Annotated in this window: 45 protein-coding genes and 2 tRNA genes (1 of these 47 only partly in view); 27 read left to right on the top strand and 20 right to left on the bottom strand. The window is 59.8% G+C overall.

What is annotated here, in order from left to right; translation table 11 throughout:
* Nucleotides 1-79: 79 nt before the first annotated feature.
* Together AAFH49_RS01960 and AAFH49_RS01955 are read right to left on the bottom strand one after the other, a co-directional pair.
* Nucleotides 80-1018: a GNAT family N-acetyltransferase gene (locus tag AAFH49_RS01960; RefSeq protein ID WP_342295588.1), complete on the bottom strand. Its 939-nt coding sequence runs from the start codon at nucleotides 1016-1018 to the stop codon at nucleotides 80-82.
* A gap of 12 nt (nucleotides 1019-1030) precedes the next feature.
* Complete coding sequence (locus AAFH49_RS01955; RefSeq protein ID WP_342295586.1) at nucleotides 1031-1282, bottom strand: Kazal-type serine protease inhibitor domain-containing protein; 252 nt, start codon at nucleotides 1280-1282, stop codon at nucleotides 1031-1033.
* 248 nt (nucleotides 1283-1530) lie between these two features.
* On the opposite strand from AAFH49_RS01955, the gene AAFH49_RS22170 reads away from it, so the two are divergent.
* Nucleotides 1531-1968, top strand: coding sequence for a CsbD family protein (locus AAFH49_RS22170; protein ID WP_425293310.1), 438 nt, complete (start codon nucleotides 1531-1533; stop codon nucleotides 1966-1968).
* A 125-nt stretch (nucleotides 1969-2093) separates the two neighbouring features.
* The gene (locus AAFH49_RS01940) at nucleotides 2094-2459 is read left to right on the top strand and encodes a YtxH domain-containing protein (protein ID WP_342295584.1); all 366 of its coding nucleotides are present in this window, start codon (nucleotides 2094-2096) and stop codon (nucleotides 2457-2459) included.
* A 280-nt stretch (nucleotides 2460-2739) separates the two neighbouring features.
* Here the strand turns inward: AAFH49_RS01940 and lysS are convergent, their stop codons facing one another.
* The 6 genes from lysS to AAFH49_RS01910 all read right to left on the bottom strand — a co-directional run bounded on the left by lysS (nucleotide 2740) and on the right by AAFH49_RS01910 (nucleotide 11135).
* A complete protein-coding gene (gene lysS / locus AAFH49_RS01935; protein ID WP_342295582.1) occupies nucleotides 2740-4290 on the bottom strand; it encodes a lysine--tRNA ligase in 1551 nt (516 codons plus the stop codon).
* Between the two features lie 231 nt (nucleotides 4291-4521).
* Complete coding sequence (locus tag AAFH49_RS01930) at nucleotides 4522-5610, bottom strand: hypothetical protein (protein ID WP_342295581.1); 1089 nt, start codon at nucleotides 5608-5610, stop codon at nucleotides 4522-4524.
* A gap of 261 nt (nucleotides 5611-5871) precedes the next feature.
* A complete protein-coding gene (locus AAFH49_RS01925; RefSeq protein WP_342295579.1) occupies nucleotides 5872-8037 on the bottom strand; it encodes a carboxy terminal-processing peptidase in 2166 nt (721 codons plus the stop codon).
* A 243-nt stretch (nucleotides 8038-8280) separates the two neighbouring features.
* Nucleotides 8281-9132, bottom strand: a complete 852-nt coding sequence (locus AAFH49_RS01920; protein WP_342295577.1) for a hypothetical protein — start codon at nucleotides 9130-9132, stop codon at nucleotides 8281-8283.
* Nucleotides 9133-9341: 209 nt separating this feature from the next.
* On the bottom strand, nucleotides 9342-9710 hold the full coding sequence (locus AAFH49_RS01915) for a hypothetical protein (protein ID WP_342295575.1): 369 nt from the start codon (nucleotides 9708-9710) through the stop codon (nucleotides 9342-9344).
* A gap of 225 nt (nucleotides 9711-9935) precedes the next feature.
* Entirely contained in the window at nucleotides 9936-11135 is a 1200-nt protein-coding gene (locus tag AAFH49_RS01910) for a proline dehydrogenase family protein (protein WP_342295574.1), read from the bottom strand.
* Nucleotides 11136-11283: 148 nt separating this feature from the next.
* Here AAFH49_RS01910 and AAFH49_RS01905 point away from each other — a divergent pair, with 148 nt between their 5' ends.
* Nucleotides 11284-12411, top strand: a complete 1128-nt coding sequence (locus AAFH49_RS01905) for a chorismate mutase (RefSeq protein WP_342295572.1) — start codon at nucleotides 11284-11286, stop codon at nucleotides 12409-12411.
* A gap of 12 nt (nucleotides 12412-12423) precedes the next feature.
* Here AAFH49_RS01905 and AAFH49_RS01900 read toward each other — a convergent pair whose 3' ends face one another.
* Complete coding sequence (locus tag AAFH49_RS01900) at nucleotides 12424-12864, bottom strand: hypothetical protein (protein WP_342295570.1); 441 nt, start codon at nucleotides 12862-12864, stop codon at nucleotides 12424-12426.
* A gap of 103 nt (nucleotides 12865-12967) precedes the next feature.
* On the opposite strand from AAFH49_RS01900, the gene aroB reads away from it, so the two are divergent.
* Both aroB and AAFH49_RS01890 read left to right on the top strand, forming a co-directional pair.
* On the top strand, nucleotides 12968-14014 hold the full coding sequence (gene aroB, locus AAFH49_RS01895) for a 3-dehydroquinate synthase (RefSeq protein ID WP_342295568.1): 1047 nt from the start codon (nucleotides 12968-12970) through the stop codon (nucleotides 14012-14014).
* Nucleotides 14015-14125: 111 nt separating this feature from the next.
* Nucleotides 14126-15370, top strand: coding sequence for a 3-phosphoshikimate 1-carboxyvinyltransferase (locus AAFH49_RS01890; RefSeq protein WP_342295566.1), 1245 nt, complete (start codon nucleotides 14126-14128; stop codon nucleotides 15368-15370).
* On the opposite strand, the gene AAFH49_RS01885 is transcribed toward AAFH49_RS01890, so the two are convergent.
* The 9 genes from AAFH49_RS01885 to AAFH49_RS01845 all read right to left on the bottom strand — a co-directional run bounded on the left by AAFH49_RS01885 (nucleotide 15354) and on the right by AAFH49_RS01845 (nucleotide 31297).
* Nucleotides 15354-16163 (bottom strand): ABC transporter substrate-binding protein, encoded by an 810-nt coding sequence (locus AAFH49_RS01885; RefSeq protein WP_342295565.1) that lies wholly within the window; start codon nucleotides 16161-16163, stop codon nucleotides 15354-15356. The two genes, AAFH49_RS01890 and AAFH49_RS01885, sit on opposite strands and share 17 nt — an antisense overlap.
* Nucleotides 16164-16270: 107 nt before the next feature.
* Nucleotides 16271-17341 carry a M42 family metallopeptidase gene (locus AAFH49_RS01880; RefSeq protein WP_342295563.1) on the bottom strand — a complete coding sequence of 357 codons (1071 nt, stop codon included), beginning with the start codon at nucleotides 17339-17341 and terminating at the stop codon, nucleotides 16271-16273.
* Nucleotides 17342-17458: 117 nt separating this feature from the next.
* Nucleotides 17459-19027, bottom strand: coding sequence for an acyl-CoA carboxylase subunit beta (locus AAFH49_RS01875; protein WP_342295561.1), 1569 nt, complete (start codon nucleotides 19025-19027; stop codon nucleotides 17459-17461).
* A gap of 186 nt (nucleotides 19028-19213) precedes the next feature.
* Nucleotides 19214-21358: a S9 family peptidase gene (locus AAFH49_RS01870; protein ID WP_342295559.1), complete on the bottom strand. Its 2145-nt coding sequence runs from the start codon at nucleotides 21356-21358 to the stop codon at nucleotides 19214-19216.
* 143 nt (nucleotides 21359-21501) lie between these two features.
* Nucleotides 21502-24111: an ATP-dependent Clp protease ATP-binding subunit gene (locus AAFH49_RS01865; protein WP_342295557.1), complete on the bottom strand. Its 2610-nt coding sequence runs from the start codon at nucleotides 24109-24111 to the stop codon at nucleotides 21502-21504.
* 162 nt (nucleotides 24112-24273) lie between these two features.
* Complete coding sequence (locus tag AAFH49_RS01860; RefSeq protein ID WP_342295556.1) at nucleotides 24274-24945, bottom strand: WbqC family protein; 672 nt, start codon at nucleotides 24943-24945, stop codon at nucleotides 24274-24276.
* A 96-nt stretch (nucleotides 24946-25041) separates the two neighbouring features.
* Nucleotides 25042-26226 carry an efflux RND transporter periplasmic adaptor subunit gene (locus AAFH49_RS01855; RefSeq protein WP_342295554.1) on the bottom strand — a complete coding sequence of 395 codons (1185 nt, stop codon included), beginning with the start codon at nucleotides 26224-26226 and terminating at the stop codon, nucleotides 25042-25044.
* Nucleotides 26227-26281: 55 nt separating this feature from the next.
* Nucleotides 26282-30730, bottom strand: a complete 4449-nt coding sequence (locus AAFH49_RS01850; protein WP_342295552.1) for a CusA/CzcA family heavy metal efflux RND transporter — start codon at nucleotides 30728-30730, stop codon at nucleotides 26282-26284.
* A gap of 150 nt (nucleotides 30731-30880) precedes the next feature.
* Nucleotides 30881-31297: a hypothetical protein gene (locus AAFH49_RS01845; protein ID WP_342295551.1), complete on the bottom strand. Its 417-nt coding sequence runs from the start codon at nucleotides 31295-31297 to the stop codon at nucleotides 30881-30883.
* A gap of 172 nt (nucleotides 31298-31469) precedes the next feature.
* Here AAFH49_RS01845 and AAFH49_RS01840 point away from each other — a divergent pair, with 172 nt between their 5' ends.
* Together AAFH49_RS01840 and AAFH49_RS01835 are read left to right on the top strand one after the other, a co-directional pair.
* Nucleotides 31470-32339, top strand: a complete 870-nt coding sequence (locus AAFH49_RS01840; protein ID WP_342295549.1) for a hypothetical protein — start codon at nucleotides 31470-31472, stop codon at nucleotides 32337-32339.
* Nucleotides 32340-32341: 2 nt separating this feature from the next.
* Nucleotides 32342-33256 (top strand): lysophospholipid acyltransferase family protein, encoded by a 915-nt coding sequence (locus tag AAFH49_RS01835; RefSeq protein ID WP_342295547.1) that lies wholly within the window; start codon nucleotides 32342-32344, stop codon nucleotides 33254-33256.
* A gap of 194 nt (nucleotides 33257-33450) precedes the next feature.
* On the opposite strand, the gene AAFH49_RS01830 is transcribed toward AAFH49_RS01835, so the two are convergent.
* Entirely contained in the window at nucleotides 33451-34083 is a 633-nt protein-coding gene (locus AAFH49_RS01830) for an L-threonylcarbamoyladenylate synthase (protein ID WP_342295545.1), read from the bottom strand.
* Between the two features lie 205 nt (nucleotides 34084-34288).
* On the opposite strand from AAFH49_RS01830, the gene mltG reads away from it, so the two are divergent.
* The 16 genes from mltG (at nucleotide 34289) to AAFH49_RS01750 (ending at nucleotide 51078) form a co-directional block, all read left to right on the top strand.
* Nucleotides 34289-35371: an endolytic transglycosylase MltG gene (gene mltG, locus AAFH49_RS01825; RefSeq protein WP_342295543.1), complete on the top strand. Its 1083-nt coding sequence runs from the start codon at nucleotides 34289-34291 to the stop codon at nucleotides 35369-35371.
* A 145-nt stretch (nucleotides 35372-35516) separates the two neighbouring features.
* Nucleotides 35517-36008 (top strand): acyl-CoA thioesterase, encoded by a 492-nt coding sequence (locus AAFH49_RS01820; protein ID WP_196287696.1) that lies wholly within the window; start codon nucleotides 35517-35519, stop codon nucleotides 36006-36008.
* Between the two features lie 6 nt (nucleotides 36009-36014).
* The gene (locus AAFH49_RS01815; protein WP_342295540.1) at nucleotides 36015-36992 is read left to right on the top strand and encodes a YihY/virulence factor BrkB family protein; all 978 of its coding nucleotides are present in this window, start codon (nucleotides 36015-36017) and stop codon (nucleotides 36990-36992) included.
* 104 nt (nucleotides 36993-37096) lie between these two features.
* Nucleotides 37097-37183: transfer RNA gene (locus tag AAFH49_RS01810), tRNA-Ser, on the top strand.
* A gap of 75 nt (nucleotides 37184-37258) precedes the next feature.
* Nucleotides 37259-37343, top strand: a tRNA-Ser gene (locus AAFH49_RS01805).
* A gap of 355 nt (nucleotides 37344-37698) precedes the next feature.
* Nucleotides 37699-38277, top strand: coding sequence for an RNA polymerase sigma factor (locus AAFH49_RS01800; RefSeq protein WP_342295538.1), 579 nt, complete (start codon nucleotides 37699-37701; stop codon nucleotides 38275-38277).
* Nucleotides 38278-38448: 171 nt separating this feature from the next.
* Nucleotides 38449-39513, top strand: coding sequence for a FecR family protein (locus AAFH49_RS01795; protein ID WP_342295537.1), 1065 nt, complete (start codon nucleotides 38449-38451; stop codon nucleotides 39511-39513).
* A 57-nt stretch (nucleotides 39514-39570) separates the two neighbouring features.
* Entirely contained in the window at nucleotides 39571-43038 is a 3468-nt protein-coding gene (locus AAFH49_RS01790; RefSeq protein WP_342295535.1) for a SusC/RagA family TonB-linked outer membrane protein, read from the top strand.
* Nucleotides 43039-43059: 21 nt separating this feature from the next.
* Nucleotides 43060-44565 carry a RagB/SusD family nutrient uptake outer membrane protein gene (locus AAFH49_RS01785; RefSeq protein ID WP_342295533.1) on the top strand — a complete coding sequence of 502 codons (1506 nt, stop codon included), beginning with the start codon at nucleotides 43060-43062 and terminating at the stop codon, nucleotides 44563-44565.
* Nucleotides 44566-44621: 56 nt separating this feature from the next.
* The gene (locus AAFH49_RS01780; RefSeq protein WP_342295532.1) at nucleotides 44622-45749 is read left to right on the top strand and encodes a LamG domain-containing protein; all 1128 of its coding nucleotides are present in this window, start codon (nucleotides 44622-44624) and stop codon (nucleotides 45747-45749) included.
* A 91-nt stretch (nucleotides 45750-45840) separates the two neighbouring features.
* The gene (locus AAFH49_RS01775; RefSeq protein ID WP_342295530.1) at nucleotides 45841-47052 is read left to right on the top strand and encodes a glycoside hydrolase family 130 protein; all 1212 of its coding nucleotides are present in this window, start codon (nucleotides 45841-45843) and stop codon (nucleotides 47050-47052) included.
* A gap of 167 nt (nucleotides 47053-47219) precedes the next feature.
* Entirely contained in the window at nucleotides 47220-48503 is a 1284-nt protein-coding gene (fucP, locus tag AAFH49_RS01770) for an L-fucose:H+ symporter permease (RefSeq protein WP_342295529.1), read from the top strand.
* Between the two features lie 38 nt (nucleotides 48504-48541).
* The gene (locus tag AAFH49_RS01765; RefSeq protein WP_342295528.1) at nucleotides 48542-49471 is read left to right on the top strand and encodes an ROK family protein; all 930 of its coding nucleotides are present in this window, start codon (nucleotides 48542-48544) and stop codon (nucleotides 49469-49471) included.
* Nucleotides 49472-49519: 48 nt separating this feature from the next.
* Nucleotides 49520-50020, top strand: coding sequence for a cupin domain-containing protein (locus AAFH49_RS01760; protein WP_342295526.1), 501 nt, complete (start codon nucleotides 49520-49522; stop codon nucleotides 50018-50020).
* Nucleotides 50021-50077: 57 nt separating this feature from the next.
* Complete coding sequence (locus tag AAFH49_RS01755) at nucleotides 50078-50560, top strand: hypothetical protein (RefSeq protein ID WP_342295525.1); 483 nt, start codon at nucleotides 50078-50080, stop codon at nucleotides 50558-50560.
* A gap of 200 nt (nucleotides 50561-50760) precedes the next feature.
* A complete protein-coding gene (locus AAFH49_RS01750; protein WP_342295524.1) occupies nucleotides 50761-51078 on the top strand; it encodes a hypothetical protein in 318 nt (105 codons plus the stop codon).
* A 234-nt stretch (nucleotides 51079-51312) separates the two neighbouring features.
* Here the strand turns inward: AAFH49_RS01750 and AAFH49_RS01745 are convergent, their stop codons facing one another.
* A complete protein-coding gene (locus AAFH49_RS01745; RefSeq protein WP_342295523.1) occupies nucleotides 51313-52545 on the bottom strand; it encodes an NADP-dependent isocitrate dehydrogenase in 1233 nt (410 codons plus the stop codon).
* A gap of 371 nt (nucleotides 52546-52916) precedes the next feature.
* Between AAFH49_RS01745 and AAFH49_RS01740 the strand changes: the two genes are divergently transcribed.
* The 4 genes from AAFH49_RS01740 to araA all read left to right on the top strand — a co-directional run.
* On the top strand, nucleotides 52917-54113 hold the full coding sequence (locus AAFH49_RS01740; RefSeq protein ID WP_342295522.1) for an aldose epimerase family protein: 1197 nt from the start codon (nucleotides 52917-52919) through the stop codon (nucleotides 54111-54113).
* A 79-nt stretch (nucleotides 54114-54192) separates the two neighbouring features.
* Nucleotides 54193-55917 (top strand): ribulokinase, encoded by a 1725-nt coding sequence (locus AAFH49_RS01735; RefSeq protein ID WP_342295521.1) that lies wholly within the window; start codon nucleotides 54193-54195, stop codon nucleotides 55915-55917.
* On the top strand, nucleotides 55914-56615 hold the full coding sequence (locus AAFH49_RS01730) for an L-ribulose-5-phosphate 4-epimerase (RefSeq protein WP_342295520.1): 702 nt from the start codon (nucleotides 55914-55916) through the stop codon (nucleotides 56613-56615). The genes AAFH49_RS01735 and AAFH49_RS01730 overlap by 4 nt, the downstream gene beginning before the upstream one ends.
* 77 nt (nucleotides 56616-56692) lie before the next feature.
* Nucleotides 56693-57671, top strand: the 5' portion of a protein-coding gene (araA, locus tag AAFH49_RS01725; RefSeq protein WP_342295519.1) for an L-arabinose isomerase. 509 nt of this gene lie beyond the right edge of the window; 979 of the gene's 1488 nt are visible here — the first part of the coding sequence; the start codon lies at nucleotides 56693-56695; its stop codon lies beyond the right edge, outside the window.

Genomic DNA, 57671 nt, shown 5'->3' with positions numbered 1-57671 from the left:
TGGTAGCACGCGAGATGCTTCGGCTGTGCGGACGCCAGATGAGCATGACGTTCTTGTTCATACTAAACGGCAGCTGCCTCTACGGCTTCAGCTTTTCCAGCAACTCAAAAAGCCGCGAATTGTATTTCCAGACAAAGAAATACGGTGTCTGCACCGCGCCAAAGCGCACGCGAATCCGCTCCACGCCCGGCAGCATACTGCCCTCAAAGTCGAAGCAACCCAGATTCAACACCTCGCTGGCATAGCGGATGCACTCCCAGGCCAGCAACACGCCCGCGCCGCTGGCCCGCAGAGCCGGGTCGTCGCCGGCCAGCAGGAAGTAGGCCGTGGTAGCATCCCAAATCAAATACGCCACCGAATGCACCCGGCCCTGCTCATCCACGGCAAAAAACAGCTGCCGGGCCTCGGCTGCCTCTAAAGCCGCATCGAGCCGCCGGAACTGCGCGGCCGAATACGGCGCGGGCAAGTCCTGGCGGGTAAAGCTGAGCATATTAACGCGGTAGAATTCATCGAGTGGCAAGTCGTGTACCACGCGCACTTTCTGGCGGGCCAGCCGGATATCGCGCCGAATGCCGGTGCCCAGGCCAGCTTCTACCTGCTGCAAATCGCGCAGCTGGTGCAGGCGGTAGGTATAGAAAGTCGTCTGCTTATAATTCTCCCAGTAAAAGGGCAGCCAGTTGGTAACAGTAGGGTAGAAGTTCTGCTTGAAGGCCGCAAAATCCGGCAGCTGCGCAATCAGCGCCTTCAGCAGCTCATGCTCCTTCGGCAGCCGGCCCCGGAACTCGGGCAGCACATACGGCCCCAGCCATTTCACAAAGGGCGGCATCGTGACGTAACGGAACGGGCCTTTCTGCTTAAAGAAATACGGCAACGCCGCTACTACGCGGCCTTTTTCCTCGGCCAGTACTACGTCCCAAGTGCCGCCTTCGGTGCAGGCGTCCAGGTACCACGGCTGGCTGAACACCGGCACGTCGGGCGCGGTGCGGCAGAAGTCGTGGTAGCGGGCTTTGGCGGACATCAACGAACAGATTTACTTGGCCGGAGCCGTGGCGCAGGGGCCGGGCGTGGTGGTGCGCACGCCCGCGTTGGTGGCCGCGCAGGGGTTGGCGTAGGTCTTGCCGTTGCAGCCGCACACGGGCTTGTATTCCATGGTGCAAATGCCGTTCGGGTTGATTTTACTCGAATCGATGCAGTCGGCGGTGGTGGCCGTGGGCACGGCCTGACGCTGGCAGGAAGCCGCGCTCAGCAGCAGGGCCGCACCCCAAATCCAATGCTTTATCATAGTGCCAGAAAGTAGGAGAGGGGCGAAGCTACACCGCCCGCCCGGGATTTGGCCTGACCCGTAAACCGAGATATTGAGGAATGCGGATGTCCGCAGGAAAATTTTCCTGCAATCTCAACCCCCGGCGGAGCGTTTCGTATAGTCAGCCAGAACCAAGCGCCGCCGCAAACAAACCACCCGGTTTTAAATTCGGCACCGCGCTGCTCTAAACGAACTTTCACCCCCATTCACCCTTCATTACCTACACCATGTCGTACCACGAAGAAGACAACAACGCCGGTAAAATCCTTTTAGCTGCTCTCGCCGGTGCCGGTGCTGGCATTATTGCCGGTATGCTGCTGGCTCCCGATAAAGGTTCGGCCACCCGCGAAAACTGGAAAGGCGTTGCCTCCAAATACAGCGGCCAGCTCGGCGAGCAAGCCACCAAGCTGGGCTCCGACCTCGAAACTAAATTTAAAGAATACGCTGGCAAGCTGGAGGATATGGGCGTGAGCCTGCCCGGCAGCAGCCTGAAAATGAAAGGTGCCTGGGACGAAATCAAAGGCAAGCTGAAGCAGCAATATGCCCAGCTGACCGACGAGGACCTGACCTACACCGAAGGCAAAGGCGACGAGCTGGTAGGCAAACTGCAAGACAAGCTCGGCAAAGGCAAAGCCGAAATCACCAAAATGCTGAACGACATGTAATCTGGCTTTCAGCCTGATTATTTAAAGCCCCGCGCCGGAAGGTGCGGGGCTTTTTTGTGGCCCCAACCAGTCGGGCCGCTTTCCCGTTAGGTAATAATCAAATTCCTCCATTTTCCTGCAAACCCATGAAAGACGACAAAGGCAAAGTCATTTTCTCGCTCATCGCCGGGGCTACCGCTGGCATCGTGGCCGGCCTGCTGCTGGCCCCCGAAACCGGCGATGACACCCGTTCCAACCTGCGCAAGTCGGCCGCCAAATGGGCCGGCGACCTCAGCAAGCTGGCCACCGACACCCTGGCCAAAGTGCAGGGCCAAGCTGCTGCCAGCTCCACCAACCCCGACGCCGCCGTGAGCGACGACAAGCAGGCCGCCGACCGCCTCCTGCAAAACCTGAGCAGCGGCACGCCCTCCACGGCCCACACCCACAACGAGGATAACCCCGACTATGACGGTTTCGGCGACGACACTCGCCACCAGCCCAACTTATCGTAACTCTCGCCAAAAAAATATTCTTTCTCTACTGTAACCCAAGGCGCTACAGTTCCGTATAACTCCCTACAATCGCCTTGAAAGAAGGCCGAAAATATTGTCAGTAAGATTGCCGTCCGTAGGAGCTTCTAGCGAAATTGGTCAAACAACTCGGTAGTAAAATCAGACGTTCCATCGCAAATTCCTGTCAAGAAAAGCGGTTTGAAGGGTAGGGAGATTGTAAAAAGAAAAGCCCCGCACGACATTTCGTGCGGGGCTTTTCCGATTTTAGGCCGTTTCGGGCTTACTTCTCCTCGTGCTTCTCTTTCTGTACGTTTTCCGGCTTCATCTGCGGGAAAAACAGCACGTCCTGTATCGAGGGCGAGTTGGTCATAATCATGCTAAGACGGTCGATACCGATGCCCAGGCCGGCCGTGGGCGGCATGCCGTACTCCAGGGCGCGCAGGAAGTCCTCGTCAAGCACCATGGCTTCGGTGTCGCCGCGCTTGCCCAGTTCCAGCTGGTCCTCGAAGCGCTGGCGCTGGTCGATGGGGTCGTTGAGCTCGGAGAAGGCGTTGCAGATTTCCTTGCCGTTGCACACGGCCTCGAAGCGCTCTACCAGACCCGGCCGGTCGCGGTGCTTTTTGGCCAGCGGCGACATTTCCACCGGATAATCGGTGATGAACGTGGGCTGGATGAGTTTGGGCTCCACGTGTTCGCCAAAAATCTCATCGATGAGCTTGGACTTGCCCATGCTGGGGTCCACGTGCACGTTCAGCTCCTGGGCGGTGGCACGCAGGGCCTCTTCGTCCATCTCGCCGATGGCCTTGCCGGTGTACTTCTCAATGGCCTCGAACATGGTGTAGCGCTGCCAGGGCCGCTGGAAGTTGATGACGTTCGCGCCCACCTGTACTTCGGTTTTGCCGTGCAGGGCCATGGCCACGCGCTCCACCATTTCCTCCACCAGGTCCATCATCCAGGCGTAGTCCTTGTAGGCCACGTAGAGTTCCATCTGAGTAAACTCAGGGTTGTGGAATCGCGACATGCCCTCGTTGCGGAAGTCCTTGCTGAACTCGTACACGCCATCGAACCCGCCCACAATCAGGCGCTTGAGGTACAGTTCGTTGGCAATGCGCAGGTACAGCGTCATGTCCAGCGTGTTGTGGTGCGTGGTGAAGGGCCGGGCCGCCGCGCCGCCGTAAAGCGGCTGCAGAATCGGGGTTTCCACCTCCAGGTAGCCCTTGTCGTTCAGGAAATTGCGCATCGACTGCACCAGCTGCGTGCGCTTGATGAAGGTATCGCGCACCTGCGGGTTCACGGCCAAGTCCACGTAGCGCTGACGGTAGCGCTGCTCGGGGTCGGTGAAAGCGTCGAAAGTCGTGATTTCGCCGGTGGCCTCGTCCTTCTGGGTTTTCACCACGGGCAGTGGGCGCAGGGCTTTCGAGAGTAGTTTCAGCTCCGTAACGTGCACGGAGGTTTCGCCCACCTGCGTCTTGAACACGTGACCTTTCACGCTGATGAAGTCGCCCAAATCGAGCAGCTTCTTGAACACCACGTTATACAGCGTCTTATCCTCGCCGGGGCAGATTTCGTCCCGGTTGATGTAGAGCTGAATGCGGCCCGTAGTGTCCATCAGCTCGGCGAACGAGGCTTTGCCCATCACCCGCGACGACATCAGCCGCCCAGCCAGCGTCACGTCCTGAAAGTTATTAAGCTCGGGATGATAGTTGTCGTGGATTTCCTTGGCGTAAAACGTCACGTCCACCAGAGCCGACGGGTACGCTTCGATGCCCAGCTTTTCCAGTTCTTCGAGTTTCTGACGGCGCAGGATTTCTTGTTCGCTGAGGTGTTGCATAAAGTATCTGAACCACGGATTGGCTGCGCCGACCTTCGGTTCGCTCGGATTTCTCGGATTCCACGGATTTTGTGGACGATTAAATCTGCGAATCAGTAAGCTTGCACAAGCAAGTGCGCCGCGGTAAGTAAAAAGTGAACCGCAAAAGTACGGCACGAAAAAAGCCGCTCCGAAACCGGAGCGGCTTTCTATTCACAAAATCCGAATAATCTGGCCAATCCGCCGTCGTGATTAGGCGGCCATGCGGTACTGCGGAGCCTCGGCGTTGAGGGCTGGGGCGCTCGGCGGGGTAGGGGCCAGCACCGGCTCGACGCGGGTACGCAGCCGCTCCTGCACAAAACCAGCCTGCAAGTGTAGCGGCAGCTCGGCCACCAACTGGCGGTAGCGCTCCAGACCCAGAGCCTTGGCCACGTAGGTTTCGTGTACACCGTTGAGGTAGCTCACAATATTCAGCAACGAGGCGTGGAAGAGGCGGAAGTCAATGTCAGCCTCCACGTAGCGCTCAATCTCACGGCTGGTCTGCGAAATGCGCAGGCGACCCAGCAAATCGAAGATGGTAGTGTAGCCCAGGCGCCAAGTAATCTGCTGCCAATGCGCAGCCGTCCATTTGTCAAGCGGGCGGCCGGTTTTCTGGCTGCGGATGGCCGTGTTGGGGTTGGCCTGCACCTGGGCGCGGGTCCATTGCGCCTGCATCTTACGTGTGGTGCGCAGAAACTGGCCCACTTGGGCCTGAGCGTCAATCTCCTTACTGGCAATGTGCAGCCCGGCCTTGTAGCCCGCCAACGGCAGGCGATGAATGCTAAAGTCACCGTAAGCCCCGGCCGCGTAGAACGACACCGGACGCGGGTAGGCATTCTTCACCACCAGCCGGCCCACTTCACGGCGCATCAGCTGGCCGTTGTTCGAGCGCACGCCGGTGGTGTACAGAAATGCCTGCAAGCCCGACCAGATGGCGTGGTACGCCTGCGGAAACGTCCAGTGCAGGGCATTGCGCAGGAAGTTCTCATCACCCAGCTCGGCCGTGGCACGCAATGCGTACTCGGTGCTCCAGCTGGTATGCAGCATCTTGGTGAGCGCGGCCACGTCGGCATCGTTCAGCTCAGCCGTGTGGCTGCGGAAAAACGGCAGGTTCTGCAAGCCGCCGAGGGCGTCGTCGTTTTCCTGAATGTGATAGTTGATAGCGAAGAAATAGTTGAGGAAAACCTGCGCCGGGATGGATTTGCGCCAGGTTTCATCAGCTAGCTTCTGCTGTTGCTCATCGGCGATAGCAGCTACCGACGGGTTGAGCGGGATGATGCGGGTTTCCTCTTGAGTAGTCATACCAGATAAACAGCAGGAGGCATGCTTTTAGTTGCTCGATTGCTAATTTTTTTGACAAAATTTACTAAAGAAATAATCATTGATAATCAGTATGTTGTGGGTAATTGTCTAGGCATGATGTGTAAGATTTTTGACAGGTGATTTACTAACAGGTTTGACCGGCTGGTGTAAGGTCTAAAAAAAGCCCCCGCTTCGATTGAAACGGGGGCTTCGCAAACTACACTGCTTCTGGAAGCGGCAACGCCACTCCATCATCAGACATTATTTTATCTCGTCCTGAATCACCGCCACGGCTTCGCCGATGGTGATATCCTTCTTCAGGCTCTTGGTGAAGCGGGCGGCCCGGTTCACCTTCACTGTGTCGCCACCCACGGCGCGCACATCGGCGGCCAGTGGCGAGAAGGCTAGGGCGGTATTGGTTTTCTGAGCAGCCTCGTAGCGGTCCGAAATGGCTTTCGACTCCTGCTGCTCGGCGCGGTAGGCGCTCAGCTTCAGCGAAACCGTAGTTTCGTCCTTGCGCTTGCGCATGCTCTTCACCATCTCATCCATCACCTTGAAGCTGGGATTGGTGGCCACACGGGCTTTGCTGCCGGCGCGGAGCTTGTCGAGCGACGGCGCGGCGTCCCAGGTGCGGTAGCGGGCGGGCTGAATCTCATCCCATTTCAATGGGTAGTCCGACTCCTTTTCACCTTCATCGAGGTATGAATACAAGTCCGGCACCACGATATCAGATGCCACACCTTTGAACTGGGTCGAGCCCCCGTTCACGCGGTAGAATTTTTGGGTAGTGAGTTTGAGCGAGCCAATGGGCTTCACGTTGTTCAGTTCCGAAGGCAGGGCCTCATCAAGGTCGAAGATGCGCTGCACCGTGCCCTTGCCGTACGTGCTGGTCGAGCCCATGATTACACCACGGTGGTAGTCCTGAACGGCAGCGGCCAGAATCTCCGAAGCCGAGGCGCTGTATTTGTTCACCAGCAGCACCAGCGGGCCGCTGTACTGCACGCGGGGGTCATTATCGGTCAGCACCTGGGTGTGGCCCTGGCCGTCGCGCACCTGCACCATGGGGCCGCTGGGCATAAACAGGCCGGCCATCGAAACCGCATCGCTCAGCGAGCCGCCGCCGTTGAAGCGCAGGTCCATCACAATGCCCTTCACGCCTTCAGCATTCAGTTTGGCCAGTTCTTTCTTCACGTCATCCGACGAGCTGCGGCCGCCGTTGTCGTTGAAGTCGGCATAGAAGCCGGGCAGGCGCAGGTAGCCAATTTTCTGGCCTTTGTCAGTGATAATCGACGACTGCGCGTACTTGTCTTCCACCACCACGATGTCGCGGATAATCGGAACAATCTTGGTGCTGCCGTCGGGCTTTTTCACCGTCAGGCGTACTTCCGAGCCTTTTTTACCCCGAATCAGGGTCACCGCCTTAGTCGTGTGCCAGCCTTCGATGCTCACCGGCTCGGCTGCGCCTTGGGCCACGCGCAGGATGGCGTCGCCCTTTTTCAAATCGCCCTGACGAGCTGAAGCCGAACCCGGCATGATTTCCTCGATGTAAATCAGGCCATCCTTCTCGCGCAGCGTAGCCCCGATGCCTTCAAAGCGGCCGGTCATTTCGTAGTCGAAATCCTCCTTGGCTTTGGGGGCGAAATACTCGGTGTGCGGGTCGTAGGTATTGGCAATGGTGTTGGCGTAGGTCGCCAGACGCTCATTGGCGTCGGTATCGTTGATTTCGTCAAACTGGTCGTCGTAGTATTTCAGCACGCGCTTGCGGGCTTCGGCTTCCATCTGGGCGGGCGTGCGCACGGGCTCCGCAGCGGTGGGGGCCGAGGCATCGGCGGCAGCTGGCGCGGCAGTAGCACCGCTGGGCTTGGCTACTTTGGCCTTCTCCTGGGCTTCCATCATTTCCGAAACGCGGCTCAGGGTCTCGTACTTCAGCAGCTTGCGCCACAACTCGCGCTGGGCGGCTTTATCGGCCGGGAAAGGCGCTTTCTCGAAATCGGTCTGGAAGGTTTCGTCCACCGTGAAGTCAAAAGGCTTGGCTAGGATGTCGCGATACAGGCCCTGCATTTCCTTGGTGCGGTCGGCCATCAGTTTGGTGCTGAGGTCGAGAAACTCGTGGGTGCCGTTCTTCACCTCGTCGTCAATCTGCGTCTGGTAGCGGCGCAGCTGGTCCACATCGCTGGCCAGCAGGAACTGCTTGCGGTAGTCGAGGTGCTTGAGGTACAAGTCGAATACGCGCTTGGAGAAGGCGTCATCGACCTTTTCGGGCTGATAATGGGCCGCCGATAAGCCCTGCAACATCGTGCCAATCAGCACCTGGTCCTTACTCGGTGCCGCCGAGTCGGCCCGGCGAAACAGCCGGTACGAAGCCAGAACAAACACAGCTGCCACCAAAAAAGCGTACAGCCCGACCTTCAAGCGGGGAAATGACATCTGCAAAAGATAAAAAACGGGATGAAAATCAAATATACGGAGATTGCCAGGCAACGCAGGCACGCAATCCCTGCCGCAAAAACGCCTAAGCGGGGGGAATAAGTGCCCGGTTTTGTAAATGGCTGCCGATGAGCAATTATTAGTCTACAAACTGTCTAAACTGACCGAAGGTTGCAATAAAAAAGCCTTTCCCAGACGGGAAAGGCTTTTTTGATGACTAACAGGCCGGAACCTGCGACGAGACTAGTACTTGTAAATCTTGTCGCCGTTGTTGCGGCGGAACTCGTCTTCGAAGTATTTGGCATCCTCGGCGTTGCGGGGCTTCACGCCCATCACAATGCCGCCGTTCTTGATGCCGCTTTCGTACTCAGCAGCGTGCTCCTCGGGGATGCCCGAGCCTACCAGGGCGCCTACCAGGCCACCCGTGAGGCCACCGGCACCAGCGCCGGCCAAAGCTGCGGCCAGCGGGCCGGCAATAATCAGGCCCAGGCCGGGCAAGGCTACCGAAGTACCGATGGCGGCAATGGCACCGATGATAGCACCAGCCGTGCCACCGATGGCCGAGCCTACGCCGGCACCTTCCATGGCTTTGTCGCCGAGGTCAGAATGCACGGTATCGTCACCGAAATGGGTTTTGCGGGTTTCGTCCGACATGAGCAGGTTCACGTCGTCTTTACCGTAGCCGCGCGAATGCAGGGCATCGTAAGCTTTCTCGGCGCTGCTACGGTCGCGGAACATGCCGCTCATGGTGCTGCCATCGCGGTAAGGCTCGCCGGTTACGGCGTGGGCGGCGCTGTCGGCCGTGTTCTGCACGCCATCAATAGCGCGGCCTACTACGGCACCGGCAGTGCCGGCTACAGCAGCACCTTTGGCGGTAGCGCTAAAATCGTCGCCGTCAACGGCGTTGGAAACGCTGGCTCCCGAAGAAGAAGAAACGCCCGTGCCCGACGTGGAGCCGGTGCCCGCATTGTAGCTGGTGCCTTCATTGCTGAGGCCGGTGCTGTTGCCCATGCCGGTACCAGTGTTCTGGGTGCCGTAGTTAGAGCCTGCGCCGGTGCCAGTGTTTTGCGGGTTGTTCGAATCGTTGGTGTTCATGGGAAGGGAATAGAATGTGAATAGGAAATCCAGTCATAGCGGCTGGAATATGTCCCTTCAACGGGGGCATCTTAACGGGGGTTACGGTAAGCCCGAATTCTATTCCTTCTGCTTTATATACTACTGTTGGGGAATAAAAAAACAGCGCATTCACCTGGCAAGTTGCTCATGTTGAATGCGCTGTCGTAGAATTTTGCTTTTCAGGTGCCTCAGGAAAATTTCTGAAAATTTTCTTCGTCGCGCCAGAAGGCCCTGCAGTCGCGGATGAGATTTTTCAAGAATTCCTCGTCCTGTTTGAGGCTGCGCCATTCGCCCATTCCCATCTTCTCGCACAGCTTGTAAAAGTTGTCGCCCTGACCTTTCGAGCCCTGCACTTTCACCAGCGCGCTCAGGGGCGGGCGGCCGGCTTCGTGCTCGGTGGCGGATATTTCGGCCAGCATTTCGTTGAGCCGGGATTTTTCGTGCGAAATCTCCAGATTGAGCCCCAATTCGGCTTCCTGCACCAGCGTGAGGTAGCTCACGGTACCGGTTTGCAACCGGGAATAGCGAATTAAATACGTGCGAATACGACCAATCATGGCAGGGTTACAAGTGAACAAAAAACCGTTTTGGGGGCTGAAAATTAGTGATTTTTAACTACCAAACGCAACCAGTCGGCCACAGCTGCGCCCGTAATTTTCAGCCCTGCGGTTTCGCTCCTAACCACAATCGTTCCTAAATTTTATTTTGAGCCGACAGAATACCGGACCAGGGCTGTTTTAACGCCGTTTTTGGTGTAAGATATTGGCCTGGGTCGTACATAATTATTGCCCCCGGCGGCGGCGGATTTCTTTTTGAATAAGCAAAAATTCCCGGCTGCTCTGGCCGGAGATGGCGGTGTTCTCGTCGGCGCGGCGCAGCAGGTAGGGCATCACGGCGGCCACGGGACCATAGGGCAGGTACTTGGCGGTGTTATAGCCGGCGTTGGCGAGGTTGTAGGTGAGGTTGTCGCTCATGCCGTAGAGCTGGGCGAACCACACGCGCGGGTCGTTGGGCGCAATGTGGGCCTGCTGCATGAGCTGGGTGAGCAGCAGCGAGCTGGCCTCGTTGTGCGTGCCGGCGCAGATGCTGATGCGGTCGATGTGGTCGATGCAGTAGCGCAGGCTTTCGTTATAGAGGTCGTCGGTGGCTTGCTTGGTGGGGTTGATGGGGTTCTGGTAGCCGCGCTGCTTGGCTACGCGGGCTTCCTTTTCCATGTAGGCCCCGCGCACCAGCTTGGCTCCCATGTAATAGCCGGCTTCGGCGGCGTGGTCGTGGGCGGCTTGCAGGGCTTCGAGGCGGTCGCGCCGATAGAGCTGGTACGTATTCCACACAATGGCCTTCTCGCGGTTATACTTGGCCATCATGTCGTAAGCCAGTAGGTCGATGGTGTGCTGAAACCAGCTTTCCTCAGCATCGACGAATAGCCGCACGCCATACTGGTGGGCGCGGGCGCACAGGGCCTCCACGCGGGCCACGGCACGGGCGTGGGCAGCTTCCTCGGCAGGCGTGAGGAGCTGGCCGGCCTGGATTTTTTCGAGAATGGCCACGTTGGCCACGCCGGTTACTTTGAAGACCGAAAACGGAATGTGGCTGGAGCGGTGAGCTTCGTCGATGGTGGCCAGGATTTCGTCGCGGGTGCGGTCGTAGCTCTGGTCGCTGCCTTCGCCTTCCACCGAGTAGTCGAGGATGGTGCCGATGTTGTATTTGCCCAGCTCAGCCGTCACAGGGCGGCATTCGGCGATGGTTTCGCCGCCGCAGAACTGCTCGAAAATGCTGTGTTTGATGAGGAACTTGGTGCCGGGAATTCCCCATTTGAGGGCCGCTTTCATGAGGCCGCTGCCGGTTTTCACGAGGCTGCCGTTGTTCATGGCGGCGAACAGGGCATACACCTTGCGAAGCTGCGCATCAGACTTGGATGCGAAGGCGACGCGGGTATCCTCAAAGGAAACGGGCGGGGCCTGGGTAGGGGGAGCAATAGACATAAGCTGCAACTTAAAAACGTGGGAATTGGGCGGGATGGGAATTGGCCGCGAAGGTAGAAAGCAAACAACGTTTCGGGGAAACGAGTTACGTTTGCCGGGCTTTTCGGCGGCTGATTGGCCGCTGGCTATTATTTGTCCCTTTCGCAGAATGCTTCCCGATACTGATACGTATTTCACCCGCTTGCTGGCCCAGAAAGGCCAACCGTTATTGATTGCCGGGCCGTGTTCGGCCGAAACCGAAGAGCAGGTGATGGCCACCGCCCACGGCCTGAAAGCGTTGGGGAAGATTGATTTGTTCCGGGCCGGCATCTGGAAGCCGCGCACCCGGCCGGGCTCGTTTGAGGGCATGGGTGCGGTGGCGCTGCCCTGGCTGCAGCGCGTGAAGGCCGAAACGGGCATCCCGACGGCCATTGAAGTAGCCACGCCGCGCCACGTCGAGGAGGCATTGGCGCACGGCATCGACGTGCTCTGGATTGGGGCGCGCACCACCGTCAATCCCTTCGCAGTGCAGGAGTTGGCCGATGCCCTGGCCGGCACCGGCATGCCAGTGATGGTGAAAAACCCCGTGAACCCCGACGTGGCCCTCTGGGCCGGCGCGCTGGAGCGGATGGAGCGGGCCGGAATTACGGATTTGGCGGCTATCCATCGGGGGTTCAGTACGTTTGCGCCCAGCCGTTACCGCAACGCGCCCACCTGGATTCTGCCCATTGAGCTGAAAACGCGGTTTCCGCACATCCCGCTCATCTGCGACCCCAGCCACATTGGCGGGCGGCGCGATTTGCTGCTGCCCATCGCCCAAAAGGCTCTCGATTTGGACTACGATGGCCTCATCATCGAAACCCACCCCGACCCCGACCACGCCCTGAGCGATGCCGAGCAGCAGGTGACGCCCCAGCGCCTGGGCGAAATCCTGAACGAGCTGAAGTACCGCTACCGCTCCAGCAACAACGCCGATTACCTCAACAAAGCCGAGGAGCTGCGCCAGAAAATGGACGTGGCCGACCGTGAAATCGTGGAAGCCCTGGCCCGCCGCATGGCCCTAGTAGAGGAGCTGGCTGAATACAAAAAGGAAAACAACGTGAAAATCCTGCAATTCGACCGCTGGCAGGAAATCTTCCGCACCCGCACCGACTGGGCCGGCAAGCTGAACGTGAACGCCAAATTCGTGGCTGAGCTCTACAAACTCATTCACATCGAAAGCATTCGTAAGCAAACCGAGGTGCTCAACGGCCGCCCGCAAGTGGACGGCGTGGAGCACCTCGGGCCGGGCTTGTAGAGGTGGGTTGGGCTACGGCTGTGCACGCACGTAGGTGTCGCGCGGGGCATCGCAGGGGCTGCCGTAGTCCAGCACCAGCGTATCGGCCTGAATGGTGAATTGCACGTCGCGCGGCCCGATATTAGCCACCGCATCGGTGAGGCGCAGGCCCGCGCCGGGGTTCGGCAGGCCGCACAAGGTCACGGCGGCGGGCTGGTACGTGCCGTTTGTGAACGGATACGGTGCGGGCTGCGGAGCGAAGCGGCTGAAGGTGAATGTGGTGGCGGTAAACGTCAGCGTTTCATTTGGCAAGGGTGTGGGGGCACAATAGCACTGGCGGTTTACCAGGCGCCAAGTGCCGATAAGACCAGAATCAGCCCGGGGTTCGGAGTCTTTTTTGCAGCTGCTGAAGCTGGCCGACACCAGCAGCAAGAGGAGGGAAGTGGCGAAGCGCATGACGATAAGAATTAACATAAGAAAGGAAGAAATCCGCTGAATAATGCCCTGACCGGCCAACCGCCGCCAAGGTTGCGCCGCCAGTAGCCGGCCCGCAATTTTTTGTGCCGACTTTTGCCCCATGGATAATTCCGTCATCATTGGCCCCCAGGCCCTGCCTGCTTTGGCCGAGCTGCTGCATCGCCCCGCCGTGAGCCGCGTGTTTGTGCTGGCCGACAGCAACACCGCCCGCCACTGCCTGCCGCTGCTCGAACACCACTTGCCGGCCGATTATAAGCTCATCGAAATACCCGCCGGCGAGGAGTATAAAACGCTGGCCAGCTGCGATACCGTGTGGGGCGAACTCACCGGGCAGCGCGCCGACCGCCATGCCGTGCTCGTGAACCTAGGCGGCGGCGTGGTTACCGATTTGGGCGGCTTCGCGGCGGCGCTGTACAAGCGCGGCATCCGGTTTGCACAGGTGCCCACCACGCTGCTGGCGCAGGTAGATGCCAGTGTGGGCGGTAAAACGGGTGTTGATTTTCAGGGCTATAAGAATCAATTGGGCGTATTTCAGGAGCCGGCTGGTGTGTTTATCGAGCCGAAATTTCTCGAAACGCTCGACCCTCGTCAGCTCAAATCCGGCTATGCCGAAGTCATCAAGCACTGGCTCATTGCCGATGCGGACGCCTTCAACACCAACCGCCGCCTGGGCTGGCTGACGGACAACTGGACCGATATCATCCGCGAATCGGTGGCCCTCAAGCAGCGCATCGTGGCCGAAGACCCGCTCGAAGCCGGCCCGCGCAAGCTGCTCAATTTCGGCCATACCGTGGGCCACGCATTGGAAAGCTACCTGCTCACCCAGCCCGGCCGCGAGGCCCTGCACGGCGAGGCCGTGGCCGCCGGCATCGTCTGCGAAAGCTGGCTATCGGTGCAGCGCGGTCTGCTGAGTGCCGAGGAACTGGACAAAATCGAAACCTTCGTGTTTTCGGTGTTCGACAAGCTGGATTTCGTGACGCTGGAAACCAACGCCATCGCCGAATTCGCGCTCCAAGACAAGAAAAATGCGGGTGCCACCATCAATTGCACGCTGCTCAGCGGCATCGGTCACGGCGTGTACGACCAGCCCGTGACACTGGCCGAAATCGCCGAATCCCTGCGCTATTATCACCGGCTGCAAGCGTAGCCCTGTAGCGCATGCTTTAGCTTGCGCCCGGTCGCAAATCTTATTTCAACGGCGCTTGCAGTGCAAGCGCCCTCATTACCGGCGCAAGCTGAAGCATGCGCTACAAGTCATATGCAATTATCCTGGCCCGGCGGCCCGCTGCGCGGCACCGCCCAACTTCCAGCTTCCAAAAGCGAAGCCAACCGCGCCCTCATCCTCCAGGCTTTGGCCGGCGGCGGGACCCTTAGCAACCTCTCCGATGCCAATGACACCCAGCTAATGATGCGCCTACTGGCCGCCGCGCCCGGCACCGTCGAGCTGAGTGCCGAGGATGCCGGCACCGTCATGCGCTTTCTCACGGCCTACCTCGCTGTCACGAACTGGCGCGGCCGCCTCACCGGCACCGCCCGGATGCAGGAGCGGCCTATTAAGGTATTAGTCGATGCGCTGCGTCAGGCCGGGGCCAGCATCAATTACCTGAATAATGACGGCTACCCGCCGCTGGAAATCGCCGGCTTCACGGTAGCCGCCGAAACGACAGAGCCCATCGAATTATCCGTGCGCGGCGACATCAGCAGCCAGTACATTTCGGCCCTGTTAATGGTGGGACCACGCCTGCCCGGCGGCCTGCGCCTCACACTCACCGGCCACATCGGCTCACGGCCCTACATCAACATGACGGTGGCACTGATGCAGCGCTTCGGGGCCGATTACTCGGCCGAGGGCGATGTACTGACGGTGCGCCCCGGTGCGTATCAGCCTACCGATTACACGATTGAATCGGACTGGTCGGCAGCCAGCTATTGGTATTCATTCGTGGCGCTGGCCCCAGCCGGCTCTGAAATCACGTTGCCCGGCCTGCGCCGGGAGTCGCTACAAGGCGACCAGGCCATTGCTGGGATGATGAAGCAATTCGGGGTAGAAACCACTTTCCTGTCCGATGGCGTGCACCTGCGCCAGATTCCCCTCGCGCCCCAGACCGAAATCCAGACCCTGGATTTCACCGATTGCCCCGACCTAGCCCAGACCGTTGCCGTAGTGGCGGCCGCCCTGGCCCGTCCGGTGGACATGACCGGCCTCGAAAGCCTGCGTATCAAGGAAACCGACCGCATTGCGGCGCTGCAAACCGAGCTGGCCAAATTCGGCGGCGACCTGCGCGACTTGGGCGAAGGCCGTTTTCGGGCCGAATCGAGCGGATTTGCTGTCAACAATCAATCGGTGGCTACCTACCACGACCACCGCATGGCCATGGCCTTCGCGCCGCTGGCCATGCGCGGCCTCCTCGCTATTGAATCGCCCACCGTGGTGCGCAAGTCTTACCCACAATTCTGGAAGGAATTAGCAAAAAGCGGTTTTGCCGTTAGTGAAGCTGAGTGAAATAGGCCGCCGATTTCAGCAAGCGGCTGCCGTACCAGCTGAATAATTCGCCATCAACGATTTCAACTTTTGCGGTCGGGCATATTTGCTGAAATTCAGCCACATGCTTTTCCGCGAAAGGGTAGGGCTCCGACGATAGCAGGATGCGTTGTGGGGCTGTCGTGGCCAATTGCTCGGCGGTGATTTCCGGGTAGCGACTCAGCCCGGTGAAGGCATTGACGAAGCCCACCCGGCGCAGCATGTCATCGATAAAAGTGCCCGTGGTGGCTACCATGTAGGGTTTGCGCCAGATGAAGTAAGCTGCCGAAACAAGCGCCACTTCAGTAGCAGAAGCCGCAAAAGTTGCAAAAGAAGCTTCAATCTCATCAGCCAACACAGTAGCTTTTTCCTTCGCGCCAACGATGAAACCGACGCGCCGAATCATATCCAGTGCTTCCGTCAAATTGCTGATATCACTCAGCCAAACCGGGTATTGGTCGGCTAATTGCTCGATGCCGTCCTGATAATTCTCTTCCTTATTACCGATAATTAAATCGGGTTTCAACGCGGCTATTTTATCGAAATCGAAGTTTTTCGTGCCGCCAATAACTGTGGCTTGAGTGCGCGCTTCGGCTGGGTGAATGCAGAATTTAGTCACGCCCACCACCTTCTCGCCCAATCCTAAATCGAACAACAATTCCGTTTGCGAAGGCACTAGGGACACAATTCGCTGCGGTGGAAATGGCACCGCCACCCGCCGGCCCATCTGGTCGGTTACGTTGAGTGGGAGGGAGGGAATAAGGGGGAGTTCCATGAGAAAACGCTGGCCTGTCAAAGACGAAGGACCTTATTACGGTGAGGCAAGCTGCTCAGCCGTGATAAGGTCCTTCGTTGCACTCAGGATGACAATATGGAAAGAGCTTATTTGAAATACCGGAAATCGTGGCCATCCTCGATGCGCAGCAGCGTCTCGTAAATCAGGCGCGTCACGCTGTCCACGTCATCTTTATGCACGGTTTCTACCGTGGTGTGCATGTACTTGAGCGGCAGTGAAATCAGGGCTGAAGCCACGCCGGAGCCGGAGTAGGCGAAGGCATCCGTATCGGTGCCGGTGGCGCGGGTGGCAGCGGCGCGCTGGAAGGGAATATCAGCCTGTTTGGCCGTGTCGATGATGAGGTCGCGCAGGTTATTCTGCACGGCTGGGCCGTAGGTAATCACTGGGCCTTTGCCGCAGCTGATGTCGCCAGCCGTCTTTTTCTCATACATCGGCGACTGGCTGTCGTGCGTCACGTCCGTGATGATGGCCACGTCGGGGTTGATGCGGTGGGCCACCATTTCGGCCCCGCGCAGGCCAATTTCCTCCTGCACGGCATTCACGATGTAGAGGCCGAAGGGCAGCTTTTTGTTGTTCTCCTTCAGCATGCGGGCCACCTCGGCAATCATGAAGCCGCCCACGCGGTTGTCCAGCGCGCGGCCCACGTAAAATTTGTCGTTCAGCACCGTGAATTCGTCCTCGAACGTCACCACCGAGCCCACGTGGATGCCCATTTCGGCCACTTCGTCGGCACTGCTCGCGCCACAGTCCAGAAACACGGTTTCGATGGTCGGCGCCTTATCCTGCTCCACCTTGCGCACGTGGATGGCGGGCCAGCCGAAAATGCCCTTCACAATACCCTTTTCGCCGAAAATATTGACGCGCTTGCTGGGGGCTACCAGCGGGTCGGAGCCGCCGTTGCGGCGCAGGTAGAGGTAACCTTCCTTGGTGATGTAATTCACAAAGTAGGAAATCTCGTCGGCGTGAGCCTCGATAACGACTTTGTATTTCGCCTCGGGGTTAATTACGCCCACCACCGTGCCGTAGGTGTCCACGAAATACTCGTCGATGTAGGGCTTGAGGTACTCCAGCCACATCTGTTGGCCTTCTTTTTCGAAGCCGGTGGGGGAGGGGTTATTGAGATAGTTCTGGAGGAAGGTTAAGGATTCGGGACGCATGATGGAACTGTCATTCCGAACGCAGTGAGGAATCTGGATAGACTGCCTGCGTGTCGGAGGTTATTAAATGATTAGAATGACTCAGATTCCTCGCGGGGCTCGGAATGACAAGCAGATTTACAGCGGAATGTTGCCGTGCTTCTTACGTGGCATGGTGTCCACTTTGTTTTCCAGCATCTTGAAGGCGCGAATCAGCTTCTGGCGCGTCTGCGAGGGCAGAATCACCTCATCTACGAAGCCGCGGTGGGCGGCGCGGTAGGGCGTGGCGAATTTCTCCTGGTACTCGTCTACCTTCTCCTGGAGCTTGGCTTCGGGGTCGTCAGCTTTGGCGATTTCGCGCTTGAAGATGATTTCGGCCGCGCCTTTGGCACCCATCACCGCGATTTCGGCGGTGGGCCAGGCGTAGTTCATATCGGCCCCGATGTGCTTGGAGTTCATCACGTCATACGCGCCGCCGTAGGCCTTGCGGGTAATCACGGTGATGCGCGGCACGGTGGCTTCGCAGAAGGCGTAGAGCAGCTTGGCACCGTTGGTAATGATGCCACGCCACTCCTGGTCGGTGCCGGGCAGGAATCCGGGCACATCCTCCAGCACCAGCAACGGGATGTTGAACGCATCGCAGAAGCGCACGAAGCGGGCAGCTTTGGTGCTGGCATTAATGTCGAGCACGCCGGCCAGCACGGCCGGCTGGTTGCCCACAATGCCAATGCTGCGGCCTGCCAGCCGCGCAAAGCCGACCACGATATTCTCAGCAAAATTCTGGTGGACTTCGAGGAAGGAGTTGGCATCAATAATGCCCTCAATCACCTCGCGCATGTCGTAGGGCTGGTTGGCATTGTCGGGAATGAGGCGGTCCAGCACGGGACGGCTTTCGTCGCCGCTGGCCTCGTAGGGCTGGTGCGGGGCGGTTTCCTCGCAGTTCTGTGGCATGTAGCTCAGCAACTGCTTGATATGGTTGATGGCCACCACTTCATTAGCGCACGAGAAATGCGTTACGCCGCTTTTGGCCGAGTGGGTGCTGGCACCGCCAAGCTCTTCGCTGGTCACTTCCTCGTGGGTCACGGTCTTCACCACGTTGGGGCCGGTCACAAACATATAGCTCGTGTGCTCCACCATCAGAATAAAGTCTGTGATGGCAGGTGAGTACACCGCGCCGCCCGCGCACGGCCCCATGATGGCCGAGAGCTGTGGCACCACGCCCGAAGCCAGCGTATTCTTATAAAAGATGTCGGCGTAGCCACCGAGGCTCACCACGCCTTCCTGAATCCGGGCTCCGCCCGAGTCATTGAGGCCAATCACGGGCGCGCCGTTCTTCATGGCGAGGTCCATGATTTTCACAATTTTCTCGGCGTGCGTTTCGCTCAGCGAGCCACCGAAAACCGTGAAATCCTGCGAGAAAACGTATACCAACCGGCCGTTCACGGTGCCGTAGCCGGTTATCACGCCATCGCCGAGATAATGCTCCTTGTCAAGACCAAAATCCTTGGAGCGGTGCATCACAAACTTGCCGATTTCCTCGAAGGAACCTTCATCCATCAGCAAATCAACCCGTTCGCGGGCGGTGAGCTTGCCTTTTTTGTGTTGAGCGTCGATGCGGGCCTGGCCGCCCCCGAGGAGGGCTTCTTCGTTTTTGCGGGCCAGCAATTCGGTTTTGGAGAGATGGGCGTGAGCGTGCGGGTCGGGCATGAGCAGGGGTTAGCGCGCGGGTGGGATGGGTGCGCGGGAATAGGAGGCCAAAGGTAGAGGTTACGGGTAGATTACGGACGGCAGAGTTGGGATAGTTCTGTCATGCTGAACGCAGTGAAGCATCTGAGGAATGACGGTGGTAGGTCATTTCCCAGATGCTTCACTGCGCTCAGCATGACAAACACGCTACAAATTCTTGCCCAACAGCATCATCATAAACGCATACTGCCGCGCCGTGTCGTCAATCGACTTGAAGCGGCCTGAGGCTCCGCCGTGGCCGGCGGCCATGTCGGTGTGCAGCAGCAGCAGATTCTTGTCCGTTTTCATGGCGCGCATCTTAGCTACCCACTTGGCGGGCTCGAAATACTGCACCTGCGAGTCGTGCAAGCCGGTGGTGACGAGAATGTTGGGGTAAGCCTGGCGCTTCACGTTGTCATAAGGCGAATACGAAAGCATGTACTTGAAATATTCCTCCTCGGCGGGGTTGCCCCATTGGTCGTACTCGCTGGTGGTGAGTGGGATGCTGGGGTCCGACATCGTCGTGACCACATCCACGAATGGCACTGCGGCTATAACACCCTTGTAGAGGTCGGGGCGCATATTGAGCACCGCGCCCATGAGAAGGCCGCCGGCGCTGCCACCCATGGCAAATAGGGTAGCTGGGGAAGTAAATTGTTGTTTGACTTTGGCGCTGCCCACGGTGGCCTCGTGCGGCTTGGTCAGGTAATCGGAGCAGTCGATGAAATCATTGAAGCTGTTGATTTTGTGTAGCATCCGGCCGTCCTCAAACCACTGCCGGCCCATTTCCTGGCCCCCGCGAATGTTGCACAGCGCGTACACGAAGCCCCGGTTCAGCAAGCTCAGGCGGGCGGCGCTGAAAGTGGGGTCTTGCGAGAAGCCGTAGGAGCCATATGCGTATTGCAGCAGCGGCGCGCTCCCGTCCAGCTTCGTGCCCTTCTTGTACACGATAGACATGGGGATGAACTTGTTATCGCGCGATTTTACGAACACGCGCTCCGTCACATAGTCGAATTTGTTGTAGTTGCCCAGCACCGGCTGCTCCTTCAGTAGCGTGCTGGTGCGGGTGCCCATGTCGTACTCAAAAATGGACGGCGGCGTAGTGAGCGAGGTGTAGTTGTAGCGCAGCACCGGCGTGTCCATCTCCTTGTTCACCCCGATGGTGGCGGTGTAGGCCGGCTCCTCAAATTGAAGGTAGTGCTCCTGCTTGTCCTTCATGCTTACCACGCGCAGCTGGCGCAGGCCGCCCTTGCGCTCATTCAGCACGAGGAAATCCTTGAACAGCTCGAAGTTGTCGAGGAATATTTCGGGGTGACGGGTCAGGGCATCGGTCCAGGTGGTTTTGCCGGTGGTGGCCACGGGCGTGGTCATCAGGCGGTAGTTGGGGGCTTGCCAGTTGGTGCGGATGTAAAACTTATCGCCCAGATGCTCTACCTGATAAAGATGGTCTTTCTCGCGCCGCGCAAATACTTTGGGCTGCTCCGTGGGCGCACTGGCCTCCACGTAGCGGTACTCTGACGACAGCGAGCTGACCAGCTCAATGCCAATATATTTGCGTGATTTCGAGCGGTTCACGTGCACGTTGAACGTGTTGTCCCGCTCCTCATACACCAGCGCGTCGCCCTTGGGGTCGGTGCCCAGCACGTGCCGGTACACCTGGTAGGGCAGTAGCGTGGTCACGTTCTTTTTGGTGTAAAAAACCGTCTTGTTATCGGCCGCCCACACCACTTCGCCGCCGGTGTTGGCAATGCGCTCGGGGTAGTTTTTGCCGGTCGCGAGGTTCTTAAAGCGCAGCGTGTAGAGGCGGCGGCTCACGGTATCCACCGAAAAGGCGAGTAGCTGGTTGTTGTCGCTCACGGCCCAGTCGCCAATCTGGAAATAGGCCTGGCCGGTGCCCATTTCGTCGCCGTTCAGCAGGATTTCCTCCGGGTTGATGACGCTGCCCTTCTTGCGGCAATACACTGGGTATTCCGACGCAAACTCGTAGCGCGAATAATAGTAGTAGCCGTTGTCGCGGTACGGCTCCGACGAATCTTCCTGCTTGATGCGGTTTTTGATTTCCTGAGCCAGCTTCTTTTGGTTTTCTTTGGCCCCGGCCATTTGCTGGTCGTAGTAGCCGTTTTCCGCCTCCAGGTATTTGAGGACGGTCGGGTCAGTCGGCTGGTTCAGCCAGTAGTAATTGTCAGTCCGGGTGATGCCAAAATCAGTAAAAACCTTGGGCTTGATGGGAGCCACCGGGGCCGACTGTGCCATCGCGCCGCTGGTAATAGCCGCACCGGCCCCGGCGAGGGCCGCTCTTTGCAGAAAATTCATGAATAAGGGAGTAAGACTGCCAAAATCTCAACAATAATGGTCGAAATCAAGATGCAAGGTACTAGGCAGATAGCAAAAAAGGCCGGCTCCTTTTCAGGAACCGGCCTTTTTTAATAATCACAAGCTAAAGCAGATGTTGCTGCTTATTTCTTCGCGTCCGCGTCGGGCGCTTCCGGCGTTTCAGCCGGGCGCTCATCGCTGGCGAGGTTCTGGGCCTCGCCGCTCTTGCTCACGGCGAAGGTCAACTCCTCGGCACCTTCGGTATAGTCGGCCGTAATAACGTCGCCGTGCACAACCTGAGCTTTGAGGATTTCCTCAGCAATCGGGTCTTCGATATACTTCTGGATGGCGCGGTTCAGCGGACGGGCACCGTATTTAGGGTCGTAGCCTTTGTCAGCCACAAAGTCCTTAGCGGCTTCCGTCAGCTCGACACGGTAGCCGAGGGCCTGCACCCGCGAGAGGAGCTTGCTGAGGCTGATGTCGATGATTTTGTGGATGTCCTTTTTCTCCAGCGAGTTGAAGACGATAACGTCATCCAAACGGTTGAGGAATTCGGGCGAGAAGGTCTTCTTCAGGGCATTGGTGATGGTACCCTTGGTCAACTCATCCATATTCTCCTGACGGGCCTTAGTGCCAAAGCCGATGCCTGCGCCGAAGTCCTGCAAATCACGCGCCCCGATGTTCGAGGTCATGATGATGATGGTATTCCGGAAGTCCACCTTGCGGCCGAGGCCATCGGTCAGGATACCGTCGTCCAACACTTGCAGGAGCAGGTTGTACACGTCCGGGTGCGCCTTCTCAATCTCGTCGAGCAGGATAACCGAGTACGGCTTGCGACGGATTTTCTCCGTCAGCTGGCCGCCTTCTTCATAGCCCACGTAGCCGGGAGGCGCGCCAACCAGGCGCGATACGCTGAATTTCTCCATGTATTCCGACATGTCAACGCGCACCAGCGCATCTTCTTTGTCGAAGAGGTAGGTAGCCAATACTTTGGCTAATTCCGTCTTACCCACACCCGTCGGGCCGAGGAATACGAACGAGCCAATCGGCTTCTTGGGGTCCTTCAAGCCAACGCGGGTGCGCTGAATGGCTTTCACCAGCTGCTTGATGGCTTTTTCCTGTCCAATTACTTTGCCTTGCAGCTCCTCATTCATGTTGAGGAGTTTCTGGCTCTCGTTCTGGGCCACGCGCGAAACGGGGATGCCGGTCATCATGGCAATAACCTCGGCCACGTTCTCCTCTTTCACCGTGTAGCGCTTTTTCTTGGTTTCCTCTTCCCACGACTTTTTGGCCGTTTCGAGTTGGTCCAGAAGCTTCTTCTCGGTGTCGCGGAGCTTGGCGGCTTCCTCGTATTTCTGCGATTTCACCACGCGGTTTTTCTCGCCTTTGATGTTCTCAATCTGCTCTTCGAGCGTGAGAATGTCCTCGGGCACCACGATGTTGTTGATGTGCACGCGGGCACCGGCCTCATCAAGAATATCGATGGCCTTGTCCGGCAGGAAACGGTCGGACATATAACGGTCCGACAGCATCACGCACTGCTCAATTGCCTTATCAGTATAAACCACATGGTGGTGGTCCTGATACTTGTCCTTGATGTTGTGCAGGATTTCGATGGTTTCCTCGGGCGTGGTGGGGTCCACCATCACCATCTGGAAACGACGGGCCAAGGCACCATCTTTCTCGATGTACTGACGGTACTCGTCCAGTGTGGTGGCACCGATGCATTGAATCTCGCCGCGAGCCAAAGCTGGTTTGAACATATTCGAAGCATCCAGCGAGCCCGAAGCGCCGCCGGCACCCACGATGGTGTGCAGCTCGTCAATGAACAGGATTACGTCGGGCGACTTTTCCAGCTCGTTCATCACGGCCTTCATCCGCTCTTCGAACTGGCCACGATATTTCGTGCCAGCCACCAGCGACGCGAGGTCAAGCGTAACAACGCGCTTGTTGAAGAGCACGCGGCTTACTTTTTTCTGGATGATGCGCAGGGCGAGGCCTTCGGCGATGGCCGTTTTGCCTACACCGGGCTCACCGATGAGAATGGGATTGTTTTTCTTGCGCCGGCTCAAGATTTGGGCCACGCGCTCAATTTCTTTTTCGCGGCCCACGATGGGGTCGAGCTTGTCGTCCTCAGCCAATTTGGTGAGGTCGCGGCCAAAGTTATCGAGCACCGGGGTGCGCGATTTTTCGCCAGGCTTCTTGGCACCAGCGCCGGTGCCGGCACCACGCCCGCCGGGACCCGACGAGCCAAAGAGTTTGTCGTTGTCGTCGTCGTCCGTATCGGGCGTGCGGTTTTGCGGGGCCGCGCCGGCGTTACCGTGGTAATCCAGCGAGTCGCGCACAGTTTCGTAGTTCACGTTGAATTTGCTGAGAATTTGGGAAGATATGTTGTCTTCGTCCCGCAGGATGGACAACAGGAGGTGTTCGGTACCGATGATTTCGGATTTGAAGATTTTAGCCTCCAAATAGGTGATTTTCAACACCTTCTCGGTTTGCTTGGTAAGCGGAATCGAGCCGGTGATGCTGGTGCCCTGGGTGGCGGTGTTGCGGGTGGCTTGCTCCAATGAGAATTTCAGCTCATCGATGCTCACCCCCAGCTTGCGCAGCAGGCCAAGGGCGGTGCCTTCGGCCTCCCGAATCATACCAAGCAAAAGGTGCTCGGTACCAATATAGTCGTGGCCGAGACGGATGGCCTCTTCCCGACTGAGGGAAATAACCTCTTTGACGCGGTTTGAGAATTTAGCTTCCATGCCAATAAACGTAGTGAAAAATCAAATAAGCCCCGCGTCGGGCAAGTAACACGAATAACGGGTTGGGCCGATGTGACTTGAAAACAAGCCGGTTCGGGCGAAGGTTCGGACTAAATTTGCGGCCCGGCATTAATTAACCTAACGTCGGCCGAAATCTACGGGTTACTGCAAATAGCGGCCGGCAGCCGGGCCCTGCGAAAACAGCAGGTCCAGCACACTCAGGCCGGGCTCAAAACCTGGGCCAAACACCTGCGGATAGGGCCGCACTAGGGCAGAGGCTGCCGGAGTGTCAGGTTCGGGCGTTTTGGTAGCGGCTTTGGGTGTCAGCCAGTCGCGCCGGTCAGCGATAAGCTGGGTAGTAGCAAGAGCGGAATTCTCGGCAGAAGGTTGCGCGGGGTAGTGGGCGTGGTATTCGGTGGTGAGGTGTAGGGGCAGGGTGATGCGGAAACACCTCAACAGTAAACGTAAAAATTGCTGATTTAGGTCAAAAAGCAACGCAGGTTTACTTACGTAAATATCGCGCAGATAGTCGGCATAAAACTCAAAATAGGGGCTATTGCCGTAGGCGGTTTGCAGCGTGCGCCAGTGCCGGTGAATCCAGTTCTGGCGGTAGTCGATTTCGATTTCGGAAACGCTGACCTTTTCGGCCCGGTTGCCATCAATAACCGGCACGGTGAGCGGCTGCACGCCCTGCGCCGTGCGGATGAGGCAGCGGTTGCGAAAGGTTTGCTTGCGGTAGTGCTCGTGGGCTTCGAGCAGGATGCTGTCGGCGCGGAGCAGCTCGGCGAAGAGGGCAGCCGGCGGGTGGTAGTGGAGTTCGGTGAGGAGAATCATGGGCGGTAGAGACGCATATTTGCGTCTCGTCGTTGAACAAGGCGGGCAGAAATCGTGCGCTGATTCCGTTCAACGACGAGACGCAAATATGCGTCTCTACTCGTCGCCACCCTGGCCTTTGCTGCGCTCGGCATCGATAAAATAGGCTCCTTTGATAACCAAGTGCGTGGTATCGCTCAGCTTATCCAGCGGGCGCACGGCTACCTGGCCCTGGTCGGTGGCACCGGGGCGGAGGCTGAAGCGGCGGAAGGTGCTGCCTTTGGCATCAGATTTCACCTGATAATAAGCGTAGCTGACTTCGCCGCCGGGTACGAGGGCATCCTCTGGGAGCGTGCGCTGGGGCGTGCGGCCGGTGAGGATGCGGGCACTGACGTATTGGCCGGGTAGTAAGGCGGCGGTAGCGGCGGCATCGGGGCCGGTTTCGTGCAGGTGAGCGTGCACACTCACGGTGCGGCCGTCGTCGTCGAATGCTTTGCCGACGAGGAAGACGGTGGCGGGCAGCGGCTGGGCGCTGGCACCCTGGGCTGGCACGCGGAACAGGATGTCCTGACCAACTTTCACTTTGGCGATGTCGCGCTCGAAGACTTTTAATTCAAGATGCAGGTCGGAACGGTCGACGAGCTCAATGAGCACGTCCTGCGGGTTTACGAACTGGCCGGGGTTCACCAGCACGGCTTTCACGAAGCCGCCGATGGGCGCGATGAGCGGCACGCTGGGCTTAATGTTAGTGGCGGTGATGCGCTCGGGCTTCAGACCGATGAGGCGAAGCTGGGCGGCGAGGCTGCCGGCGGCGGCCTGCTCGGTGCGCAGCTCGGAGGTGGCTTGCTGGAGCTTGCGGCGCGCCCCTACGTCTTCGTCGTTGAGAACCTGCTGGCGGGCGGTTTCCTGTTTTAGGAATACGATGCGGGCCTGGCTTTGGAGATAATCCTGCTGGAGTTTGAGGTAATCGGGATTGCGGAGGGTGGCGAGTACGCTGCCCTGTAAAACGTGCTGGCCGGGCAGGATGGGGAGTTGCTGCACATAGCCGCCCATGATTGCCGTGACGGAGACCCGGTGGCTTGGCGGCACATCAATCTGGCCGGTGGCCTGCACTTCGGTGCCGAGGTCGCGCCGGGTGAAGGTGCCAAGCTCGATGCCAGCGGCCTGCATCTGGGCTTTGGAGAGGAAAACTTCGTTTGGAGCGCGAGGTGGGGACGTGGCGGGTTTATCGGCGGCGTTTTCGGCTTTGCTACCGCAGGCGATGAGGAAGGGGAGCAGGGCGATGTAGGGGAGGGATTTCATGAGATGTTTCGTGATATTTTTTGCCTTCGTATTTCGCAGTTTGCTGCACGACGGCTTATTGCGAATCTGCCCCGGCCAGGGACTGGATATTGGCCACCAGCTCATTGTACTGCCGGAGTTGCTCGAAATATGCTTCCTGAATCTGCCAAGCGGGCTGGGTGTTCACCACGTATTCCACGTACTCGATATCGCCGGCGCGGCGGCTTTTCTCGGCGGTGTCGAGGATAAGGCGGGCTTGTGGCAACCCGTAGTTCTCATAATAAAGCAGCGAAGCCTGGGCGCGGGCCAACTGCTGGCGTAGGGTGCTGAGCTGGGTGCCAAATTGCGTATTTGCATAGGCCAGCTGCACCTGGGCGGCTTCCTCGCCGATTTTGGCGGCAGCAATGCGGGCGCGCTGCGCGCCACCTATTAAAGGCACCGCGATACCGGCCTGCGCCACCTGGAAACTCTTTTCCTGATTGATGGTCTGGTTGAAGTAGCCGGCGCGCAGGTCGGGCAGGCGGCGGAGCTTTTCGAGCTTGGTTTGCTGCTGGCTGAGGGTGAGCTGCTGCTGATAGAGCGCCAGCGTGGGGTTGGTGGCGGGCGTAAGGGTGGCCGTATCGGCGGGCAGCAGCACGGCGCGGGGGCTGGCGGTGGTGTCGATGCTGGCCAGCCCGGGCTGGCCCAGCAGCAGGGCCAACTGGCGACGCTGCACCAGCAGCTCGGAACGGAGGGTGGCGAGGCGGTTTTGCAGCTCGCGGGCGCGGGCTTCGGCCGAAACCTGCTCCAGGCGGTTGGTTTCGCCCACCTGGTAGCGGATGCGGGCGGCGCGGGCGGCGCGCTGGTAGAGGCTGTCCTGCCGACGCAGCAGCGCCACAAGGCGGTAAGTCACCAATAGATTATAGTAGCCCGAACGGATGCTGCGGGCCAGCTCGCGGCGCTGGGCGCGGGCGCGGATGGTGCCGGCCTCGGCCGTGGTTTGCAGCACCTGACGCTGTGCCCCATATACGGTGGGGAAGGCCGACTGCTGCAGCACGTTGAAACTGTGGTCGGCCAGCGGGCCGGAAATCTGGCCGTATTGGTAGTCGAACACCAAGCGCGGCAGGTCGTAGCCGGTGCGGGTGAGGGCCTGTTGCTGCTGAGCCTGCAAGGTGGCGGCCTGCACCAGCGGGCTTTGGGCTAGGCCGGTGCTCAGGGCCTGCGAGATACTGAGTGGGGTATCCGTAGGGGCCTTTTGGGCATGGGCAGTGGCAGGCAGCAGAGCAGTTAGGGCTACCAGTAGGAAAGCTACTGTTGAAGCACCTGCCACTCCAGAATCTTTAGCGTCTGAGTTGCCCAACTTTGAGGCTTCGCCGGTTTCGGCCTTGACTTTCGCCTCTTTAGCTTCTTCGGCGGCTACTTCGGGGCTGGGCTCGTCATCATCCACGAAGAAGGTGTAGAGCACCGGTAGCACCACCAGTGTGAGCAGCGTGGCGGTAATCAGTCCACCGATAACCACGGTGGCCAGCGGCTTCTGCACTTCCGCGCCGGCCGAATTTGACAAGGCCATTGGCAGGAAGCCCAGCGAGGCCACCGAAGCCGTGAGCAGCACCGGCCGGAATCGCTCCTCCGTAGCACGCAGCACCCGCTCGCGGATTTTGCACACGCCGGCCGTGGCCAGCTCATTTAGACTGGCAACCAGCACAATGCCGTTCAAAACGGCTACGCCGAACAGCGCGATAAAGCCCACGCCCGCCGAAATGCTGAATGGCATCCCCCGGATTCCCAGCGCCAGCACGCCGCCGATGGCCGCCAGCGGAATGCCCGTGAAAATCAGCAGCGCCTCCTTCACCGAGCGGAAGGCCAGGAACAACAGCATGAAAATCAGTACCAACGACACCGGTACGGCGATGGCTAGCCGGGCCTTGGCGTGGTTCAGGTTTTCGAACTGGCCGCCGTAGGTGATGCTGTAGCCGGGCGGCAGGCGCAGGCCGGTTTTCAGCTTGCCCTGAATATCCTGCACGAGGCTTTGCACGTCGCGGCCGCGCACGTTCACGCCAATATTGACGCGGCGGCGGGCATCGTCCCGGGAGATTTGAGCCGGGGCGGGTTTCAGGGCTACGGTGGCCACTTCGCTGAGGGGAATCTGGTTGCCGTCGGGCAGCGAGACGAGGAGTTGGTTGAGGTCGTCGGGGCCGCGGCGGTGCAGCGAGTCAAGACGTAGCACGAGGTCGAAGCGGCGCTCGCCTTCGTACACTTGTCCGGTGGTCTGGCCTGCGAAAGCGGTTTGCAGCAGCGTGTTGAGGTCCGTCACGCGCAGGCCATACTGGGCCAGCTTGGCGCGGTCGTACATCACGCGCAACTGCGGCAGGCCAATAATCTGCTCCACTTTAATGTCGCCCACACCCTGTAGCGGGCGGATGAGGACGGCGGCCTCATCGGCCTTGGCTTTGAGCACGTCGAGGTCGTCGCCGTAAATCTTCACCGATACATCCGACTTCACGCCCGAAATCAGCTCGTTAAACCGCATCTGGATGGGCTGCTGGAACTCCAGGCTCACGCCGGGCACGCCGGCCAGGGCAGCTTGCATCTTATTGGCCAGCTCCTCGCGGGTGCTGGCGCTGGTCCATTCGGCGTGGTCTTTCAGGATAATCATCTGGTCGGAATCTTCCAGCGACATGGGGTCGGTGGGGATTTCCGAGGTGCCGATTTTGCCCACTACTTGCAGCACTTCCGGGAATTTGCTCTTCAGGATGCGCTGAATCCGGCTTGTGAGCAGGATGCTTTCGTCCAAAGAAGAGCCCGGGGCCAATGTCACGTTCATGGCAAAGTCGCCCTCATCGAGCTGCGGAATGAACTCGCCACCGAGCCGCGAAAACACGAAGCCACCCAGCGCCAGCAGCCCCACGGCCACGCCTACCACCAGCCAGCGCGCGCCCAGCGCCGCCCGAATAATGGGGTCGTACAGCTTGTGCAGAAAGCCCACAATGCGGTCGGCCAGGTTAGGCTTTTCGCTGATATTCTTCTTTAGCGCCCAGGCCGTGACGGCCGGCACGTAGGTCAGACACATAATCATGGCTCCCAGAATGGCGAAGCTCACCGTAAGGGCCATGGGCCGGAACATCTTGCCCTCCACGCCGGTGAGTGAGAGGATGGGCAGGTACACAATCAGGATGATGAGCTGGCCGAACAGGGCCGATTTCATGAGCCGGTTGGTCACGCCTTCGGTGATGTCGTCCATGGTTTCGTGGGCGGCTTTGAGACGCTCGTGTAGCAGGTGGGCGATGACGGCCTCCACGATAATCACGGCGCCATCCACGATGAGTCCGAAGTCCAACGCGCCCAGACTCATGAGGTTAGCCGATACGCCGAAGGTCCGCATCATGCCCAGCGCGAAGAGCATGCACAGCGGAATCATGCCCGCCACCACCAGCCCGGCCCGTAGATTGCCGAGTAGTAGGAGCAGTACGACTACCACGATAATGCCGCCTTCAATCAGGTTTTTAACTACCGTGTGAATGGCCTTGTCCACCAGCTTGGTGCGGTCGAGAAACGGGTCGATTTCCAGGCCTTCGGGCATTGATTGCTGGATTTCGGCCACCCGCGCCTTCACGTTTTTGATAGTGGCTTCCGAAGATGCGCCTTTCAGCATGAGCACCACGCCGCCCACGGTTTCGCCGAGGCCGTCGCGGTCCATGGCGCCGTAGCGCACGGCGTGGCCGAAACGCACGGCCGCCACATCGCGCACCAGCAGCGGCGCGCCGCCCTGGCCGGGCCGGGCCATAGGTTTTACTACGATGTTGCCGATGTCCTGCAGCGAGGTGGCCCGGCCCTCGCCCCGGATGAAAAACGCGCGCGGGCCGCGCTCCAGGTAGCTGCCGCCGGCGTTGCCGTTGTTGGCCTGCAGGGCTTCGTAAAGCTCGGCCATGCTCACGCCCGCACCGGCCAGGCGGGTGGGGTCCACGCTCACCTCGTACTCGCGCACGTAGCCACCGAAGCTGCTCACATCCACTACGCCATTCACACCGGCCAGACGGCGCTTCACCAGCCAGTCCTGAATTTCGCGCAGCTCGGCAAGGCCGTACTGCTTCTCGTAGCCCTTTTTGACTTTGATGGTGTACTGATAAATCTCGCCCAGGCCGGTGGTGATAGGAGCCATACCCGGCGCGCCCAGGCCCTGGCCGAGGTCGGCTTCGGCCACCTTCAGCTTCTCGGCCACCAGCTGGCGGGTGTGGTAGGTGTCCACGTCTTCCTCAAACACCACGGTAATCACCGACAGTCCGAAGCGGGAAATGGACCGGATTTCCGTCACGCCCGGGATGGTGCGCAACTGCAGTTCGAGCGGTACGGTGATGAGCTGCTCGACTTCCTGTGCGGCCAGCGCGGGACTTTGGGTGATGACCTGAACCTGGTTGTTGGTGACGTCCGGAATGGCGTCGAGTGGCAGGCTGGCGGCCGAAAATCCGCCCCAGGCAATGAGGCCCGCCAGCATCAAACCCACCAGCAGCTTGTTGCGGATGCTGAAATTAATAATCGCCGAAATCATACGAATACGGTGCAATGCGGCCCGGCCCGAACGCGGCCAAAAGCCGGCCCGGGGAGGCGCTAATAATCCAATAAGAGAGGGGAGGGGCCGGAGTTTGGGTACCGGGGCCAGTTTAGGCGCGGGCACACTGCGTCCGGGGGCGCGGGTGGGTTAGGCTCGGGGCGGCTGGCCCAGCGAGGTGCTGAAGCTGAAGGCGTAGCGCGGCGCAATGGCGGCACGGTACGTCGGCACAACAGCCGTTTCGGGCCGGGCCACGAATACCAGTCGCGTGACTGGTGCCACCACAAAACTGAGCGTGACGCAGCCGTGGTGGCAGCGCAGAGGCAGGTTGTGGTGGTCTTGCTGGTGGCGCGGCGAGAGGGTGCAGCCAGCGTAGTGCTTGGTGCCCGCCCCGTAGTGCTCGGCGATGAACTGGCCAAAATTCAGCCCACCGCCCGCTGCCGAATGGTGGTATTCGTAGTGCTCGACCAGCTGCGGCAGCTTGGCCAGCTCGCCCAGGTCATTCTCGGGCACGAAGCTGCCCAGCAGCATCAGTATTCCCAGAAAGAAGGCCAGCGGTGCGCGCATATCAGGAGAGAAACGAACGGGCGGGGCGAAAGTTTGTGACGACCGGCGAATTTAATGAATCTTGTGCCGGTCAGGTGGCTTTCGGCCCGCAAAGAACGGCACGGTTCTGCATATGCCCGTAACCTGACAACAACGGATAATCCGTCCTTTTCTCCCGCCGTACTTTTGCCCTATGCGCTACCTCCTCACCTTACTCGCCACTTTCGCCACGCTGGCTGCCCAGGCTGGCCCGCCGCAATTGCTGCTCGACGTGGCTCGCTTTCGCAACCTCAATAAGGTGGAGAAGGGCGCCGAAGTGGAAATTTACGTGACCGTGCCCACGCAGTCGCTGCAGTACCGGCAGCGCGCGCCCAAGGCGTTCCAGTCGTCGGCCCTCGTCACGCTTGATATCCTGAAAGCCGACGGCACTTCGGCCTACCACGAAGTCATCACCCTGAAGCCACCGGTGCTTACCGACACCACCATTGCCATCAAAAACCCACAGAGCTTCCTCAAGCGCATCCTGCTGCCTGATGGCAAATACACCCTGCGCGGCACCGTAAAGGACCAATACCGCAGCGCGGGCGGCGAAACCACCGTAGAAAAACCGCTGGTACTGGAAGCGCCCGCCGGCCCATTTCTATCGGATGTGGTGCTGCTTTCGCGACCCGCCGCTAAAAGTGGGGGCGACGATAATTTTGCCCGGGGCGGCTACCGGCTCACCCGCGCCCCCGGCGGCAGCTACGGTCGTGGAGCGGACAATGTATTCTTCTACACTGAATTGCACAACGCCCCCGTGGGCCAGGCCCTGCGCGTGCATTACCACCTCACTACCCCCGACGGCTCGGCTGCCGACGCCGACGCCACCCTCACGCCCCAGAGCGGCCGCCCCACCAGCATTGCCGGGCAGCTGCCTATGGGGCCCTTGCCCGATGGCCCGTTCACGCTGTTCGTAGAAGTGTACGGCGGCCCCGGCAATAAGAAACTGATAGCCGGCCACCGCGCCATCGGCGAGCACTCCGCCGCCGAATACGCGCCCGCCGGCGCTGCCGTGCCCCGCTAAGCATGGCCACTAAAGGAACCATCGCCACCACCGGCCGGCCCTACGCCTGGTACTTCGAGCCGCTGTGGTGGCTGCTGCTGGGCTTGGCGCATCTGCCGCTGACGGTACTTTATTTATTCGCCGAAGTAATTTATTTCCTGCTGGCCTACGTGGTGCGTTACCGCTGGCGCGTGGTCACGGAGAACCTGCGCAATTCGTTCCCGGAGAAAACGCCGGCTGAAATCGAGCGCACCGGCAAGGCGTTCTACCGGCATTTTGCCCAGGTGGTGGTCGAGATTCTGAAGCTGGCCGCCATTTCACCGGAAGAATTGGGCCGGCGAATGCGCTTCACCAACCCGGAGCTGATGACGCGCCACTTCGCCGAAAACCGGCTGGTGCTTTCGCTGGGCTCGCACATGGGCAACTGGGAGTGGATTCTAAACGGCGCGGCGCTGGAATTTCCCGGCCGGGCCGCCGGGGTCTACAAGCCACTCAACAACCTGTTTTTTGAAACCCTGATGCGCCGCTTGCGCACCCGCTTCGGGGCCGATGCCGTGCCCATGCTGGCCACGCTACGCTACCTGGTGGCTCACCGGGGCGAGGGCCGCACCCTCAGCCTGCTCACCGACCAGGCCGCCGGCCCCGAAGACCGGCCCTACTGGACCCAATTCCTCAATCAGGACACCAGCTTTTACACCAGCGCCGACCGCCTAGCCGTGCAACTCGATTGCGCCGTGCTCTACGTGGGCATCCGCCGCGTACGGCGCGGCTACTATGAAGTCACCTTCACCGAGCTGCCCGACGGCCGGGCCGCGAAAGGCGCGCCCGCCGGCACATTTCCCATTACCGAAGCCTTCGCCCGGCAACTGGAAACGGATATGCGCGCCTCGCCCGAGCAGTATTTGTGGACTCATAGGAGGTGGAAGCACAAGCGGTAGGATTCGCCTGTCATTGCGAGGTCGCAGGCCGTGGCAATCCGTACTATCTATGCGACCAAGTTTGAGTTGTGACGAAGCCTTTTCACTAATAGAAAGCCCCGACACTGCGAAGTGCCGGGGCTTTCTGGTAAAAGGAGGTGTCTGGGTTTAAGAGGACGGATTGCCACGGCCTGCGGCCTCGCAATGACAGGTGATTACAAATACTGCTCAATATCGCCGGCACCCTGACGCACCAACTCAAACTCGTCATTCGTGCAGTCGATGATGGTGCTGGGGACGTTGCCGCCAAAGCCGCCATCAATCACGAGGTCTACCAGCAGGCGGTATTTCTCGAAAATCAGGTCCGGGTCGGTCACGTACTCGTCGATGGTGTTTTCGTCCTCGCGCACCGAGGTGCTCACGATTGGATTACCCAATTCCTTCACCAGCTGGCGGATAATCTGGTTATCCGGCACGCGGATACCCACGGTTTTGCGCTTGGTGCCGCCGAAGCGGGGGGCGTTGGCGCTAGCTTCGAAAAGGAAAGTGAACGGGCCGGGCAGGGCTTTTTTGATGACCTTGTACGTCTCCGTGGTGATGCCGTGGGCGTAGTCGGAAATGTGCGACAGGTCGTAGCAGATGAAGCTCAGGTTGGCCTTTTCGGGGAAGAGCTTTTTGATGCGGCAGACTTTTTCTACGGCTTTCGCATTGGTTACATCGCAACCGATGCCATAGACGGTATCGGTGGGGTAAATAATGACTCCCCCCTTGCGCAATACGTCAACGGCTTGCTGAATGCGGCTCTGCGGCGGATTGTCGGGGTGGATGCGGAGAAGGGTGGCGGGCATGGATACGGCTGATGGTTAATAAATTAGAGACGTAATGCGGTGGCGCGGCGGCCACGGCCTTCGGCGGCGGGCAACCCACCGGGCCAAAGGCGCGGGCAAGGTACTACGCCCGGCCGAAACGAAACAACTGAAACGCCGTCCGCGCCTTACGGTTGCCGCCCTTCGTACTTTTGGCGCCGCTCCCCCGATTCCCTTCTCAACTCCCATGTCCCAACCCGCCAAAAAGTCGGCCATCGAATACCGCGACCAAGCCCTGAAACGCCGCCGTCGCTGGGCCACCGTTAGCGTCGTTTTCACGCTCGCGCTGGTCTGTTTCTCCTATTATTTCTACCAGGTGTTCTTCACCGCTAACATCGAAACCAAGGGCAAACCGACCTACGTCATCGTGCATCGCGGCGACGACTGGCAGGCAGCCCTGAAAACCATCGACGCCACCGGAGTAGTCGTTGATAAGCTCTCGCTGCACTTCGTGGCCAAGCTGATGAAGTACCCCGAGCACGTGAAGCCCGGTCGCTACGAGCTGAAAGATGGCTTCACCAACCGCCAGCTCATCAACGTGTTGAAAGCCGGTATCCAGTCGCCGCTCAAGCTCACCTTCACCAACGTGCGCCTGCGCCGTGAGCTGGCCGACAAGCTCTCGACCCAGATTGATGCCAAGCCCGCCACCATCGACTCGCTGTTGGCCAGCCCCAGCTACACCCGCAGCCTGGGTTTTGACACCACCACGGTGCTCAGCATGTTCATCCCGAACACCTACGAGTTGTACTGGAACACCTCCGCCACCAACCTCATGCAGCGCATGAAAAAGGAGTACGAGAAATTCTGGACCCCCGCCCGCGATGCCGAGCGCGAAAAGCTTCACCTCACCCGCGCCCAGGTGAGCACCCTAGCCAGCATCGTGGAAGCCGAGCAGCAGCAGCACGCCGATGAGCGCCCCCGCATCGCCGGCGTGTACCTCAATCGTCTCAAGCGCGGCATGAAGCTGCAAGCTGACCCGACAGTAGTCTACGCCAACCGCGACTTCACCATCAAGCGCGTACTCAACGTGCACCTGCAAAAGGACTCGCCCTACAATACCTACAAGTACGCCGGCCTGCCGCCCGGCCCCATCAACCTGCCCAGCATCGCCAGCATCGACGCCGTGCTGAAGCCGGAGAGCAACAACTACCTATACTTCTGCGCCAAGGAGGATTTCAGCGGCTACCACGCCTTTGCTACGAATGAAACGGAGCATATTGCCAATGCGCGGCGTTATCAAGCGGCTTTAAATAGAGCTGGTATTAAGTAATCGGCTGTCATCTAAGCGTCTGTCATCCTGAGCGGAGCGAAGGACCTTATCACATCAGCGCTTCTTGTAGATTACTGCAAATCGTTCATCGGTGATAAGGTCCTTCGCTCCGCTCAGGATGACAAAACGTATATAATCATACCATATGTACACCTCCGACATCCAAATCCGCGTGCGCTACGCCGAAACCGACCAGATGGGCTACGTCTATCACGGCAACTACGCGGCGTATTTTGAAGTGGCCCGCACCGAGGCATTCCGCAAGCTCGGCATCAGCTACAAAGAGCTGGAGGCCGACGGCGTGGGCATGCCGGTAGGGGAGCTGCGCACCCGTTTCCGCCGCCCTGCCCGCTACGACGACCTGCTGACCGTGCGCCTGCTGCTGCGCCAGCCGCCCGAAGGCACGCGGGTGCTGTTCGAGTATGAGATTTACAACGAAGCCCAGGAACTGCTGACCGAAGGTCACACGCTCATGGTGTTCGTGAAAACCACTACCGGCCGGCCCGTACCCATCCCCGAAAGCATCCAGCAGCAGCTGGCCCCGTATTTTAGCGAAGACGACTTGGAAAGCCCGGTGCTGCCCAAGCCCGGCGCGATTCTGCCCGATGCGCCCGCGCCGGCCGCATTCCGGAAATAACCCGCCATGAAAGCCCCCGCCGCCATCCGCCGTGCCCGCTTCCCCGATGTGCGCCAGCAACGGCCGTACCGGCGGGCCATTGTGGGCCTGAAGCGGCTGCGGCTGCCCGGCGGCCACGCCTCGCTCTACGACGTGCTCGACCGCATTCTGCACGAGCTGCGGCTCGACTCGCTGGAAAAGCGCGCCGCCTACATGGCCTTCAACCTCACGGTGGCCCTGTTCCCGACCATCATTTTCCTGTTCACGCTCATTCCGTACATCCCCGTGCCGAACCTGAACGTGGACATCCTCCAGTTCCTGGCCGATTTCATGCCCCGCGAGCTGTACGCGGCCACGGCCAGCACCATCGAGGACATAGTGAACATCCCGCACGGCGGCCTGCTCTCCTTCGGTTTCGGCACGGCCCTGGTGCTCAGCTCCAACGGCATCATGGCCCTGCTCGATGCCTTTGAGAAGAAATACCCGTGGTTCAAGCACCGCAGCTACCTACGGAAGCGCATGATTGCCACCGGTCTGACCTTTGTGCTGGCGCTGATATTGCTGCTGTCCATCGCGGGCATTTTCTTCGGCACTTACCTCATTGATGGGCTGGTGTTCTATGAAATCGTGCCCGAGCGGTTCACCGATTTGGTGCTCACGCTCATCCGCTACGGCTCGCTGCTGGGGCTGTTTCTGAGCACCACCTGCGTGATTTATTACTTCGTGCCGCCCGTGCATGATAAGTGGCCGCTGGTGTCGGCCGGGGCTATTGTGGCCACGCTGCTCATTTTTTTGGTGTCGTTTCTCTTCACGCTCTACGTCCGAATTTTTGATTCCTACAACCATTTCTACGGCTCTATCGGGGCGCTGGTAGGCTTCATGGTCTGGCTCGAATTTGTGTGTATGACCCTGATTATCGGGTTCGAAGTGAACGTGAGCATGGACGCCGTGACCGGCCGCCGCCGCCAGATGCTGCAGGAGCAGCTGGCGGCCAAAGCCCCGTAGGGGAGGACCAAGATTGGCCGCTCGAAAAAAAATATCTGCTCAGAGGCTGCACCGTAGCAGATTCCTTTTTACTTTTGCACTCCCCAATCACTCGGGGGCCTTATAGAGAGGTGGCAGAGTGGTCGAATGCGACGGTTTCGAAAACCGTTATACCGGCAACGGTATCGGGGGTTCGAATCCCCCCTTCTCTACAAAAAGGCTTTTTCTGCGCTGGAAAAAGCCTTTTTTTTGTTTTGCCAACCACAGCGCACCAGAGTAATTGACCCAGAGAGCTGGCAGAGTGGTCGATTGCGGCGGTCTTGAAAACCGCTGACTGTAACAGGTCCGGGGGTTCGAATCCCTCGCTCTCTACACCGTGAAAAACCCCGTTTCCAGATTGGAAATGGGGTTTTTGCTTTTCCAGGGCGCAGGGTAGGGGCAATAGGAGTCCAAAGTCAATAGGCATGTGTGGGCCCGCCGCCTTGGCAGTTCCACCGCCAACATTGCTTTATCCGGATTTATAAAGAAGCCGTATGGCTGATTGCATCGCGTGCTTTACCGGGAAGGCCATTCCGAGGCATATTTCCAACGTAACCGGTAAAGTGCTGGGTAGATTGTCCCTTGGACTTGTATAGTTGTAGCGATACGAAATAATTACCCCCACCTTAGCACATATTTTAGAGGGGCTTGCATTTCTGAACAAGTGCTAGCCATTTCCTTGCCGACTATGACAGAAGAGAATAGCGCGGAGCTTTGGAATGCCTTTCGGGGGGGAGAGGCCCGCGCCCTGGCTATTTTGTTCGAGAACTACTATGACGCCTTGTATAACTACGGGCTGAAGCTGACCGGCGACGAGGACTTGGTGAAGGACTGTATCCAGAACCTGTTCCAAAAGCTGTGGCGGCGGCGGGAGGGGCTGCGGGCCGTGCAGGTGGTGAAGGCTTACCTGTTTAAAGCCCTGCGCCGGCACCTTGGCGATGAAACCAAGATGCTGCGGCAGCACCGCCACCTGCTGCCCACCTACACCGATTCGTTCGAGGTGACGTACTCGCACGAGGAATTCCTGATTGCCCAGCAGGGCGACGCCGAGCAGAGTGCCCGGCTGCTGGCGGCCCTCAACCAACTCTCGAAGCGGCAGCGGGAGGCGCTTTATCTGAAGTTTTTTGATGGGTTTACTTACGAGCGCATCGCGGAGGTGATGTCACTCAATATTCAATCAGTAAGAAATCTGATTTTCAATGCTTTGCAGGTTTTGCGCAAGGTGCTTGTAATGGCGATGGTGCTGCTTTTCAAGCTGGCGGGTTAGCCAAATTGGCTCCGAAATGGCAATGATTTTGGCGGAGTCAAAAAAAAGTTTTGGCCGACATGAGTATAAACGGCCGCTTCGGCCGTGATGGAGATGAATGGGGCTGCCAGCGACTACCCGCCCGGCAGCAAAACGTGGCACTGTGCCGCTGCCCCTTTCTGCCATCTGCTTATGAAATACGCCGCTTACTCGACCGAGGATTTTTTGGCTGATGAGTCGTTCCAATCGTTTGTGGTTGGGGACGACGCTGAGGCTGTGCAGTTTTGGCGCGACTGGATTATTCAGAACCCCGCCAAGCAGGCCGAGTTTGAAGAAGCCGTAGCGCTGTTGCAACTGCTGGCCACCCGCCAGCCGCAGCCCCTGCCCGAGGCCCTGAAACAGCAAGAAGCCGCCAAGTTGTGGCACGCCATGCACCCGCCGCTGGTGCCCCGTGCCCAGCCGGCCCTGCGCGTAGGCCGGCGCGCCCGGCGTTGGGCCAGCGCAGCCGTGGCGGCCCTGGTGCTGGGTTTTGCGGGCGTGGGCTTGTGGCAGCACGCCACACCTACCGTCTCGGCCTGGACCAGCTACACCACCCACACCGGTGAGCACCGCACGGTGACCCTGCCCGACGGCTCCCGCGTGACGCTGAATGCCAACTCGACGCTGAAACTGGCCACCACCTGGCAGCCGGGCCACGCCCGTGAAGTGTGGCTGGCGGGCGAAGCCTTTTTTGCTGTGCGCCACACTGCACCGGTGCAGCTGAAAGCCGTGGCTGCCGCCCCGGCCAATGTGAAATTCACGGTGCACGCCGGGCCGCTTGATGTGGCCGTGCTGGGCACGCAGTTCGACGTGCTGAACCGGCCGGGCCGGACCAAAGTGGTGCTGAAATCGGGGCAGGTGCAGTTGCGGCACCAGCATGCCGGCCGCACCGAAGTGCTGCTGATGAAGCCCGGCGAGCTGGTGGAATACCGCCCCGCCGCCCCGCAGGCCCCTCTGGCCAAGCGGGTGGTGAACCCCACGCTATACGCGGCCTGGACCACCGGCCACCTCGATTTCAACGACACGCCGGTGGCCGAAATCATCACGCTGCTTGAGGACACTTATGGCCTCGAAATCACGGTGGGCAACCCGGCCCTGCGCCAGCAGAAGCTGACCGGCTCGGTGCCCAACCAGGATGTGGATATGCTTTTGAATGCTTTCAGCAAGTCGTTGGATGTGAGTGTGCGCCGCGAGGGCAACCACGTCTGGCTCGACTGATTTTGCGGTTTTCCGCTTTTGCCCTAGTACTACTCTCCGCCCTTAGAATTCCCACCTATGGCACTTTTTACGCATTCCCTGAAGCTGCTGCCGCTGATGCTGGCCGGCAGCCTTGGCACGGCCCACGCGCAGGCACAGCGCCCGCTCATGGCCATGCTCAAACCCCCGCAACAGCCTGAGCCGGCGGTTAATCGGCCGAACGCCCGGGGCACTTCGCTGGAAAGCCTGTTGCAGGAAATGAAGACGGTGCACCATGCCTACTTTCTGTACCGCAGTGAGTTAGTGCGGGATAAGGTAGTCAATCTTGATGCGATGACGTTTCGCAGCTGGGAGGATAAGCTGACGTATGCCGTGACAATGAGCGGCTTGCGCGTGGAGAAAACGGACCGGAATGTGTACGTCATCTCGATGCCCAAGTCTTCTGCCCCCAACCTGCAAACGATTGGGGGCAACAACGGACCCAGTGCGTCCAACTGGGAAACGGCCGGGGCTACGAGCCCCCAGGCCGTAACGGTACGCGGCCAGGTAATCGGCCCGGATAAAGCACCCATTCCTGGCGTGACGGTACTGGTGAAAAACACCACTAATGGCACCACCACCGACGCCGACGGCAACTTCACCCTGAGCCTGCCCGAGGCCGACGCCACGCTGGTGATTTCGGCCATTGGCTTCGTGACGCAGGAAGTGGCCCTGCAAGGCCGCACCACGGTGAACGTGGCCCTGCAAACCGATGTGAAGGCGCTGGAAGAAGTGGTGGTACTGGGCTATACGACGCAGAAAAAAGCCGACGTGACGGTGGCTGTGTCGCAGATTGACCAGCGCGACATCAACAGTATTCCGGTGACGGGCGTGGCCCAGATTATGCAGGGCAAGGCGGCCGGCGTGGCCATCACGCAGGCCACCGGCGCGCCGGGCGAGAATATTTCCGTGCGGATTCGCGGGGTGGGCACCATCAATGATAATGACCCGCTCTACATCATCGACGGCGTGCCGACGAAGGACGGCATCAACCAGATTTCGCCCAATGATATTGAATCCATCAATATTCTGAAGGATGCGGCGGCGGCGGCCACCTACGGCGCACGGGCCTCAAACGGCGTGGTGATTGTGACGACCAAGCGTGGCAAAACCGGCAAGCCCCGGCTGAGCCTGAGCGCCTATACGGGCGTGCAAACGGCGTCGAACCTCATCAAAATGGCCAACACCAGCCAGTATGTGAACGCCTTCAACGTAGCGGCGAAAAACGACGGTCGCGGCCAGATTCCGGCCGCGCTGGCCGCCACCCTGCCCGACGTGAACTGGCTGAAAGAAGTGCTGAAACCCGCGCAGCAGTACAACGTGCAGGCCGACGTGAGCGGCGGCGGCGAAAACTCGCAGTACATCGTGTCGGGCAGCTATTTGAAGCAGGACGGGTTGATTCAGAACTCGTCGTATGACCGGTACAACCTGCGCACGGCGGTGAACAGCACGTTGTCGAAATACGTGAAGGTGGGCACCAACGCTAACCTTTCGTACTCGAAAACGCGGCAGGTGGGCACCTCCGGCGACGGCTTTGGCGATGGCAACCCGGGGGCCAGCATCGTGCGCTACGCCCTGTTTCGGACGCCGGCCACGCCGGTTTATAATGAGCAAGGTCAGTTCGTGGACCTGCCGAAGAACAACGGCGTGCTAACTGCGAACTACTTCGGCGACGGCATCAACCCGGTGGCGCTGGCCGATGCGGCCGACCGCAATTTCTACCGCTACGCGTTGCTGGGCAATGCCTTTGTGGAAATTACCCCCATCGAGCGCCTGCACATTCGGTCCGACTACGGCGTGACGTTCCGCATCACCGATTTCAAGCAGTTTTTCAAGACGTTTGGTATTGACCGGTCGTTCAACTCACCGCCCCAGCTGGGCCAGTCCAACACCAACGAATTCAACTACAACTGGACCAACACCGCTACTTACGACCTGCTGCTGGGTAAGCACACGTTCAATTTCCTGCTGGGCACCGAGGCCATTAAGAACAACGTGCGGTCGCTGTCGGCCTCGCGGCGTGGCTACGTGGACCAGACGGCCACCTTTCAGTACCTGGATAGCGGCATCGGCATTCAGCTCAACGGTGGCAACGAGGCGCATAGCTCGTTGCTGTCGGCCTTCGGGCGACTAGGCTACGACTACGACGGGCGCTACCTGGCCAGCTTCAACTTCCGCACCGATGGCTCGTCGCAGTTCCTGCCCGGCAATCGGACGCAGACGTTCTTCTCGGGCTCGCTGGGCTGGAACCTGATGCAGGAGCGGTTTATGAGCAACATCACGGCACTGTCGCAGCTGAAGCTGCGGGCCAGCGTGGGCCAGCTCGGCAACTCGGCCATCGGCAACTACCCCTACGCCTCGTTGGTGAGCACCACGGGCTATTATCCCTTCGGCGGCGTGTCGACGCAAGGGCTGAGCATCGTGTCGAAGGGCAACCCGCAGATTCGCTGGGAGACCAGCACGCAGTCTGATGTGGGCCTCGACGTGGGCCTGCTGAAAGGCGCATTGCAGTTCACGGTGGACTACTTCGTGAAGAACACCTCGCGTGTGCTGCTGAACCTGCCGCTGCCCAGCAGCGCTGGCAACGCGGGCAACCCGCCCAGCAACGCCGGCAACATCCGCAACCAGGGCCTGGAGGTGGAGCTGAGCTACCGCAACAGCATTGGCAAGGACTGGAGCTACGGCGTGACGGGCAACATGGCCACGCTGCGCAACGAGGTGGTTTCGCTGGGCCAGGCCCAGCCCATCGTGGGCGGGCGCATCGATACCAAATACTACGCCACGCTCACGGCCATAGGCCAGCCGGTGGGCTCGTTCTACCTGCTGCAAACCGACGGCATTTTCCAGAACGCACAAGAGGTGTTCACCCACGCCTACCAGGGGCCGGGTGTGCAGCCGGGCGACATTAAATTCAAGGATATCAGCGGACCGGACGGCGTGCCCGACGGCGTTATCGACGGCTACGACCGCACCTTCGTGGGCAGCCCGATTCCGACACTTACTTACGGCCTGACGGGCAACGTGCGCTGGAAGAGCATCGATTTGAGCGTGTTCTTTCAGGGCATTCATGGTAACAAGATTTACAACCAGGTCAACACCGACATAGAAGGCTTTTACCGGTCCTTCAACCTGACCGAGCGCGCCGCCACCAATTACTGGACCGGCCCGGGCAGCACCAACGAGTTTCCACGCCTGTCGTGGACCGGCGCTACCAATAACAAGCAGCCCTCCACCCGCTACTTGGAAGACGGTTCCTACCTGCGCCTCAAGAACGTGCAGCTCGGCTACACTTTCGGCGATAAGCTGCTTGCGCCGCTGCGCATTTCGTCGGTGCGCTTCTACGCCAGCGTGCAGAACCTGCTCACCTTCACCAAATACACCGGCCTCGACCCTGAACAGGGCACCAACAGCAACTCGCTCGGCGACGGCGTGCGGGCCACCGGCATCGACTTCGGGACTTACCCCTCGGCGCGCACCTTCACGGTGGGCATCAACGCGGGCTTCTAACCACTTGGCAAGCAAATTATCATGAAATTCCCACCCATTGCCGCCGCCCTGCTCGCCACGCTGGCCTTTGCCACGGCGGGCTGCGATAAATTCCTGGACCAGCCCGTGCTGGGGCAGTACGAAGCCGGCCAGTTCTTCACCTCGAACACCAACGCCGTGCTGGCCGTGAACGCGGCCTATGTGCCCCTCTCGTTCCGCGACGCGGCCGCGAACCCGCTGTGGGTGCTGGGCGACGTGGCCTCGGATGATGCCGTGAAAGGCAGCAACCCCGGCGACCAAACCGATTTCGAGAACATCGACAACTTCAATATTACGCCCATCAATGCGGCAGTGGAGGCCATGTGGAGTCGCTACTACGACGGCATTTTTAAGTGCAATGTGGTGACCGACGGCCTGCCCGCCTCCAACACCGCCGTGAGCGCCGACGTGCGCCAGCAGGTGCTGGGTCAGGCGCAGTTTCTGCGAGCCTACTACTACTTCCAGCTCACCACCATATACGGTCGCATTCCGCTGCGCCTGAAGGTGGAAACGCCCGAGGAGCTGCAAAGCCCCGCCCGCGACCAGGCCGACATCTACGCCCAGATTGAGCAGGACTGCGCCGCCGCCGCAGCCGCCCTGCCCAACGTCTGGCCCGCCGCCGCCGACCTGGGCCGCGCCACCAAGGGCGCGGCGCTGGCGCTGCTGGCCAAGACGTATTTGTACGAGAAAAAATACGCGCTGGCCGCCAGCACCGCCCAGCAGGTAACGGCCCTGGGCTACACGCTGCTGCCGGTGCAGGCCGACAACTTCCGGGCCGCCACCAAGAACAACGCCGAAAGCATTTTCTCGGTGCAGCACACCGCCGGCCTCAGCCCCGGCCAGGGCAACAACCTGAACCAGTGGTTTGCCCCGCGCCAGCAAAACGGCTATGGCTTCTTTTATCCCACCAAAAGCCTGGTGAACAACTTCGAGAAAACTGCGGCCGGCGTGGTCGACCCGCGCTTGGATTACTCGGTGGGCCGGTTCGGACAGTCGTTTTTCGGAATCCCGTTTGATACCACCTGGAGCACCACCACTTTCCTCTCGAAGAAGCACTTGCAGCCGCTGAGCGAGGTGCCCGCCACCACCCGGGGCGACGGCAACCTGAACTTCCAGGCCATCCGCTACGCCGAGGTGCTGCTCATAGAGGCCGAGGCCACCAATGAGGCCGGGAACCCCGCCGCCGCACTCGGCCCGCTGAACAAGGTGCGCAAACGGGCCCGCGAGAGCTACCTCAACGACCGCACCCTGCCCGGCTACGGCACGGTGCCGGCCGGCCTGCTGCCCGACATCACCACCACCGACCAGAACCAGCTGCGCGACTACATCCGCCGCGAGCGCCGGGCCGAGCTGGCCCTGGAATTTCAGCGCTTTTTCGATGTCGTCCGCTACGGCGAGGCCTATGCGAAAGCGGCGCTCAGCAACCAGCCCAATTTCAGCTACGCCCGCCACCGCTTCTTCCCGGTGCCGCAGAGTGAGCGTGATACCAACAAAAAACTGGGCCTGTAGCCCCTGCATTACCTTTTTTCTTCATTCCCAATCTTCACCATTTTCAAAACCCCACCATGAAAAATTCCAAAGTTTTACTCTTTTTTCTGGCCCTGCTGCTGTTCGGCGCAGTGTCGGTCATGTCGTCCTGCTCCAAGAAAGACGACACCTCCACGCCCACGCCTACCGTCGACAAAGCCGCACTCACGGCCCTGATTGACTCCGTGAACTTGGGCTACACGGCCGCCGTGGAAGGCACCAAGCCCGGCACCTACACCGTCGGCTCGAAGGCCACGCTGAAAACGTCGATTGACTTGTCGACCGGCGTTAAGAACGACGGCGGTGCTTCGCAGACTTCCGTAACTGCTGCCGTTGCCAGCCTGCGGCGGGCGGTAGTGGTGTTCAAGAACAGCCTGATTCAGGAAGTATCGGCCGCTAACCTGGTGGCGCAGTGGAAGTTTTCCGGCAATGCCAACGATGCTACGGCCAATGGTAACAATGGCACCCTGAAAATGGGTTATATCAACGACCCCGCGGTGGTGGCTCCGGCAGCTCCCGTGAAAAAAATGGGCACCACCCTGCCAACCATGGTCCCCGACCGTTTCGGTCGCGCCAACCAGGCTTATGATTTCAATGATGGCGCCTACATCGAAGTGCCTTACAAACTGGCCCTCAACCCACAGGCCATCACCATCAGCGCCTGGGTGAAACGGAATGGCAGCAACTCCGACAACTACATCGTGTCGCTGGACCGTTGGAAAGCCTATAAATTCCAGCTGCAAAGCGCCGACAAGCCATTCCTGACCGTCACGACTACTACCGGCGGCATCGATAAGGATGCGGAATCCGGCGTGGTGGGCACCAGCTGGACGCATGTGGTGACTACTTACGCGGCCGGCACGATGAAATTCTATATCAACGGGGTGATGGTGAAGGAATGGACGGGCCTGAGCGGCACGATGAAAGCCACGCCGGAGCCAACGCCGCTGGCAATTGGCCAGCAGCTCCCCAACGGTTTCTACGATAAGGCAATTGCGGGTGGTCAGACGACCACGGTCAACGGTGCAACGGTGCCCGATGTTGATTACTACAAATTCTACGGTGCCGGCTTCTTCAAGGGCCAGATGGATGACATCCGCATCTATAACCGCGCCCTGACCGATGCCGAAGTAAATTCCATCTTCACCATCGAAAACACGCTGTAACCGGCGCGTTGGCTGCTTTTTCGTCTCCCACCGTTCCATTCCCCGGAATGGTGGGAGATTTTTTTATCCCCTACCTAGTCCCCGCAATCGCATGACTCGCTTCGATTTCTCCACCAACCGCCGCCTGGCCGGCAGCGCCGCCACGCTGGCTTTGGCCCTGCTCATGGGCTGCAACGGTACCGACCGCGGCACCCCCGCCGTGACCGACACGCCCGCCGCCACCGGCCCCGACAGCTGGCAGCTGCTCGACTTCGTGAAGGCCGACACCGATAACCCCATCATGGGCCCCAGCGCGGTGGGCCAGTTCACCGACCCCATCCTTCAGCAGCCCATCAAGTGGGAAGAGAAGGACGTGTTCAACCCCGCCGTGGTGGTGAAGGATGGCAAAATCTTCATGCTGTACCGGGCCGAAAACCTGGTGACGCCCAGCGTGGGCAAAACCTCGCGCATCGGCCTGGCCAGCAGCACCGACGGCATCCACTTCACCCGCATGGCCACGCCCGTACTGCACCCCGACAACGACGCCCAGAAGAAGTGGGAGTGGCCCGGCGGCACCGAAGACCCCCGCGTGGTGCAGGACGACCAGGGCACCTACTACATGACCTATACCGCCTACGACGGCGACAAGGCCCGCCTGCACATCGCCACCAGCACCGACCTGTTGCACTGGACCAAGTACGGCAACGTATTCGCCCAGTTCAGCGGCGGTAGCTACGTGAGCAAGTGGACCAAATCGGGCTCCATCGTGTCGCGCTACGAGGACGATGGCCGCATTGTGGCCACCAAAATCAACGGCAAATACTGGATGTACTGGGGCGACGCCCAAATCTGGCTGGCCTCTTCGGACGACCTCATTCACTGGACGCCCGTAGAGATGGCGGCCGGCGAAAAGCCGCCCGTGCCGCTGCGCGCCCAGGCCCTCACCATGCCCAATTTGAAAATCGTGCTGCCCACCCGCGAAGGCAAGTTCGACAGCGACCTTGTGGAGTCCGGCCCGCCGGCCATGATTACCGACCAAGGCATCCGCCTGATTTACAACAGCCGCAATGAGCCTTCGTTTGGTGATAAAAATCTGCCCGTGGGCACCTACTCGGCCGCCCAGGCCCTGTTCGACAAAAACGACCCCAGCAAGCTCCTCAAGCGCATGGACAATTATTTCATGCGGCCCGAAAAGCCTTACGAAACTACCGGTCAGGTAAACCAGGTGGTTTTCCTCGAAGGCCTGGCCCGCTTCAAATCGAAGTGGTTCATGTACTATGGCACGGCTGATTCGAAGATTGCCGTGGCGGTGCGGCCGCAGTAAAAGGGTATAGTCACCCCGCGTTTCTGTCATCCTGAGCGTAGCGAAGGACCTTATCACCGCTAAACAATTAGCACGAGTCCAGTTGCAGCAACCGTGATAAGGTCCTTCGCTGCGCTCAGGATGACAGAAACGTATTAATTTCCTCCCCAATACCCATTCCCACCCATATGCAAACCACTGTGGCCATCAGCGCCCCCGAAAAAGTCCCGTTCACCGAGAAGAAATACATCCCGACGCTGGTATTCGTCTCGTCGCTGTTCATGCTCTGGGCCATTGCCATCACTATGGGCGACGTGCTGAACAAGCACTTTCAGAACGTGCTCAGTGTGAGCAAGGCGCAGTCGGGGCTGGTGCAGTTTTCCATTTTCGGGGCCTATGCTGTGATGGGCATTCCGGCCGGCCTGTTCATGAAGCGTTTCGGCTATAAGCGCGGCGTGCAGCTGGGCCTGGGGCTGTATGCGCTGGGAGCCTTCCTGTTCGTGCCGGCGGCCAATGCCAGCTCGTTCACCTTCTTTCGGGGGGCGCTGTTCATTCTGGCCTGCGGGCTGGCCACGCTGGAGGCCGTAGCGCACCCCTTCATGGCCGCCCTCGGACCGGAAAAAACCAGTGACCAGCGCCTGAACTTTGCCCAGTCGTTCAATGGCCTGGGCGCGGTGATTGGGCCGCTGCTGGGCAGCTACTTCATTTTGAGCGGCGTCAACTCGCACGTCAATGGCGACCTGACTTCGGTGAAAAGCCTGTACTTGGTCATCGGCAGCGTCATTCTGGTTATTGCCGTGGCCTTCTCATTCGTGAAAGTTCCGGCCTTGCAGGACGTCCACGCCGCACCCGCGCCTGCCGAAACCGAAGCCGGCTACTACTCCGGCACGGCCGAAGAAGTGCCGCAGGCCAAGGGCCTGTTCGGGCACAGCCACTTCCGCTGGGCCTGGCTGGCGCAGTTCCTCAACGTGGCAGCGCAGGGCGGCACCTGGGCTTTCTTCATCAACTACGGCGTCGAAAAAATGCACTTCACCGACAAGGTGGCGGGCGGCTATTTCTCGCTGTTCATGGTGATGATGATGAGCGGCCGTTTCGTGGGCACGTTCCTGATGCGCTACATCGCGCCCAACCGGCTGCTGGCCGCCTTCGCGCTGGCCAACGTGCTGATGTGCGTTATCGTGGCCCAGAGCTGGGGTTGGCCTTCGTTCATCGCCCTGCTGCTGATTAATTTCTTCTTCAGCATCATGTTCCCCACCATTTTCTCGCTGGGTATTAAAGAGTTGGGCCCGCACACGCAGCAGGCCTCATCCATTCTGGTGATGGCTGTGGCGGGCGGCGCGTTTTTCCCCTACCTCATGGGCAAAATCGCCAACCACGACATCGCGGCAGCTTACTACCTGCCCATCATCTGCTACGCCTTCATCGCTCTGTTCGGGGCGCGGCTCTACAAAGTGTCGCACAAAGCTGTCTGATTTCTAATGCCCAATACAAGGGCGCATTCACAACCTGCATGAACGGTTTTCAACGCGAAGAGAAACTCTGGGGCCTGGACCTGGGAGGTACTAAAATTGAGGGCGTCGTCCTCAAATCAGCGCAGGAGCCGGAGGTCCTTTTCCGCGACCGGCTACCCACCGGTGCGGACAAGGGCTACGACCATGTCCTGAGCCAGATTAAGCAGCTGGTGGGCCACATGGAGCAATCCGTGGGCAGCAAAGCCACCAGTCTGGGGCTGGCCACGCCTGGCACCCTGGTGCCCCGCACGGGCCTGATGAAAAACAGCAATGCCCTCTGTATCAATGGTAAGCCGATGAAGGCCGACCTGGAAAAGCTGCTGGGCATCCGCATCGAAATGGCTAACGATGCCAACTGCTTCGCCCTGGCCGAAACCCGCCTGGGCGTGGTCAAACAGCAGTTTCCCAATGCCAAAGTAGTGTTCGGCATCATCCTAGGCACGGGCGTAGGCGGCGGGCTGGTGGTGAATGGCCACGCCCTAGAAGGCTTCCACGGCCTGGCCGGCGAGTGGGGCCACAATTTCCTGGACGAAGCCAACGGCCCACTCTGCTACTGCGGCAAAACCGGCTGTAACGAAAGCATCCTGGCCGGCCCTGCCCTGCAACGCTATTACGCCACCCTCACCGGCCAGTCCCGCTCCCTGAAGGAAATTACCGAGCGCGCCGCCGCTGGCCTCGACCCCGCCGCCGAAGCCACCATGCAGCGCCTGGTCAGCTACTTCGGCCGGGCGCTGGGCACGGTGGTCAATATCGTCGACCCCGACGTCATCGTCATCGGTGGGGGCGTGGGCAATATCGACCGGCTCTACACCGAGGGCGTGAGTCAGGTGGCTCCTTACGTGTTCGACCATGTATTTGAAACGCCGGTAGTCAAACCCCAACTGGGCGACAGCGCCGGGGTATTTGGCGCGGCTTACCTAGTCGCGTAGACGAACCTGCTGCCCGCATTTTTCTCGCCTTTTATTCTCCGTTGCCATATGGAAAATCTGACCAAACAAGAACTGTTTCAACAGACCGCGACCCGCCTGAATGAGCAGGGGTTCAAAATTGCGTCACAGGATGAAGCCCGACCCTGGGGCGGTTTTTTCGTCATTGACGAAACCCAGGCCCAGGCCTTTGCTGACACTTATTTCGAAGGATTATCGGCCGATTCGCTGCGCATTGCCGGCAAGCTCAGCCCGAAAATCCTGATAGTGGCCCCCGAGCAGCGCCTGAGCTGGCAGTACCATCACCGCCGGGCCGAAATCTGGCAGGTGGTGCAGGGCCCCGTGGGCGTGGCCTTCAGCGACGACGACGAGCAGGGCGAAGTGAAAACATACCAGGCCGGCGAGCGCATCATCCTGCGGCAGGGTGAGCGCCACCGCCTCATAGGCCTGCAGAACTGGGGCATCCTGGCCGAAATCTGGCAGCACACCGACGCGCAGAATCCATCGGATGAAAGCGACATCGTGCGGGTGCAGGACGACTTTGGGCGCTAGCAACCCCGGCCCGGCCGCCGGAGTACCTTTGCCGTTCATATTCCAGCAACCCTCCTGATGAACGGTACCGAACCGGCCAATCCCAGCGCTTTCGACAAAGCCCGCACCGGGCTCTGGACCAGCCTCCAGAAGCACCTGACCACGGTTTATGCCGCCGAAAGTGCCTTTGTCAAGGCCGTGGCTTTCACGGATAGTTTCCCCTTTCCGACCTCGGCGGCCAGCGAGCAGCAGCTGTTCGATTACGAGCAGCAGCGCCGCGCCCTGCGCGACCTGTTCACCGACGAAACCGCGCAGCTCGATACGCTCGTGAAGGCCATTCGCCAGAAGGGCTACGCCGAGGACGAGAAGAAGCAGCTGTACCTGTTGTTGCTGGGCTACATGGACATTGCCGCCACGATTTTCGCGCGGCTGCACACCCAGGTGCCCGCGCGCCAGCCCAAAGACGAGGACCTGGAGGAAACCACCGACCGGTTTGCGCGGGTGCAGAAGTTCGCCCGGCTCAATATCAAGGGAATTGCGGGATTATTGGGTGGTTTCTGAGGCGGGGCGTGGGGATGTTAGTCGGTAGACTCGGCGGCTTGGTCGACGGTTGAAAGGGAAGGAGTTGAGGTAAGTTATTGTGAAGTAGTTGATTGATAGAAACGCGGGTTTTGGCCCTTTCTGGCCTTGGCACAGCGCTTGCGTTTGGAGAGACAGACGCCGTCACAATCTCCATTCACTCTTCAACTTTTCTTTTCGTCATGAAAACCTCCCTGCTTTCGCTCCTCGCCACCGGCCTGCTCTTCGTTGCCACCGCCGCCTCGGCTGCTCCCGCTTTCGACCACGATAAAGACCCACGCCGCCTGTCGCCCATCGAGCGCTCCCGCTACGAAGCTGCCCAGCGCCAACAGGAACAACGCCGCATCGCCCTGGAACGGGCCCGCTACGAAGCCAACCAACGCCGGCTAGAGCAGGACCGCGCCCGCCTCGCCGCCCAGCGCGAAGCCGCCGAGCGTGCCCGCTGGGAAGCCCAGCACCGCAACAGCCGCGACCGTAGCTACGGCTACAACCGCCGCTAATTAAGTCCGCTTAGCATTTGACGCAGCCCCGGATTTCGCAAGAAATTCGGGGCTGTTTGCGTCTGCGCCGGTCCGACCGCCCTAGGCGGTCGGACCGGTTGTCGTTGTTTACCAGAACGTGCTTCCTTCAACCGGTCGGACCGCCTAGGGAGGTCGGGCCAGCGCTGCCGTTTATCCACAAAAAAAATCCCCGCCGGTCAGGCGGGGATTTTTCTTGCAAAGCAGTCAGAAAACCTACTTAGCCAGCTTGGCTTTCAGGTTCTCGTCCAGCGCTGCCAGGAACTCCTCAGTGTAGAGGTAGTCGCGGCCGTGCTGCACTTTGTTGCCGTGGATGCAGACGGCCAAGTCCTTGGTCATCTTGCCGCTTTCCACGGTCTCGATGCACACGGCCTCTAGCGCGTGGCAGAAGTCGATGAGCTCCTGATTGCCGTCGAGCTTGCCGCGGAACTCCAGGCCACGCGTCCAGGCGAAGATGCTGGCGATGGGGTTCGTAGAGGTGGGCTTGCCTGCCTGGTGGTCGCGGTAGTGGCGCGTCACGGTGCCGTGGGCGGCTTCGGCCTCCATGGTGCCGCCGTCGGGCGTCACGAGCACGGAGGTCATCAGGCCGAGCGAGCCGAAGCCCTGGGCCACGGTGTCGCTCTGCACGTCGCCATCGTAGTTTTTGCAGGCCCACACAAAGTTGCCATTCCATTTCAGCGCCGAGGCCACCATGTCGTCAATCAGACGGTGCTCGTAGGTGATGCCGGCTTCCTTGAACTTGGCGAGGTAATCCTGCTCGTAAATCTCCTGGAAGATGTCCTTGAAGCGGCCATCGTACTTCTTCAGGATGGTGTTCTTCGTGCTCAGGTACAGCGGCCAGCCTTTGCTCAGGGCCTGGTTGAAGCAGGCGTGGGCAAAGCCACGGATGCTTTCGTCGGTGTTGTACATGGCCAGGGCCACGCCGTCGCTCTTGAAGTTGTACACCTCAAACGACTGCGTTTCGCCGCCGTCTTCGGGCTGGAAGGTGATGGTGAGCTTGCCCTTGCCTTTGGTTACGAAGTCAGTAGCGCGGTACTGGTCGCCGAAGGCGTGGCGGCCGATGCAGATGGGGGCCGTCCAGTTGGGCACCAGGCGGGGCACGTTGCTCATCACGATGGGCTCGCGGAACACGGTGCCGTCCAGGATGTTGCGGATGGTGCCGTTGGGTGATTTCCACATCTGCTTCAGGCCAAACTCCTTCACGCGCTCCTCGTCGGGGGTGATGGTGGCGCACTTGATGCCCACGCCGTACTGCTTGATGGCGTTGGCCGAGTCGATGGTGACCTGGTCATTCGTCTCGTCGCGGTACTCGATGCCGAGGTCGTAGTATTTGATGTCGAGGTCGAGGTAGGGCGTGATGAGCTTGTCCTTAATGAATTTCCAGATGATGCGCGTCATCTCGTCGCCGTCGAGCTCTACTACGGGGTTGGCTACTTTGATTTTGGTCATTTCCGCTATTGGTTTATCGTTTGAGTTGGGTTCAGTGTGTACGCTGGCTTTTCCAGTTCGACAACAATATTAAGGGAGGAAAGCGGGGTAGCCCAACGCGGGCAGCTCACGGGCCGCTGCCGATGGTGCGTTTTAGGGCATTGGGGGACGTTTTTTGGAGGGCATAAGATTTTGGCTTTGTACTTGGTAGGCTTTCGCTATATTTGTTCACACAATCGATTGTGTGGGCGATTGATTTCTTAGACCCAGCCGCCCACGCCTGGCCCTAAAACAAGGCGTAGCACCCATTTCCGCTTGCGCCAATAGTAGCCGCTGGTCCAGGAAGGCAGCCGAAACCATCCGCTTTAGCTTCACCTATTCATTCCCCACCCATGATTCCATTTCGTCGTTCCGGGCTGCTGGCCGTAACATTGCCCGGTCTGCTGTTGCTGGCCGCCTGCGGGTCCAATCAACCCGCAGAGCAATCCACCACGACGGCTCCGGCCGCCGATTCCACCCAAACGAAAGTCGCTGCCATGCCCACTTCCGCTTCCTTCGGCAAAGCCCTCGACGGCACCGAAATCCAGTTCTACACCCTCACAAACAAGCAGGGCGCTAAGGCCACCATCACCAACTACGGCGGTACCCTCGTGGGCCTGATGATGCCCGACCGGGGCGGCAAAATGGGCGACGTCGTACTCGGGTTCGATAACGTGAGCGACTACCAGAGCCCGGCCTTCCGCAAGGCTAACCCCTACATCGGCGCGCTCATCGGTCGCTACGGCAACCGCATTGCCAAGGGCAAATTTACCATCGACGGCAAAAGCTACCAGGTGGGCGTGAACAACGGCCCCAACTCGCTGCACGGCGGCAAAGTGGGCTACGACCAGAAAATCTGGGAAGCCACCCCCGGCACCTCGCCCGACGGCCAAACCCTGACCCTGAAATACCTGAGCAAGGACGGCGAAGAAGGCTACCCCGGCAGCCTCCAGATTACGGTGGTCTACACCCTGACCGACGCCAATGCCCTGCGCATCGACTACACCGCCACCACCGACAAGGCCACGCCCGTCAACCTCACCAACCACGCCTATTTCAACCTGAGCCACGGCGTGAGCAAGGACATTCTGAAGCACGAAGTGACCCTGCCCGCCGACCGCTATACCGTAGTGGATGCCGGCCTGATTCCGACCGGCGAGCTGCGCCCCGTGAAGGGCACGCCCTTCGACTTTACCACACCCCACGCCATCGGCGAGCGCATTGCGCAGGTGCCCGGCGGCTACGACCACAATTGGGTGCTGAACGCCGAAACCGGCCAGCACCCCGCCGCCACCGTGTACGACCCCACCTCGGGCCGCACCTTGGAGGTGACCACCGACCAGCCCGGCATCCAGTTCTACACCGGCAACTTCCTCGACGGCAGCCTCAAAGGCAAAGGCGGCACCGTGTACGGCCTGCACGCCGGCTTCTGCCTCGAAACCCAGCACTTCCCCGACTCGCCCAACGAGCCCAAATTCCCGAGCACCATCCTCAAGCCGGGCGAAACTTACCACACCACCAGCACCTACACCTTCGGCGTGCGGAAGTAGGTGTAGCGCGGACTTTTAGTCCGTGCCCGAATAACCATACTATTCTATCGCGGACTAAAAGTCCGCGCTACTATCACCTATGCAACAAATCACCACCCCCGCCTACGTCATCGGCATCGACTACGGCACCGACTCCGTCCGCGCCCTGCTCGTGGATGCCCGCACCGGCACCGAAGTAGCCCAGGCCGTGCACAACTACGCCCGCTGGAAAACTGGGCAATTCTGCAACCCCACGCGCAACCAGTTCCGCCAGCACCCGCTCGACCATATCGAGGGCCTGGAGGCCGTGGTGCGCCGCGTGGCCCGGCAGGTGCCCGCCGCGCAGGTCGTGGGCCTGGCCGTGGACACCACCGGCTCCACGCCCGGACCCGTGAACGCGCAGGGGGTGGCCCTGGCCCTCACGCCCGGCTTCGAGAATAACCCCAACGCCATGTTCGTGCTCTGGAAAGACCACACGGCCCTGGCCGAAGCGGCCGAAATCAACCACAAAGCCCGCACCTGGGGCGGCGAAGATTACACTAAATATTCAGGCGGTATCTACTCCTCGGAGTGGTTCTGGGCCAAAATCACGCACATTCTGCGCGAGGATGAGGCCGTGGCCGCTGCTGCCCATTCCTGGATGGAGCACTGCGACTGGCTGACCCTGCTCCTGACGGGCGGCGACCTCGCCACCTTTAAGCGCAGCCGCTGCGCCGCCGGCCACAAGGCCATGTGGCACGCGAGCTGGGGCGGCCTGCCCTCCGAGCAGTTTCTCACCCACCTCGAACCAAAACTGGCTGGTTTACACAATCGATTATTCACCGAAACGTACACCGCCGATGAGGTGGCTGGCCATCTCTCCGAAGAGTGGGCCCAGCGCCTCGGCCTGACCACCGCTACGGTAGTCGCGGTGGGTTCATTCGATGCCCACGCGGGGGCCATCGCGGGCGAAATCGAGGCCTATTCGATGGTGAAGGTGATGGGCACCTCGACCTGCGACATCGTGGTCGCGCCCACGGCCGAAGTGGGTGACCATTTAGTGGCCGGCATCTGCGGGCAAGTGGATGGCTCCGTGATTCCGGGCATGCTGGGGCTGGAAGCCGGGCAGTCAGCTTTTGGTGATTTGCTGGCCTGGTTCCGCAACATCGTGGAGTGGCCGCTGTACAACGTGCTGCAACATTCCAAAGTCCTGACACCAGAGCTGCAGGCCGCCCTGCGCGAAGAAATGAGCGACGCGCTACTGGTGCAGCTCAGCGAAGCCGCCGCTGCCGTGGACCCCGCCGAAAGCGCCGTCTTGGCCCTCGACTGGGTGAACGGCCGCCGCACGCCCGACGCCAACCAGGCCCTGAAAGGCGCGATAATGAACCTGACAATGGGCACCAATGCGCCCCAGATTTTCCGGGCGCTGGTGGAGGCCATCTGCTACGGCTCGAAGCAGATTGTGGAGCGGTTTGAGGCCGAAGGCATTCCCGTGAAGCAGGTTATCGGCATCGGCGGCGTAGCCAAAAAGTCGCGGTTTGTGATGCAAACTCTGGCCGATGTGCTCGACCGGCCCATCAAAATCGCCGTGTCGGAGCAGGCTCCAGCGTTGGGCGCGGCCATGTATGCGGCCGTGGCCGCCGGCATTCAGCCCGACGTGCAAACGGCCCAGAAGGCCATGGGCTCCGGCTTCGCCGAAACCTACACGCCCAACCCCGCCCGCGTGGCCGACTACGCCGCTCGCTACGCGCAGTACCAGTCCTTCGGCCGCTTTGTGGAAAGCGCGACCAACGGCCCGGCCGAACCAGTTGAGGAAACCGAAACCGCCGCTATCGCCACCGCATGAGCCAGTACCAGGAATTGAAACAGGCGTGCTACGACGCCAACATGCAACTACCCAAGCTCGGGCTGGTGCTGTTCACCTTCGGCAACGCCAGCGTGGTGGACCGCGAGAAGCGCGTGTTCGCCATCAAGCCCAGCGGCGTGCCCTACGACCTGCTGAAGCCGGAGGATATTGTCATTCTCGACTTCGCCAACAACGTGCTGGAAGGGGAGAAGCGGCCTTCATCCGACACCAAAACCCACGCCGTGCTCTACAGCCACTGGGAGCATATCGGCGGCATCGTGCACACGCACAGCACCTACGCCACTGCCTGGGCCCAGGCCCAACTCGATATTCCCATCCTCGGCACCACTCACGCCGACCACCTGACGGCCGACGTGCCCTGCGCCCCGCCCATGGACGATGCCATGATTGCCGGCGACTACGAGCACCAGACCGGCTGGCAAATCCTCAACGAATTCCAGCGCCGCGGTCTCTCGCCCACGGAAGTAGAAATGGTGCTGCTGGCCAACCACGCCCCCTTCACCTGGGGTAAAACGGTGGATAAAGCCGTGTACAACAGCGCTGTGCTCGAAGAAATAGCCCGCATGGCTTACCTCAGCTGCACCCTGCGCCCGGAAGTGCCACGCCTGAAAGACGCCCTCATTCGCAAGCACTACGAGCGCAAGCACGGCGTGAATTCCTACTACGGACAACAGTAGCGCGGACTTTTAGTCCGCGCCCGAAACATCCCCAACCCATCCCTCCAAACGCGGACTGAAAGTCCGCGCTACTTCTCATGATTGACCTCACCCATTACGAAGCCTGGTTCGTCACTGGCACCCAGCACCTCTACGGCCCCGAAACCCTGGAAGAAGTGGCCCGCCACTCGCAGGAAATCGCCAAGGAGCTTGGCCTCAAGCTGCCCATCAAAATCGTCTATAAGCCCATTCTGAAGACCCCGCAGGAGATTTATAAGCTCATGCAGGAGGCCAACACGGCCGAAAACTGCGTGGGCCTGATTGCCTGGATGCACACTTTCTCGCCGGCCAAAATGTGGATTAACGGCCTGAAAATCCTGCAGAAGCCGCTGGCGCATCTGCACACGCAGTATAACAGCGACATTCCGTGGGCCGATATTGACATGGACTTTATGAACACCAATCAATCGGCGCACGGTGACCGGGAATTTGGCTTCATCGGCGCCCGGATGCGGCTGAAGCGCAAGGTGATAGTAGGCCACTGGCAGAGCGCGGCGGTGCACGAGAGCCTGAGCATCTGGAGCCGCGTGGCCACGGCCTGGGCCGACTGGCAGGGCGGCAAGTTCATCCGCTTCGGCGACAACATGCGCTACGTGGCCGTGACCGAAGGCGACAAGGTGGAAGCCGAAATCAAGTTTGGCTACGAGGTGAATACCTACGGCATCGGCGATTTGGTGGCGGTGGTGAATGAGGTGAGCGACAGCCAGATTGACGAGCTGCTGGCTACTTATGAAAAAGAATACGAGCTGGCCGAGGACCTGAAAGCCGGCGGTGCCCAGCGCGAAAGCCTGCGCGAAGCCGCCCGCATCGAGGCCGGCATGCGCAAGTTCCTGCAAGACAAGGGAGCCAAAGGCTTCACCGATACTTTTGAGGACCTGCACGGCATGGCGCAGCTGCCCGGCATCGCCACGCAGCGCCTCATGGCTGAGGGCTACGGCTTCGGCGGCGAGGGCGACTGGAAAACCTCGGCCCTGGTGCGCGCCATGAAGGTGATGGGCGCGGGCCTGCCCGGCGGCA

Source organism: Hymenobacter segetis, assembly GCF_038448715.1.
Lineage (GTDB): Bacteria > Bacteroidota > Bacteroidia > Cytophagales > Hymenobacteraceae > Hymenobacter > Hymenobacter segetis.
This window is presented reverse-complemented; position numbering and strand designations above follow the sequence as displayed.

What these genes read in the sequence shown, in the direction of transcription:
- AAFH49_RS01745 (WP_342295523.1), bottom strand. Translation starts at nt 52,545, where the DNA reads ATGACCAAAATCAAAGTAGCCAACCCCGTAGTAGAGCTCGACGGCGAC.
- AAFH49_RS01930 (WP_342295581.1), bottom strand. Translation starts at nt 5,610, where the DNA reads ATGACTACTCAAGAGGAAACCCGCATCATCCCGCTCAACCCGTCGGTA.
- AAFH49_RS01955 (WP_342295586.1), bottom strand. Translation starts at nt 1,282, where the DNA reads ATGATAAAGCATTGGATTTGGGGTGCGGCCCTGCTGCTGAGCGCGGCT.
- AAFH49_RS01875 (WP_342295561.1), bottom strand. Translation starts at nt 19,027, where the DNA reads ATGCCCGACCCGCACGCTCACGCCCATCTCTCCAAAACCGAATTGCTG.
- AAFH49_RS01885 (WP_342295565.1), bottom strand. Translation starts at nt 16,163, where the DNA reads ATGGAACTCCCCCTTATTCCCTCCCTCCCACTCAACGTAACCGACCAG.
- AAFH49_RS01880 (WP_342295563.1), bottom strand. Translation starts at nt 17,341, where the DNA reads ATGCGTCCCGAATCCTTAACCTTCCTCCAGAACTATCTCAATAACCCC.
- AAFH49_RS01890 (WP_342295566.1), top strand. Translation starts at nt 14,126, where the DNA reads ATGCAATTATCCTGGCCCGGCGGCCCGCTGCGCGGCACCGCCCAACTT.
- AAFH49_RS01820 (WP_196287696.1), top strand. Translation starts at nt 35,517, where the DNA reads ATGTACACCTCCGACATCCAAATCCGCGTGCGCTACGCCGAAACCGAC.
- AAFH49_RS01910 (WP_342295574.1), bottom strand. Translation starts at nt 11,135, where the DNA reads ATGTCTATTGCTCCCCCTACCCAGGCCCCGCCCGTTTCCTTTGAGGAT.
- AAFH49_RS01735 (WP_342295521.1), top strand. Translation starts at nt 54,193, where the DNA reads ATGCAACAAATCACCACCCCCGCCTACGTCATCGGCATCGACTACGGC.
- lysS (WP_342295582.1), bottom strand. Translation starts at nt 4,290, where the DNA reads ATGCAACACCTCAGCGAACAAGAAATCCTGCGCCGTCAGAAACTCGAA.
- AAFH49_RS01835 (WP_342295547.1), top strand. Translation starts at nt 32,342, where the DNA reads ATGGCCACTAAAGGAACCATCGCCACCACCGGCCGGCCCTACGCCTGG.
- AAFH49_RS01915 (WP_342295575.1), bottom strand. Translation starts at nt 9,710, where the DNA reads ATGATTGGTCGTATTCGCACGTATTTAATTCGCTATTCCCGGTTGCAA.
- AAFH49_RS01940 (WP_342295584.1), top strand. Translation starts at nt 2,094, where the DNA reads ATGAAAGACGACAAAGGCAAAGTCATTTTCTCGCTCATCGCCGGGGCT.
- AAFH49_RS01850 (WP_342295552.1), bottom strand. Translation starts at nt 30,730, where the DNA reads ATGATTTCGGCGATTATTAATTTCAGCATCCGCAACAAGCTGCTGGTG.
- AAFH49_RS01760 (WP_342295526.1), top strand. Translation starts at nt 49,520, where the DNA reads ATGGAAAATCTGACCAAACAAGAACTGTTTCAACAGACCGCGACCCGC.
- AAFH49_RS01780 (WP_342295532.1), top strand. Translation starts at nt 44,622, where the DNA reads ATGAAAAATTCCAAAGTTTTACTCTTTTTTCTGGCCCTGCTGCTGTTC.
- AAFH49_RS01920 (WP_342295577.1), bottom strand. Translation starts at nt 9,132, where the DNA reads ATGAACACCAACGATTCGAACAACCCGCAAAACACTGGCACCGGCGCA.
- aroB (WP_342295568.1), top strand. Translation starts at nt 12,968, where the DNA reads ATGGATAATTCCGTCATCATTGGCCCCCAGGCCCTGCCTGCTTTGGCC.
- AAFH49_RS01785 (WP_342295533.1), top strand. Translation starts at nt 43,060, where the DNA reads ATGAAATTCCCACCCATTGCCGCCGCCCTGCTCGCCACGCTGGCCTTT.
- AAFH49_RS01750 (WP_342295524.1), top strand. Translation starts at nt 50,761, where the DNA reads ATGAAAACCTCCCTGCTTTCGCTCCTCGCCACCGGCCTGCTCTTCGTT.
- AAFH49_RS01925 (WP_342295579.1), bottom strand. Translation starts at nt 8,037, where the DNA reads ATGTCATTTCCCCGCTTGAAGGTCGGGCTGTACGCTTTTTTGGTGGCA.
- AAFH49_RS01765 (WP_342295528.1), top strand. Translation starts at nt 48,542, where the DNA reads ATGAACGGTTTTCAACGCGAAGAGAAACTCTGGGGCCTGGACCTGGGA.
- AAFH49_RS01790 (WP_342295535.1), top strand. Translation starts at nt 39,571, where the DNA reads ATGGCACTTTTTACGCATTCCCTGAAGCTGCTGCCGCTGATGCTGGCC.
- AAFH49_RS01845 (WP_342295551.1), bottom strand. Translation starts at nt 31,297, where the DNA reads ATGCGCGCACCGCTGGCCTTCTTTCTGGGAATACTGATGCTGCTGGGC.
- AAFH49_RS01840 (WP_342295549.1), top strand. Translation starts at nt 31,470, where the DNA reads ATGCGCTACCTCCTCACCTTACTCGCCACTTTCGCCACGCTGGCTGCC.
- mltG (WP_342295543.1), top strand. Translation starts at nt 34,289, where the DNA reads ATGTCCCAACCCGCCAAAAAGTCGGCCATCGAATACCGCGACCAAGCC.
- AAFH49_RS01730 (WP_342295520.1), top strand. Translation starts at nt 55,914, where the DNA reads ATGAGCCAGTACCAGGAATTGAAACAGGCGTGCTACGACGCCAACATG.
- AAFH49_RS01795 (WP_342295537.1), top strand. Translation starts at nt 38,449, where the DNA reads ATGAAATACGCCGCTTACTCGACCGAGGATTTTTTGGCTGATGAGTCG.
- AAFH49_RS22170 (WP_425293310.1), top strand. Translation starts at nt 1,531, where the DNA reads ATGTCGTACCACGAAGAAGACAACAACGCCGGTAAAATCCTTTTAGCT.
- AAFH49_RS01900 (WP_342295570.1), bottom strand. Translation starts at nt 12,864, where the DNA reads ATGTTAATTCTTATCGTCATGCGCTTCGCCACTTCCCTCCTCTTGCTG.
- fucP (WP_342295529.1), top strand. Translation starts at nt 47,220, where the DNA reads ATGCAAACCACTGTGGCCATCAGCGCCCCCGAAAAAGTCCCGTTCACC.
- AAFH49_RS01830 (WP_342295545.1), bottom strand. Translation starts at nt 34,083, where the DNA reads ATGCCCGCCACCCTTCTCCGCATCCACCCCGACAATCCGCCGCAGAGC.
- AAFH49_RS01960 (WP_342295588.1), bottom strand. Translation starts at nt 1,018, where the DNA reads ATGTCCGCCAAAGCCCGCTACCACGACTTCTGCCGCACCGCGCCCGAC.
- AAFH49_RS01865 (WP_342295557.1), bottom strand. Translation starts at nt 24,111, where the DNA reads ATGGAAGCTAAATTCTCAAACCGCGTCAAAGAGGTTATTTCCCTCAGT.
- AAFH49_RS01860 (WP_342295556.1), bottom strand. Translation starts at nt 24,945, where the DNA reads ATGATTCTCCTCACCGAACTCCACTACCACCCGCCGGCTGCCCTCTTC.
- AAFH49_RS01870 (WP_342295559.1), bottom strand. Translation starts at nt 21,358, where the DNA reads ATGAATTTTCTGCAAAGAGCGGCCCTCGCCGGGGCCGGTGCGGCTATT.
- AAFH49_RS01855 (WP_342295554.1), bottom strand. Translation starts at nt 26,226, where the DNA reads ATGAAATCCCTCCCCTACATCGCCCTGCTCCCCTTCCTCATCGCCTGC.
- AAFH49_RS01800 (WP_342295538.1), top strand. Translation starts at nt 37,699, where the DNA reads ATGACAGAAGAGAATAGCGCGGAGCTTTGGAATGCCTTTCGGGGGGGA.
- AAFH49_RS01815 (WP_342295540.1), top strand. Translation starts at nt 36,015, where the DNA reads ATGAAAGCCCCCGCCGCCATCCGCCGTGCCCGCTTCCCCGATGTGCGC.
- AAFH49_RS01755 (WP_342295525.1), top strand. Translation starts at nt 50,078, where the DNA reads ATGAACGGTACCGAACCGGCCAATCCCAGCGCTTTCGACAAAGCCCGC.
- AAFH49_RS01775 (WP_342295530.1), top strand. Translation starts at nt 45,841, where the DNA reads ATGACTCGCTTCGATTTCTCCACCAACCGCCGCCTGGCCGGCAGCGCC.
- AAFH49_RS01740 (WP_342295522.1), top strand. Translation starts at nt 52,917, where the DNA reads ATGATTCCATTTCGTCGTTCCGGGCTGCTGGCCGTAACATTGCCCGGT.
- AAFH49_RS01905 (WP_342295572.1), top strand. Translation starts at nt 11,284, where the DNA reads ATGCTTCCCGATACTGATACGTATTTCACCCGCTTGCTGGCCCAGAAA.